At 67.0% G+C, this 56378-nt stretch carries 50 protein-coding genes and 1 riboswitch (1 of these 51 running past the window's edge); of the genes, 18 read left to right on the top strand and 32 right to left on the bottom strand.

What is annotated here, in order from left to right; genetic code table 11:
- On the bottom strand, nucleotides 1–216 hold the 5' end (the start) of the coding sequence (locus tag AC1DOQ_RS24680; RefSeq protein ID WP_477370294.1) for an efflux RND transporter periplasmic adaptor subunit. The gene continues 1032 nt to the left of window position 1, outside the view; only the first 216 of its 1248 coding nucleotides appear in the window; the start codon lies at nucleotides 214–216; its stop codon lies beyond the left edge, outside the window.
- A gap of 234 nt (nucleotides 217–450) precedes the next feature.
- Here AC1DOQ_RS24680 and pnuC point away from each other — a divergent pair, with 234 nt between their 5' ends.
- Both pnuC and AC1DOQ_RS24670 read left to right on the top strand, forming a co-directional pair.
- Nucleotides 451–1053: a nicotinamide riboside transporter PnuC gene (gene pnuC / locus AC1DOQ_RS24675; protein ID WP_477370291.1), complete on the top strand. Its 603-nt coding sequence runs from the start codon at nucleotides 451–453 to the stop codon at nucleotides 1051–1053.
- Nucleotides 1050–1583, top strand: coding sequence for an AAA family ATPase (locus tag AC1DOQ_RS24670; protein WP_477370288.1), 534 nt, complete (start codon nucleotides 1050–1052; stop codon nucleotides 1581–1583). Before pnuC ends, AC1DOQ_RS24670 begins: the two co-directional genes overlap by 4 nt.
- 9 nt (nucleotides 1584–1592) lie before the next feature.
- On the opposite strand, the gene AC1DOQ_RS24665 is transcribed toward AC1DOQ_RS24670, so the two are convergent.
- From AC1DOQ_RS24665 to AC1DOQ_RS24650, 4 genes are all read right to left on the bottom strand, one after another.
- A complete protein-coding gene (locus AC1DOQ_RS24665; protein ID WP_477370285.1) occupies nucleotides 1593–3779 on the bottom strand; it encodes a TonB-dependent siderophore receptor in 2187 nt (728 codons plus the stop codon).
- Nucleotides 3780–3836: 57 nt separating this feature from the next.
- Nucleotides 3837–3939, bottom strand: a riboswitch (TPP riboswitch).
- A 59-nt stretch (nucleotides 3940–3998) separates the two neighbouring features.
- Complete coding sequence (locus AC1DOQ_RS24660) at nucleotides 3999–4142, bottom strand: hypothetical protein (RefSeq protein ID WP_477370283.1); 144 nt, start codon at nucleotides 4140–4142, stop codon at nucleotides 3999–4001.
- Nucleotides 4143–4298: 156 nt separating this feature from the next.
- Entirely contained in the window at nucleotides 4299–5456 is a 1158-nt protein-coding gene (locus AC1DOQ_RS24655) for an iron-containing alcohol dehydrogenase (RefSeq protein WP_477370280.1), read from the bottom strand.
- Nucleotides 5457–5542: 86 nt separating this feature from the next.
- Nucleotides 5543–6505 carry a DUF535 family protein gene (locus AC1DOQ_RS24650; RefSeq protein WP_477370277.1) on the bottom strand — a complete coding sequence of 321 codons (963 nt, stop codon included), beginning with the start codon at nucleotides 6503–6505 and terminating at the stop codon, nucleotides 5543–5545.
- 277 nt (nucleotides 6506–6782) lie between these two features.
- Between AC1DOQ_RS24650 and AC1DOQ_RS24645 the strand changes: the two genes are divergently transcribed.
- Nucleotides 6783–7502 carry a glutathione S-transferase gene (locus AC1DOQ_RS24645; RefSeq protein WP_477370274.1) on the top strand — a complete coding sequence of 240 codons (720 nt, stop codon included), beginning with the start codon at nucleotides 6783–6785 and terminating at the stop codon, nucleotides 7500–7502.
- Here AC1DOQ_RS24645 and AC1DOQ_RS24640 read toward each other — a convergent pair.
- Nucleotides 7444–8532, bottom strand: coding sequence for an AraC family transcriptional regulator (locus AC1DOQ_RS24640; RefSeq protein ID WP_477370271.1), 1089 nt, complete (start codon nucleotides 8530–8532; stop codon nucleotides 7444–7446). The genes AC1DOQ_RS24645 and AC1DOQ_RS24640 overlap by 59 nt on opposite strands.
- A gap of 173 nt (nucleotides 8533–8705) precedes the next feature.
- Between AC1DOQ_RS24640 and fabF the strand changes: the two genes are divergently transcribed.
- Together fabF and AC1DOQ_RS24630 are read left to right on the top strand one after the other, a co-directional pair.
- Nucleotides 8706–9974, top strand: a complete 1269-nt coding sequence (gene fabF, locus AC1DOQ_RS24635) for a beta-ketoacyl-ACP synthase II (protein WP_477370268.1) — start codon at nucleotides 8706–8708, stop codon at nucleotides 9972–9974.
- An 84-nt stretch (nucleotides 9975–10058) separates the two neighbouring features.
- Nucleotides 10059–11855 (top strand): amidase, encoded by a 1797-nt coding sequence (locus AC1DOQ_RS24630; protein WP_477370265.1) that lies wholly within the window; start codon nucleotides 10059–10061, stop codon nucleotides 11853–11855.
- 70 nt (nucleotides 11856–11925) lie between these two features.
- Here the strand turns inward: AC1DOQ_RS24630 and AC1DOQ_RS24625 are convergent, their stop codons facing one another.
- Nucleotides 11926–12573, bottom strand: coding sequence for an SdpI family protein (locus AC1DOQ_RS24625; RefSeq protein ID WP_477370262.1), 648 nt, complete (start codon nucleotides 12571–12573; stop codon nucleotides 11926–11928).
- 17 nt (nucleotides 12574–12590) lie between these two features.
- Entirely contained in the window at nucleotides 12591–12872 is a 282-nt protein-coding gene (locus tag AC1DOQ_RS24620) for an autorepressor SdpR family transcription factor (protein ID WP_442123737.1), read from the bottom strand.
- A gap of 107 nt (nucleotides 12873–12979) precedes the next feature.
- Here AC1DOQ_RS24620 and AC1DOQ_RS24615 point away from each other — a divergent pair, with 107 nt between their 5' ends.
- From AC1DOQ_RS24615 to AC1DOQ_RS24605, 3 genes are all read left to right on the top strand, one after another.
- A complete protein-coding gene (locus AC1DOQ_RS24615) occupies nucleotides 12980–13834 on the top strand; it encodes a PhzF family phenazine biosynthesis protein (RefSeq protein WP_477370259.1) in 855 nt (284 codons plus the stop codon).
- A gap of 136 nt (nucleotides 13835–13970) precedes the next feature.
- The gene (locus AC1DOQ_RS24610; RefSeq protein WP_477370256.1) at nucleotides 13971–14726 is read left to right on the top strand and encodes a hypothetical protein; all 756 of its coding nucleotides are present in this window, start codon (nucleotides 13971–13973) and stop codon (nucleotides 14724–14726) included.
- Nucleotides 14727–14867: 141 nt separating this feature from the next.
- Nucleotides 14868–17789 carry an EAL domain-containing protein gene (locus AC1DOQ_RS24605; protein ID WP_477370253.1) on the top strand — a complete coding sequence of 974 codons (2922 nt, stop codon included), beginning with the start codon at nucleotides 14868–14870 and terminating at the stop codon, nucleotides 17787–17789.
- Between the two features lie 16 nt (nucleotides 17790–17805).
- Here the strand turns inward: AC1DOQ_RS24605 and AC1DOQ_RS24600 are convergent, their stop codons facing one another.
- Entirely contained in the window at nucleotides 17806–18159 is a 354-nt protein-coding gene (locus tag AC1DOQ_RS24600) for a DUF4124 domain-containing protein (protein ID WP_477370250.1), read from the bottom strand.
- A gap of 167 nt (nucleotides 18160–18326) precedes the next feature.
- Between AC1DOQ_RS24600 and AC1DOQ_RS24595 the strand changes: the two genes are divergently transcribed.
- Both AC1DOQ_RS24595 and AC1DOQ_RS24590 read left to right on the top strand, forming a co-directional pair.
- Nucleotides 18327–20378 carry a PAS domain-containing sensor histidine kinase gene (locus tag AC1DOQ_RS24595; RefSeq protein ID WP_477370247.1) on the top strand — a complete coding sequence of 684 codons (2052 nt, stop codon included), beginning with the start codon at nucleotides 18327–18329 and terminating at the stop codon, nucleotides 20376–20378.
- Nucleotides 20379–20384: 6 nt separating this feature from the next.
- Complete coding sequence (locus tag AC1DOQ_RS24590; RefSeq protein WP_477370244.1) at nucleotides 20385–22358, top strand: sensor histidine kinase; 1974 nt, start codon at nucleotides 20385–20387, stop codon at nucleotides 22356–22358.
- 32 nt (nucleotides 22359–22390) lie between these two features.
- Here the strand turns inward: AC1DOQ_RS24590 and AC1DOQ_RS24585 are convergent, their stop codons facing one another.
- The 5 genes from AC1DOQ_RS24585 to ompR all read right to left on the bottom strand — a co-directional run bounded on the left by AC1DOQ_RS24585 (nucleotide 22391) and on the right by ompR (nucleotide 26923).
- Nucleotides 22391–22762: a YXWGXW repeat-containing protein gene (locus AC1DOQ_RS24585; protein ID WP_477370241.1), complete on the bottom strand. Its 372-nt coding sequence runs from the start codon at nucleotides 22760–22762 to the stop codon at nucleotides 22391–22393.
- 80 nt (nucleotides 22763–22842) lie between these two features.
- Nucleotides 22843–23607 carry a fatty acid desaturase gene (locus tag AC1DOQ_RS24580; RefSeq protein ID WP_477370238.1) on the bottom strand — a complete coding sequence of 255 codons (765 nt, stop codon included), beginning with the start codon at nucleotides 23605–23607 and terminating at the stop codon, nucleotides 22843–22845.
- A 165-nt stretch (nucleotides 23608–23772) separates the two neighbouring features.
- Nucleotides 23773–24738, bottom strand: coding sequence for a threo-3-hydroxy-L-aspartate ammonia-lyase (locus AC1DOQ_RS24575; RefSeq protein ID WP_477370234.1), 966 nt, complete (start codon nucleotides 24736–24738; stop codon nucleotides 23773–23775).
- Nucleotides 24739–24790: 52 nt separating this feature from the next.
- A complete protein-coding gene (locus AC1DOQ_RS24570) occupies nucleotides 24791–26152 on the bottom strand; it encodes a sensor histidine kinase (RefSeq protein ID WP_477370231.1) in 1362 nt (453 codons plus the stop codon).
- Nucleotides 26153–26164: 12 nt separating this feature from the next.
- Nucleotides 26165–26923, bottom strand: a complete 759-nt coding sequence (gene ompR, locus AC1DOQ_RS24565; RefSeq protein WP_477370227.1) for an osmolarity response regulator transcription factor OmpR — start codon at nucleotides 26921–26923, stop codon at nucleotides 26165–26167.
- A gap of 222 nt (nucleotides 26924–27145) precedes the next feature.
- On the opposite strand from ompR, the gene AC1DOQ_RS24560 reads away from it, so the two are divergent.
- The 3 genes from AC1DOQ_RS24560 (at nucleotide 27146) to AC1DOQ_RS24550 (ending at nucleotide 31490) form a co-directional block, all read left to right on the top strand.
- Entirely contained in the window at nucleotides 27146–27538 is a 393-nt protein-coding gene (locus AC1DOQ_RS24560) for a hypothetical protein (protein ID WP_477370224.1), read from the top strand.
- 138 nt (nucleotides 27539–27676) lie between these two features.
- Complete coding sequence (locus AC1DOQ_RS24555) at nucleotides 27677–29575, top strand: flagellar assembly protein A (RefSeq protein WP_477370221.1); 1899 nt, start codon at nucleotides 27677–27679, stop codon at nucleotides 29573–29575.
- 46 nt (nucleotides 29576–29621) lie between these two features.
- Nucleotides 29622–31490, top strand: coding sequence for a M2 family metallopeptidase (locus AC1DOQ_RS24550; RefSeq protein ID WP_477370218.1), 1869 nt, complete (start codon nucleotides 29622–29624; stop codon nucleotides 31488–31490).
- 38 nt (nucleotides 31491–31528) lie between these two features.
- Here the strand turns inward: AC1DOQ_RS24550 and AC1DOQ_RS24545 are convergent, their stop codons facing one another.
- Complete coding sequence (locus AC1DOQ_RS24545) at nucleotides 31529–32617, bottom strand: HDOD domain-containing protein (RefSeq protein WP_477370215.1); 1089 nt, start codon at nucleotides 32615–32617, stop codon at nucleotides 31529–31531.
- 157 nt (nucleotides 32618–32774) lie between these two features.
- Here AC1DOQ_RS24545 and AC1DOQ_RS24540 point away from each other — a divergent pair, with 157 nt between their 5' ends.
- Nucleotides 32775–33254, top strand: coding sequence for a chemotaxis protein CheW (locus tag AC1DOQ_RS24540; protein WP_477370212.1), 480 nt, complete (start codon nucleotides 32775–32777; stop codon nucleotides 33252–33254).
- A 44-nt stretch (nucleotides 33255–33298) separates the two neighbouring features.
- Here AC1DOQ_RS24540 and AC1DOQ_RS24535 read toward each other — a convergent pair whose 3' ends face one another.
- The 12 genes from AC1DOQ_RS24535 to dapC all read right to left on the bottom strand — a co-directional run bounded on the left by AC1DOQ_RS24535 (nucleotide 33299) and on the right by dapC (nucleotide 45562).
- The gene (locus AC1DOQ_RS24535; RefSeq protein ID WP_477370209.1) at nucleotides 33299–35278 is read right to left on the bottom strand and encodes an ATP-binding cassette domain-containing protein; all 1980 of its coding nucleotides are present in this window, start codon (nucleotides 35276–35278) and stop codon (nucleotides 33299–33301) included.
- 134 nt (nucleotides 35279–35412) lie between these two features.
- Nucleotides 35413–36300: a 50S ribosomal protein L3 N(5)-glutamine methyltransferase gene (gene prmB, locus AC1DOQ_RS24530; RefSeq protein ID WP_477370206.1), complete on the bottom strand. Its 888-nt coding sequence runs from the start codon at nucleotides 36298–36300 to the stop codon at nucleotides 35413–35415.
- A 30-nt stretch (nucleotides 36301–36330) separates the two neighbouring features.
- A complete protein-coding gene (gene dapE / locus AC1DOQ_RS24525; protein WP_477370203.1) occupies nucleotides 36331–37482 on the bottom strand; it encodes a succinyl-diaminopimelate desuccinylase in 1152 nt (383 codons plus the stop codon).
- Complete coding sequence (locus tag AC1DOQ_RS24520; protein ID WP_477370201.1) at nucleotides 37479–37841, bottom strand: ArsC family reductase; 363 nt, start codon at nucleotides 37839–37841, stop codon at nucleotides 37479–37481. Before AC1DOQ_RS24520 ends, dapE begins: the two co-directional genes overlap by 4 nt.
- A 178-nt stretch (nucleotides 37842–38019) precedes the next feature.
- Nucleotides 38020–38367: a DUF4870 domain-containing protein gene (locus AC1DOQ_RS24515; protein WP_477370199.1), complete on the bottom strand. Its 348-nt coding sequence runs from the start codon at nucleotides 38365–38367 to the stop codon at nucleotides 38020–38022.
- A gap of 31 nt (nucleotides 38368–38398) precedes the next feature.
- Nucleotides 38399–38701 (bottom strand): hypothetical protein, encoded by a 303-nt coding sequence (locus AC1DOQ_RS24510; protein WP_477370196.1) that lies wholly within the window; start codon nucleotides 38699–38701, stop codon nucleotides 38399–38401.
- A 27-nt stretch (nucleotides 38702–38728) separates the two neighbouring features.
- On the bottom strand, nucleotides 38729–39730 hold the full coding sequence (locus AC1DOQ_RS24505) for a thioredoxin domain-containing protein (protein WP_477370193.1): 1002 nt from the start codon (nucleotides 39728–39730) through the stop codon (nucleotides 38729–38731).
- A gap of 99 nt (nucleotides 39731–39829) precedes the next feature.
- Complete coding sequence (locus AC1DOQ_RS24500) at nucleotides 39830–40648, bottom strand: hypothetical protein (RefSeq protein WP_477370190.1); 819 nt, start codon at nucleotides 40646–40648, stop codon at nucleotides 39830–39832.
- Between the two features lie 121 nt (nucleotides 40649–40769).
- Nucleotides 40770–41765, bottom strand: a complete 996-nt coding sequence (locus AC1DOQ_RS24495; protein WP_477370187.1) for a helix-turn-helix transcriptional regulator — start codon at nucleotides 41763–41765, stop codon at nucleotides 40770–40772.
- A gap of 357 nt (nucleotides 41766–42122) precedes the next feature.
- Complete coding sequence (locus tag AC1DOQ_RS24490) at nucleotides 42123–43271, bottom strand: PilT/PilU family type 4a pilus ATPase (RefSeq protein WP_477370184.1); 1149 nt, start codon at nucleotides 43269–43271, stop codon at nucleotides 42123–42125.
- 168 nt (nucleotides 43272–43439) lie between these two features.
- Nucleotides 43440–44279, bottom strand: a complete 840-nt coding sequence (dapD, locus tag AC1DOQ_RS24485) for a 2,3,4,5-tetrahydropyridine-2,6-dicarboxylate N-succinyltransferase (RefSeq protein ID WP_477370181.1) — start codon at nucleotides 44277–44279, stop codon at nucleotides 43440–43442.
- A 29-nt stretch (nucleotides 44280–44308) separates the two neighbouring features.
- The gene (dapC, locus tag AC1DOQ_RS24480) at nucleotides 44309–45562 is read right to left on the bottom strand and encodes a succinyldiaminopimelate transaminase (RefSeq protein ID WP_477370178.1); all 1254 of its coding nucleotides are present in this window, start codon (nucleotides 45560–45562) and stop codon (nucleotides 44309–44311) included.
- A gap of 94 nt (nucleotides 45563–45656) precedes the next feature.
- Between dapC and AC1DOQ_RS24475 the strand changes: the two genes are divergently transcribed.
- A complete protein-coding gene (locus AC1DOQ_RS24475; protein WP_477370175.1) occupies nucleotides 45657–46406 on the top strand; it encodes a YoaK family protein in 750 nt (249 codons plus the stop codon).
- Here AC1DOQ_RS24475 and AC1DOQ_RS24470 read toward each other — a convergent pair.
- Nucleotides 46397–47476, bottom strand: coding sequence for an AraC family transcriptional regulator (locus AC1DOQ_RS24470; protein ID WP_477370172.1), 1080 nt, complete (start codon nucleotides 47474–47476; stop codon nucleotides 46397–46399). The two genes, AC1DOQ_RS24475 and AC1DOQ_RS24470, sit on opposite strands and share 10 nt — an antisense overlap.
- Before the next feature lie 71 nt (nucleotides 47477–47547).
- On the opposite strand from AC1DOQ_RS24470, the gene AC1DOQ_RS24465 reads away from it, so the two are divergent.
- From AC1DOQ_RS24465 to AC1DOQ_RS24455, 3 genes are read left to right on the top strand one after another with little or no spacing between them, the layout of a single operon-like run.
- Entirely contained in the window at nucleotides 47548–49140 is a 1593-nt protein-coding gene (locus tag AC1DOQ_RS24465; RefSeq protein WP_477370169.1) for an FAD-binding oxidoreductase, read from the top strand.
- Nucleotides 49137–50714, top strand: coding sequence for a glycerol-3-phosphate dehydrogenase/oxidase (locus AC1DOQ_RS24460; protein ID WP_477370166.1), 1578 nt, complete (start codon nucleotides 49137–49139; stop codon nucleotides 50712–50714). The genes AC1DOQ_RS24465 and AC1DOQ_RS24460 overlap by 4 nt, the downstream gene beginning before the upstream one ends.
- Nucleotides 50711–52276 carry an FGGY-family carbohydrate kinase gene (locus AC1DOQ_RS24455; protein ID WP_477370163.1) on the top strand — a complete coding sequence of 522 codons (1566 nt, stop codon included), beginning with the start codon at nucleotides 50711–50713 and terminating at the stop codon, nucleotides 52274–52276. The genes AC1DOQ_RS24460 and AC1DOQ_RS24455 overlap by 4 nt, the downstream gene beginning before the upstream one ends.
- Nucleotides 52277–52327: 51 nt before the next feature.
- Here AC1DOQ_RS24455 and AC1DOQ_RS24450 read toward each other — a convergent pair whose 3' ends face one another.
- From AC1DOQ_RS24450 to AC1DOQ_RS24435, 4 genes are all read right to left on the bottom strand, one after another.
- Nucleotides 52328–53665, bottom strand: coding sequence for a diguanylate cyclase (locus AC1DOQ_RS24450; protein ID WP_477370160.1), 1338 nt, complete (start codon nucleotides 53663–53665; stop codon nucleotides 52328–52330).
- A gap of 160 nt (nucleotides 53666–53825) precedes the next feature.
- On the bottom strand, nucleotides 53826–55019 hold the full coding sequence (locus AC1DOQ_RS24445; protein WP_477370157.1) for an aminotransferase-like domain-containing protein: 1194 nt from the start codon (nucleotides 55017–55019) through the stop codon (nucleotides 53826–53828).
- Between the two features lie 138 nt (nucleotides 55020–55157).
- A complete protein-coding gene (locus tag AC1DOQ_RS24440; protein ID WP_477370154.1) occupies nucleotides 55158–55619 on the bottom strand; it encodes a RidA family protein in 462 nt (153 codons plus the stop codon).
- A 69-nt stretch (nucleotides 55620–55688) separates the two neighbouring features.
- On the bottom strand, nucleotides 55689–56378 hold a 690-nt coding region (locus tag AC1DOQ_RS24435; protein ID WP_477370151.1), incomplete at its 5' end, for a DMT family transporter.

Below are 56378 nucleotides of genomic sequence, written 5' to 3'. Positions count from 1 at the left end.
GTGCACGGGAATGACCACGCCGGCGGCGCTGATGGTGTTGTCGACGCTGCCGCGCCGCACCTCGGCCACCACGATGTCGGCGGCAGAGACACCCGGCCGCAYGGCGCGGTTGATGCCCCAGGCGGCGGCGAGGAAGCCGGCGCACAGCAGGAGGCCGGTGGCGAGGCGGAAGTGGCGGCGGCGGCGGAGCAGGTCGATGCCGATGGCTTGGTCCATGAGGATGCTTGCGATGAAGGAGTGAAGATGTATCCTTGATTGCAAGCATCGTGCCAGGCCCCGTTCACTGGGCGGAAGGCGCCATCAGGCCCCGGCTTCTGCCCGTGCGCGGGCAAGGGTGTCCGGATCCGGGCAGTCGAAGCGGATCCGTGCCGCCGGCAACGGTAACTTGCGTATTCGCGCGCCAGCTTCGATAATCGACTGTTGACCTGACACCGTCCCTTCGCGCCGCACATGAACGACCCGCTTTCCCTCTTCGGCTTCCCGACGACCCCGCTGGAACTCATCTCCTTCGTCCTCTCGATCGTCACGGTGCTCCTCAACATCCGCCGCATCCACTGGGCCTGGCTGTTCGCCATCGTGTCGTCGGCCACCTATGGCGTCGTGTTCTTCGAGGCCCGCCTGTACGGCGACGCCGGCCTGCAGGCGGTCTTCATCGCCGCCGCAATCTGGGGCTGGTACGAGTGGCTGCGCGGTACCGGCGAGGATGACAAACCGCTGGTGGTGACGCGCCTGGACGCCAGGGGCTGGATCTGGTCGCTGGCCGGATGGGCGCTCGGCTTCTTCATCCTGTCGTGGTTCCTGCATGCTTGCACCGACACCGACGTGCCGCACATGGACGGCTTCCTCACCGCCGGCAGCCTGCTCGGCACCCTGCTGGCGGCGCGCAAGAAGGTCGAGAACTGGCATGTGTGGATCGTGGTCGACATCCTCTACGTCGGCCTGTACGTCTACAAGGACCTGCACCTGACCGCGATCCTGTACGCGGTGTTCGTGGGCATGGCGGTGCTGGGCCTGCGCGCCTGGGCGCGTGCGGCGCGCGAGGGGGCGCGATGACGCGCGGCGCGCTGCCGGCGCGGATCGCGATTCTCGGCGCCGAGTCGACCGGCAAGTCGACCCTGGCGCCGGCGCTGGCGGCGCGCTACGGCACGCTGTGGGTGCCGGAATACCTGCGCGAGTTCGTCGAGACCGAGCAGCGCGTGCCCTTCGAGCACGACCAGCCCGCGATCGCGCGTGCCCAGCGCGAGCGCGAGGATGCCCTGGCCGCATCGAAGGATGCGCGGCGCTTCCTGTTCTGCGACACCACGCCGCTGATGACGGCGGTCTACAGCCGCATCTACTGGGGCCGGGTGCCGGTGGAGCTGCTGGAGATGGAGGCCGCGCACGACTATGCGGCAACCCTGGTCGCGGGCCTCGACCTGCCTTGGGTGCCGGACGGCCTGCAGCGCGAATCGGAAGCGGTGAGGAAGCAGGTCCACGACTGCCTGCTGGCGGTGCTGCGCGAACGGGGCATCCGGTTCACGCTGCTGGAGGGAGACCTGGCGCAGCGGCTGCGCCAGGTGGAGGACCTGCTCGGTCCTCCCTGAGCTTCGCAATCAGAAGTCGAACTGCCCCGATACGCGGAAGGTGCGCGGCGCGCCCGGCAGCAGGTAGCCGCCCAGCGCCGGCGTGACGTCGCGCCAGTAGAACTTGTCGAACAGGTTGTCGACGCGAGCGCGCAGCGTCACTTTCGTCACCCCCAGCTTCATGGCGTAGGCGGCGCCGAGGCCGAACACGTGGTAGTCGGGCACGAACACGCGGTTCTCGACGTCGAAGGCCTTCTTGCCCGAATACTGCCAGTTGGCGTCGACCTTCAGGCCGGGCACTTGCGGCACGGCGTATTCGATCCAGGCGGTCGACTTGAAGTTGGGGACGTCGGTGACGCGCTTGCCGTCGATGGTCGGATCGCCGGTGCCGTCCTGCAGGGTGTTCAGGGCCATCAGCGACAGGCCGGCCTGCAGGTTGGACGCCAGCTTGCCGTCCGCCGACAGCTCGATGCCGCGGTGGGTCTCGCGGCCGCCGCGTACATAGGGGTGGCGCTGGACGGTGTCGCCGTCGACGACCACGGCCACGGTGCGGTTCGGGTCCGTGTATTCCAGGCCCTGGCGGATCTGGAACAGCGAGGCCGACAGGTTCACGCCGCGCACGGAACCTTTGGCGCCCAGTTCGAACTGCTTCGAGCGGCCCGGTTCCAGCACCTGGTTCTCGTTCGAGGTTTCCATCGGCGCGATGCCGCCATGCTGCAGGCCGTGGCTCGCGGAGCCGTAGACGTTCCAGTCGCGGTTCAGGTTGTAGACCAGGGCGACGCTCGGCAGCAGGAAGGAATCGCGGCTGGCCACGTAGCCGGCAGTGTGCACGACCGGACGGTCGTCTTCCCAATCGCGGCGCCTGGTCTCGACGTGGCGCAGGCCGCCGTGCAGGGTCAGCTGCGGCGTGATGGTCACGATGTCCTGGGCGAACAGCGCGCTCTCCTGGTCGCTGCGGCGTTCGAACACGGGGCCGGTGACACGGTCCGGGCCGGCGTGCGGGGTGTCCAGCGGATGCCAGATATTGCTGTAGCCGACGTAGTCGTAGACATAGTCGCCGAAGCTGTCGTGGCGCTCCGAATATGAGGCGCCGACGGTCAGCTCGTGGCGCAGGCCGCCTGTGGCAAAGCGGCCCTGCAGCATCGCCTGCAGGCCCCACGGCGTCTTGCGCTCGCCCACGCTCTGGTAGTCGTAGACATCGTAGTCGCCGTTCGAGCAGAAGCCCGGATAGTAGCCCTCGCCCTCGTTGCTGCAGCCGTAGGGGAAGGCGGTGTAGTCGTTACGCTTGAACCAGTGCTTGTTGGCGGCGATGGTCGCGCGCCAGGAGTCCGCCAGCTTGTACTCGAAGCGCAGGCCGAGGTTGGTGTCGCGGGTATCGACCGGGCGGCCCCAGGGCTGGTCGTTCAGCAGCAGCTTGGCGGAGACGCCGGACGGCAGCACCTCGTTGCGGATCAGCTGGTAGCCGGGCGCGGTGAGCTGGGCCTTGTGCTGGTAGTCGAAGTCGACCTGGAACAGCGCGTCCGGGCTGATCTGCCAGTCGAAGGCGCCGGACACGAACTGGCGGTCGCCGTTGGCGCCGCGCACATAGGAGTGCAGGTCGGCGGCGGCGGCATTGATGCGGTAGCCGAAGCGGCGGTCGTCGAAGCGTCCGCCCAGGTCGACCGTGCCGTACAGGGTGCCGCGCTCGCTCACTTCGACGGTGGCGGAGCGCAGCGGGGTATTGGTCGGGCGCTTGGTGACGTAGTTGACGATGCCGCCCGGGGTGGCGACGCCGGCGGTGAGGCCGGCCAGGCCCTTCAGCACCTCGATCCGTTCCTTGTTCTCCAGCGGGATCTGGGTGTCGCCCGGAATCGCGAAGCCGTCCTTGCGGTAGCTGTAGTTGTTGTCGAGGGCAAAGCCGCGGATCGAGAACTGTTCGGCATAGCCGACCGCGTTGTAGGCGTCGCTGACCGAGGCGTCGTAGCGCATGGCCTCGGTGGTGTTGCGGATCGACAGGTCCTGCATCTGGGTGCGGCCGATCGCGCTGATCGAGGCCGGGGTTTCCCACAGCGAGGATTCGGAAAAGCCGCCGACGGCGGCGCGTTCCAGTCCGGCGCGGGTGCCGGTCACGACCACTTCGGCGATCGGCTGGCCGTTCTGTTCCTGGGCGTGGACGTTGAGGGAGAATGCTTGCGCGATGGCGCAGGCAAGGATCGGGTACTTCAGTTGTGGTTTCATTGTTTGCTCGTCTTCGCGCCGGCTTGGGGAAGGGCAAACTGGAGTGGGCGCCATCTCAGGCACCGCGTTGCGCTTTCCTTCGCTGGCATTATCCAGATCAGGTACGAAGGGTATCTCTCACCCGGAAGCAGATCGGCTTCCAGGACCCCTAGCGAAGGCGCGAGTGTAGCACGGATGCGGGCGCGCGTGGCGAGTCTGGCAATGCTCGCCGGATGGCGCTCAGCTTCTCTGCGTTATGTAGGCTTCGCGCAACGGTCGCCAGCCCAGGCGGGCTTCGATGAGGCGGCGGTAGGCCGTGTCGATGTGGGCGGGCGCCAGTTCCGGGTCGTCGTCGCTCTGGCGGACGAATTCGAGCGGCAGCAACGGACCGTCGCGGTGCCAGCCCGAGGCCAGCTTCAGGGGTTGCGGCTTCCAGAGCAGGGAGCCCCAGGCGATGCATGCAATGTTCGTTCTGACGGTCTCGCCTGCCAGGGCAAAGCGGGGTGCACGGCAGTGCCCGCACCCCGCCGTGTGTCGACATCAGATGCAGCGCTCGAGCACCTTGCGGCTCACCTCCAGCGTGACCTCGCCGCTTTCGCCCAGATGCGTCATGCCGTGGGCTTCCAGCGCGGCGACGACGGCCGGCACGACATCCTTGCCGAGGCCATAGTCGGCAAAGCGGGTACCCACGCCGACCGCGCGGAAGAAGTCCTCGGTGCGGACGATGGCCGTCTCGATGCGCGCGTCTTCGTCGCCGTCGCGCAGGTCCCATACGCGCGCCGCGTACTGCAATAACTTTGCCCGCTTGGCCTCGCGGCGTTCGCGCAGCATGGCCGGCAGCACCAGCGCCAGGGTCTGCGCATGGTCGAGGCCGTACAGCGCGGTCAGTTCGTGGCCGATCATGTGGGTGGACCAGTCCTGCGGCACGCCGGCGCCGATCAGGCCGTTCAGGGCCAGGGTCGCGGTCCACATCAGGTTGGCGCGCACGCCGTAGTCGTCGGGCTCGGCCAGCGCGCGCGGGCCTTCTTCCACCAGGGTCTGCAGCAGGCCCTCGGCAAAGCGGTCCTGCACCTTGGCGTCGGCCGGCACCGTCATGTACTGCTCCATGATGTGGACGAAGGCGTCGACGATGCCGTTGCCGACCTGGCGCGCCGGCAGCGTAAAGGTGCGGGTCGGGTCGAGGATGGCGAACTGCGGGAACACCAGGCGCGACATGAAGGCGTATTTTTCCTGCGTGGCCTTTTTGGTGATCACGCTGCCGGAGTTCATCTCGGAGCCGGTGGCCGTCAGGGTCAGCACCGCGCCGAAGGGCAGGGCCGCGCTCACGTTTTTTGCGTGCTGTTCGAGGATGGTCCAGGGGTCGCCATCCAACAGGCTGCCGGCGGCAACGAACTTGGTGCCGTCGATGACCGAGCCGCCGCCCACGGCGAGCAGGAAGTCGATGTTCTCGCGCTTGACCACGGCGATGGCCTCGACCAGGGTCTCGTAGCTGGGGTTCGGCTCGATGCCGCCGAATTCAAAGATGGTGTGGCCGTCCAGGGCGGCCATCACCGCGTCGTAGGTGCCGTTGGCGCGGATGCTGCCGCCGCCGTACAGCACCAGCACGCGCGCGCCGGCCGGGACCAGCTGCGCCAGGCGCTCGATCTGGTTCTCGCCGAACAGGATGCGGGTAGGATTGTGGAAGTCGAAGTTAAGCAAGATAAAAATCCCCCTCGGGTTGCAGAGGAGGGGGATTATCGCGCAAGCGGGGAAAAGCGCGTTGGCGGGCGGTTCGCTGCGGGAGTTCAGACCTGCGCCGGCTCCAGCACCGGCGCCGCATGCTCGACGTGGGCGCGGGCATGCAGCAGGTGGCGCTGCAGGGTCGTGCGGGCGGATTCGCAGATCAGGCGCCAGTGCTCGCGGCGCTGGGCGGCGCGCTTGCGGTGCTTGGACGGCATTTCGGACAGCGGCTTGACGTAGAAGGGCAGGGCGATCCGGTAGCCCTGCTTGCCCGCCATTTCCTCGCCGCCCAGGATCTTCCAGAAGCCGTCGTAGGCATTGGCGAAGTGCTTTTCCGGATCGGGATCGTAGGCGATGTGGTCTTCGCTGCGGATGGCCACGACCTGGTCGATGCCGACCGCCTGCGCCACACCCTGCATCGCGGCGAAGCAGAAGAAGCTGGGGGAATTGTTCGGGAATACGTGCTCGAAGGCTTCAAAGGCGGCGCCGGAATCGACCCAGCGGCCCTGGTTACGGGCGATGAAGGGCACCACCGGTACATCGACGCCGAGCATGTGGCCTTCCAGCCAGCTGAAGGACAGGCGGTGCAGGCATTTGCCGTCGGCGACCAGGGCCAGGGTCAGGTCGCCCTCGGCATTGCTGCGCGATGCCATTTCGAGCTGGATCATGAAGCTGCTGCCTTCGGCGTCGAACTGCCACAGCGGCAGGCAGCGGTCGCCGTAGACGGCCTGCTTGTAGGCGTCGTTGAAGGTGGTTTCCTCGAAGCGGTAGTGGCTCAGGACCGCCTGCACGCGGCGCCGCGCGGACAGGCCCTTGATGAGGTAGTCGCGGTGACTGAGGTGGTGGAAGGGGTCGTCGTTCGGCGGCAGCGCGACGTGGTTGCGGTAGACGCCGAGCTGGCACAGGGCGCGATGGTCGCGCATATAGGCCAGCACGCGCAGGCTGCGCGCGATGCAGAGGATCCAGGAGGTCAGGCTGTACTGGCTGCGGCGGGCCATCCAGTGCTTGGTGAGGTGAGCGAAAATCATGGTGCGCTCCGGGCATTCATTATCGGGGTGGTTCTATCTTGGCTCACCGGCTTTCGCGGCACGGTGATCTTGCTCAACGGAAATAAAATGCTAAGCAGGTGAAGATCGCCACGCTCGATAACGCATCCCTGGGGTTTTCTTATTCGTGATCACGATGTCTCTTGTTGATTTTTTGTCAGGCAGAGGTTGCCAGTCGCAAGACTAGCACGATTGCCGCGCCGAACATCGAAATCCTAATGAATAATTGAGTCATCCCGAATACGATGAGGAGCGTCGCATGGTGTACGAACTTTTTTACTGGCCGACGATCCAGGGCCGCGGCGAATTCGTGCGGCTGGCGCTGGAGGAAGCCGGGGTGGAATACGTCGACGTCGCCCGCGAGCCGGGCGGCATGGCGCGCATGCTGGCGGCGATGGACGGTCCCGATCATCCATCGTTCGCGCCGCCCTTCCTGAAGGCGGGCGGGCTGACCATCGGCCAGACCGCGAACATCCTGCTGTTCCTGGGCCAGCACCATGGACTGGCGCCCACGGACGAGGCCGGTGGCTTGTGGGTACACCAGCTGCAGCTGACGATCGCCGACCTGGTCGCCGAGACCCACGACACCCATCACCCGATCTCGAGTTCCCTGTATTACGAAGACCAGCGTCCGGAAGCGAAGCGCCGTTCGGCCGATTTCATCGAGACGCGCATCCCGAAATTCCTCGACTACTTCGAAGGCGTCCTTGCGCGGCCGGAGCCGAAGGACTACCTGACCGGCGGCACGCTCACCTATGCCGACCTGTCGCTGTTCCAGCTGGTGGAGGGACTGCGCTACGCCTTCCCGGCGACGATGGCGCGGATCGATGCCGCTTATCCGCTGCTCGGCGCGCTGCGCGACCGGGTGGCGAAGCGGCCGCGGATCGCCGCCTACCTCAAATCGAAGCGGCGGCTGCCGTTCAGCGAGGAAGGGATTTTCCGGCATTATCCGGAGCTGGAAAATCAGGGAAGTGAATGACCTCCCCCTGGCGCGCACCATTGCGGTATTCGAGCGGACTGCTGCCGGTCCAGTGCTTGAAGGCGCGGCAAAAACCTGTCGCATCGGCGAACCCGAGGTCGAAGGCCAGCGCCGCCACCGGCGTGTTCGAATGCGTCAGCCGGTGCACCGCGACGTCGCGCCGCAGTCCATCCTTCACTTGCTGGAAGTGCGTCCCTTCTTCGGCGAAGCGGCGGTTGAGGGTACGCACGGACACATGCAAGGCCGAGGCCAGGCCGTCGATCGTGGCCGGCCGGGAGAGCGTCTGCTCCAGGTAGGCGCGCGCCCTCGCGGCGATGGTGCCGCCTTCGGCCTGGCGGAATACCCAGTCTTCGGGGGCGCGTTTCAGGAAGGCCCACAGCTCGTGCTTCTCGCGTTTGAACGCGGACGCGCAATCCGGGTAGGCGAGCGAAATGCCGGTGGCCGCCGCATCGAAGCCGACTTCGCCGGGAAACATGAACACATAATCCTCGACATGCCTGGGCTTCGGAAAGCGGAATTCGGCCCGGAGCAGCGTGATGTCGCGGCCGAGCAGCCACGACACGATGCCGTGGACGAGCTTCATCATCAGCGCATGGCCGAGCGGCTTGACTTCGGACTCCGGCGTCCGTTCCAGCAGGGCGATGCCGACCGTGCCGTTCCTGGTCGAGACGTGCAGGCGGTAGTCGTCGAGCAGCAGGTTCCAGAAACGGACGAAGCGGTTCAGCGCCACCAGCACGGTCGGCGCGTCGAGCAGGCCGAGCATCAGGTACTTCAGGGTGCCGCTCCGGATCGGCCGCGACCACAGGCCGAGCATTTCATCGTCGAGCGTCGCCGCGATCGCGCGGTAGAGCGCCCCGTATTGTTGCCGGGTGATGCGCGCGCCGGGCCGGTGCAGGAGCGCGCGCGGAATGGCGGCGCTGGCCAGCGCCTGTGCGGCCACGTCCTTGCCGCGGCTGCCGCGCAAGGCATGCAGCATCTCGTGGAGGACACGGGCCGATACCGTGACGGCGCTTGGCGAGGGCAGGTTCATGGCCGTGATTATGGCGTACTTTGCATATAAGTTGGCGTGACGGGGCAATTAATCCCCGCTCGCTTGCCTATACTTCTCATCATTTCAACGGGACGACGCGGCTGCGCAGATGGCTCGGTGGCGTGCTTTGCGCATCGCCGGCCGCATCGTTCATCAATATGGGGAGCATCGCTTTGACTACGAAACGCGTTGTCGTGACCGGCATGGGCATCGTATCGCCGCTGGGATGTGGGGTCGGGACCGCCTGGACCCACCTGCTGCAGGGCCGTTCGGGACTGGTTTCCCTGGACGAGGCGCTGGCGGACGGGATGCCGTCCAAGGTCGGCGGGCTCGTGCCGGCGCTGGCGCCGGAGCGGCCATGGGGATTCGACGCCGGCCTGGTGGCCGAGGCCCGCGACCTGAAGAAGATGGACCGCTTCAGCCTGTTCGCCCTGGCAGCGGCCGGCGAGGCGCTGGCGCAGGCCGGCTGGCGCCCCGCGACGGACGAGGAGCGCGAACGGACGGCCACCATCGTGGCGTCCGCCGTCGGCGGCTTCGGCACGATCACGGACGCGGTGCGCACCCTCGACGCGCGCGGGCCGAAGCGCCTGTCTCCCTTCACCGTGCCGAACTTCCTGGCGAATATGGCGGCCGGGCAGATTTCGATCCGCCACGGTTTGCGCGGGCCCATCGGCGCGCCCGTCACCGCCTGCGCCGCCGGCGCCCAGGCCATCGGCGACGCCGCGCGCCTGATCAGGGCCGGCGAGGCCGATATCGCCGTCTGCGGCGGGACCGAGGCCTGCATCGACCGCGTCAGCCTGGCTGCCTTCGCCGCCGCCAGGGCGGTGTCGACCGGCTTCAACGACGATCCCGCGGCGGCCTCGCGGCCCTTCGACCTGGAGCGGGACGGCTTCGTCATGGGCGAGGGTGCGGGCATCCTGGTCATCGAAGAACTCGGGCATGCCTTGCGGCGCGGTGCCGTGCCGATCGCCGAACTGCTCGGCTATGGCACCAGCGCCGACGCTTATCACATGACCTCGCCGCCGGATGACGGCGCCGGCGGACGGCGCGCCATGCAGGCCGCGATCCGCCAGGCGGGCATCGCCCCGGCCAGCATCGGGCACCTGAACGCCCATGCGACTTCGACCCCGGCAGGCGACGCCAGCGAGCTTGCCGCGATCAGGGCCGTATTCGGAGCGGACCGCGGCCCGGCCGTCTCGGCGACCAAGTCGGCCACCGGCCACCTGCTGGGCGCAGCCGGCGGCGTGGAGGCGATCTTCACCGTGCTGGCGCTGCGCGACCAGCTGGCGCCGCCGACCTTGAACCTGGCCCGGCCCGACCCGGCGGCGGACGGGGTAGACATCGTCGCCGGCGCGGCGCGCGGGATAGATACGGCGTACGCGATATCGAATGGCTTCGGCTTCGGCGGCGTGAACGCCAGCCTCGTTTTCGGGCGCCTTTGATCCGCTGCGGCGCACTCGTTGTTCTACTCGCGAGCATCGGTTAGGATCGACGGATACGTCCGTCACCCAACCCGCAGAGGAGTCATGACACAACGCCGCCAGTTCCTGATCAATGCGCCGCTCGGCCTGCTCGCCGTCGCCGGCGCCGCCGGTGCCGAACCCGTCCCGCAAGTGGCCGATACCCCCGGCGCGCCGCCGACCTTCGGCGCCACCCCGGCGGTCGGCCCGGAGGTCACGCCCGCCACCTTTGCCGAAGCCGAAAAGCTGATGCAGGTGTCGATGACGCCCGCCGAACGCCAGATGGCGGCCGGCAGCTGGCGGGTGTCGCTGGCCTCGACGATGGAACGGCGCACCGGTCCGCGCAAGCTGGCGATCGAGGACAGCGTCGTCCCGGCCACGGTCTGGGCCCCGGCGACCGCCGTGGGCGCACCCGCCGGTCCGGTGCGCGAGCGCTTCGTGCGCAGCCGCGCCGATGCCGGCCCGCTGCCGAAGAACGACGAGGACATCGCCTACGCCCCGGTCACGAAGCTCTCGCGCTGGATCGAAACGCGCGCGCTGACGTCGGAGCGCCTGACCCGCATCTACCTGGACCGCATCAAGCGCATTGATGCCAAGCTGCGCAGCGTGATTACCTTGACCGAAGAGCATGCGCTGGCGCGCGCCCGCCAGGCCGACAGGGAGATCGCCGCCGGCAGATACCGCGGCCCGCTGCACGGCATCCCGTACGGGGTAAAGGACCTGCTGGACACGAAAGGCATCCGCACCACCTGGGGCGCGGAATTCAATCGCGACCGCGTGCCGGCCGAGGACTCGGCCGTGGTGGCCAGGCTGGATGCCGCCGGCGCCGTGCTGATCGCGAAGCTGAGCCTGGGCGCGCTGGCGCTGAACGACGTCTGGTTCGGCGGCCAGACCATGAATCCATGGCTGCTGGAGGAGGGCGCTTCGGGCTCCAGCGCCGGTCCGGGCGCGGCCACCGCCGCCGCGCTGGTCGCGTTCTCGATCGGCAGCGAGACCGGCGGCAGCATCGTCAGCCCGTCGATGCGCTGCGGCGTCACCGGACTGCGCCCGACCTTTGGCCGGGTGCCGCGCACCGGCGCCATGACCCTGTGCTGGTCGCTCGACAAGCTGGGACCGATGACGCGCAGCGTCGAGGATGCGATGCTGGTGCTGAAGGCGATCTCCGGCACCGACCCCGGCGACGTCGCCGGCGTGCCCGCGAAGCTGGACTACGACGCGAACGCGAAGGTGGCGGGCCTGAAGGTCGGCTATTTTGCCGGCTGGATGAAGGAGGCGCCGGCCACCGACGTCGACCGCGCCGCGCTGGAGAACCTGAAGAAGCTGGGCCTGAACCCGGTGCCGGTGAGCTTGCCCGACTGGCCGTATCAGTCGCTGAACGCGGTGCTGTTCGCCGAAGCGGCGGCGGCCTTCGAGGAGATCACGCTGGACCATCGCGTCGACCAGCTGAAAGCCCAGGTGCCGGACGCCTGGCCCAACCTGTTCCGCGAGGCGCGCTTCCTGTCGGCGGTGGACTTCGTGCAGGCCGACCGCATGCGCAGGAAGGTGGCGCTGGAGATGGCGCGCATCTTCAGCCAGGTCGATCTGCTGCTGGTGCCTTCGCTGCGCGACGAAATGCTGACGATCTCGAACTTCACCGGCCACCCTTCGCTGACCCTGCGTACCGGTTCGGTCATGGTGGAGCAGGCGCGCAGCGACTGGGCGCCGAATCCGGCGCAGCCGCTGCCGACCTTCTCGCCGCCGCGCCGCGTGCCGCATGGCGTGACCCTGATCGGACGCCTGTTCGATGAGGGCACGATCGGGCGGGTCGGACTGGCGCTGGAGAAGGCGGCGGGTGTGGCGGGCGAGCGTCCGCCGGGGTTCTGATCCGTTTGCGATCGTGGGCTCGGAGAGCCCACCCTACGGGTTCGGTAGGGTGGGCACGCCGTGCCCACGCTCACGCGCCGCCGGCCCGCTCCAGCCGCTTGTAATACACCAGCGAGTAAACCACCGGCACCAGCGCCCCCGCCAGCAGCGCGGCGGTTGACACATACGGCGGCAAGCCGGCCAGCGCGGCGGCCAGTACCACCAGGCCGCCCGTCACCATGGTCTTGCCGGCCAGCCGGTGGGTCGAATACCAGACCCGGTCACTGGCCAGGGTCCACGGCGTGCGCACGCCGAGCCAGAAATTGCGCTTCACCTTGCCCAGTACATTCCCCAGCAGGACGAAGGCGATGCCGATGCCGCCGAGCAGGGCGCGGCCGATGTCCAGTGCGCCGTGCGCCAGCACCGCCAGCTGCACGCCCTGCACATAGGCGAGCAGGGCGACCATCACCAGGCCGCTGAACCACCAGGTATCGCTGAAGCCCTCGACCCGGAATTTGTCCGGCGAGACCGTCGGCAGGACCGGCCACAGCAGCATCATCAAGCCCGTGATGAGGGGCAGCAGGAAGATGGTGATGCGCGCGCCGTAGCCGTTGGCTTCGCCGGCCGCGTTCCAGTGGATGGGGATGATGTCCGGCAGGTCGCGGTAGACCAGCGCGGTCGCCGCCAGCACCAGCACGAGCACCGGAATCGACCACCACAGAAAGCGCTTCTTCGTCATTCTTGTCTCCCTTTATGTCAATCGCGCGCGCCGCCGCGCGCCATGTCCATCGTCCAGGACAGCACGTCTTCCAGGACGGTCGTGTTCAGCGCGTACCAGATGGTCTGGCCTTCGCGCCGGCTGCTGACCAGGCCGGCATCCTTCAGCACCGCGAAGTGGTGCGACATGGTCGGCTTGGTCATGTCGAAGTGGGCGGCGACGTCGCCGGCCGTCATCTCTTCCTTGCGTAGCAGGTGCAGGATTTCGCGCCTGGTCGGATCGGCGATGGCCTTGAACGCGGCGGTGAGCTTGCCCGTCATATTCGATTCTTTTCTAATTAGATGGATGTCTAAATATAGGCCGGCCCGGCGCCGCCGTCAAGCCGGCCTTATCATTATTCTTCTTTCAACCAGTTCGAGGAGAGCCCATGAGACCATCGTCCACCCAGGTGCTGCGCATTGCCGCCTTTTCCGACGGCGAGGAGGGCGGGAACCCGGCCGGCGTCTGGATCGGCGCGGCCATGCCGCCGGACGCCGAGATGCAGCGCCTGGCGCATGAAGTGGGTTTCTCGGAAACCGCCTTCGCGGTGAGGGAAGAGGGCGGCGAGGGTTTCCGCGTGCGCTACTTCTCGCCGGCGGCCGAGGTGCCGTTCTGCGGCCACGCCACCATCGCCCTCGGCGCAGCGCTGGCGCGCGAGTTCGGCGACGGCGTCTATCCGCTGGCCCTGAACCAGGCCGGGATCACGGTCGAAGGCCGGCGCGAGGGCCCAATGGTGGCCGCGGCGCTGCAGTCGCCGCCGACTCGCAGCCAGCCCGCCGACCCGCAGCTGGTGGCCGCCGCGCTCGAGCTGTTCGGCTACAGCGAGGCCGACCTCGACCCGCGCATTGCGTCCGGCCTGGCCCATGCCGGCAACGACCACCTGGTGCTGGGCCTGGCCAGCCGCGACCTGCTGTCGGCGATGCGCTACGAGCTCGAGGCCGGCCGCGCGCTGATGCAGGCCCACGGCCTGGTCACCATCGTGCTGGTGTGGGCCGAGAGCGCGCGCCTGTTCCATACCCGTAACCCCTTCGCCGTCGGCGGCGTCTACGAAGACCCGGCCACCGGCGCCGGCACCGCGGCCCTGGCCGGCTACCTGCGCGACCTCGGCTGGCCGCACGGCGGCGCGATCGACGTGGTGCAGGGCGAGGACATGGGCATGCGCTCGCGCCTCCATGCGGATATCGGGGATGCGCCCGGCAGCTCGATCCGCGTGGCCGGCACGGCCCGCTTCATGCAAGCCTGACCATGAATCGAACGGATGTGCGGGAATGCATGAAAAGGGGGTAAAAAGCGCCTTTCCTCAAGGCTTAGGATTTTTTTGAACGATTGATAATGGTCAAAACGAAAAACCGTTATCTAGCCAATCAAGGAATCCTGTCATGGAAATGCGCATCCCCGCCGCCGTGTCCGCCGTGCATCCGCGGGCAGGCATGAAGATCGAACGCCTGCCGTTCACCGTCCGCCGTGTCGAGACCGAGGACGGCCTGCGCAAGGCAGTCCGCATTCGCCAGGCCGCCTATGCGCGCCACGTTCCCGAGTTTGCCCGCACCCTGAGCGTGCCGGAAGCCTGCGATTACGAAGAAGATACCGTCGTGCTGCTGGCCGAGTCCAAGCTGGACGGCTCGCCGATCGGCACCGCGCGCCTGCAGACCAATGTCTTCCGTCCGCTGCATCTCGAGGAATCGGTGCAGCTGCCCGACTGGCTGCAGGGCCGCGCCCTGTGCGAAGTGGAACGCCTGGGCGTGGGCGAGGGCCGTATCGGCCATATGGTCAAAGTTGCACTGATGAAAGCATTTTTCGATTACTGGGAATTAAGTGGCACCGAATTCGCCGTCGTCGCCGGCCGCAGCCCGGTCGACCGCCAGTACGAACAACTGCTGTTCACGGATGTCTTCGGCGACAAGGAAATGGTCCCGCTGCGTAACACCGGAAACATCCCGCACCGCGTGATGGCTTTCGAGATCGCCACCGCCGAGGAACGCTGGCGCGCCGCCAACCATCCGCTGCTGAAGTTCTTCCGCGAGACCCACCACCCGGACATCGACATCGGCACCGTGACCCCGCAACGTGGTTTTGCAACCACACGGCCTGCACCGCGTGCGGCCATGCCGATGCAGATGCCCCAGTTCGCGTAGTCCGAGCAAAATATTCCATGACCGTATCATCGGCAGGATGTATCCTTACGGAAATTTCATGCGCCGGCATCAGCATGCCGGCGCCTGCCTGTCCGATCGATACAATTTATGCCACAGCCCTCCAGTCCAGCACGAATACCGGTGTCCGGAGTCTTCGACCGTCTACTGCAGGCCGTACTGCGCCTGCTGTCGGTCTACCTCGTGCCGCTGGGCGTGCTGCTGGTCTCGGTCGTCGCCTACGCTTCCTGGAATAGCCATTACGTCGCCAGCGGCGACGTCACCCTGCCGCTGCGGGTGCTCAGCGATGCCGGCGCCCGGCTCGATCCGGCCAGTGCGCTGCGCGAACTGGCGCATGCGCCGGCCACCGACCGCTACGAAACCCACCTGTCCGAAGCGCCGGTCTGGTTTGCCCTGCGGACCCGGGACATACCCGGCGGACCGCATGTGGTTGAATTCCCGTCGCGCCACGCGGTCGACGTCAGCTGCTGGGATGCGGCGACCCTGGTGTCGCTCGGCAGCGCATCGCACGAGGGGGCGAGCGGGGCGATGACGGCCGCCAAGGCGGGCTTCGTGCTGCGCACGCCGTCCACGCCGGCCGAAGTGCTGTGCCGCGCCAGCTTTTCCGGACCGGCGCGCCTGAGCGCCGTGCAGTGGCCGGCCAGCGAGATGACCCTGTCGATCCAGCAGTTCCACCGCAAGTCCGGCCTGCTGGACGGCGGCATGATCGTGCTGAGCCTGTTCATCCTGATCACCGCGCTGATCAACCGCCAGCTGCTCTACCTCGAGTTCGCGGCCTGGCTGATCCTCAACCTGCGCGTGGGCGCGATCTCGGCCGGCTGGGACATCCAGTGGCTGGGCCAGACGCTGCCGGCCAGCTGGCTGGTGCCGAGCAAGGCGGTGACCACGGCGCTGTACTCGATCTCGACCCTGACGCTGTACATGACGCTGTTCGGCGCCGACCTCGCGAAGTCCCGCTTCGCCAGGCCGCTGCGCCTGATGCAATGGCTGGCCCTGGCGCTGCTGCCGCTCTCGCTGGTGCTGCCTTTCGCTTACTACCTGCCGGCGATGTGGGTGGTGGCCTCGTCCGGCCTGACCCTGATGACGGCCGGGCTGATCAACCTGATGCTGCGCGACCAGGCGCGGGTGGCGATGTGGTTCGCGGCCTCGTTTGCCGTGACCTTCCTGTCCGGCCTGGCCGAAGTGGTCGCCGCCGCGCTCGGCGTGCGCGAGATGCTGGGCCTGGTCAACAGCGTGACCGCGGCGCTGGCCTCCAGCCTGCTGGCGGCGCTGGCCATCGCCGAGCAGATGCGCCTCGAGACCAAGAAGCGGATCGCGGCCCAGGCCGAACTCGAACACGCGTACGAAGCGATGCCGGTGGGCCTGTTCACGCTCGACCAGTACGGCGGCTTCCTGTCCGCCAATCCGGCCCTGCTGCGCATGCTCGACTGCGAAGCCGTGGTGGTGGGCCGCACCCGCTGGCAGCAGTTCTTCAGTGACGCCAGCTGGAGCTACCTGCGCGAGCAGGTGCAGTCCCAGCTCAGCGTCGAACTCGAGATCGACCCGCGCGAGGGCGAGCGCCGCTTCCTGGTGCGCGCCACCCTGGCGCACGGCCGCATCGAAGGCGTGCTCGAGGACATCACCGAAAAGACCAAGGCCACCGAACAGCTGCGCTTCATGGCCAACAACGACCCGCTGACCAAGGTCTACAACCGTCGCGGGCTGGAGAAGATGTTCGAGACGGTCGCCGCGACCACGGCGCCGGGCCGTCCGCTGACCCTGGCCTACCTCGACCTCGACCGCTTCAAGCTGATCAACGACCTGTTCGGCCACGCCGCCGGCGACGAAGTCCTCAAGCAGGTGTGCGACCGGGTCTCGATGACCCTGGCCGGCAACCAGCAGGTCGGCCGCGTGGGCGGCGACGAATTCGTGATCGTGATGCCGGACACGGCGATCTCGATGGCGTCGCTGATCTGCCGCAGCATCGTCGACCGCATCGGCGGCTCGCCCTACCGCGTGGGCGACAAGGCCTTCCACGTGCGCGGCTCGGTGGGCCTGATCGAAGTGGCGCCGGGCATGGAGATCAAGGATGCGATCTCCACCGCCGACCGCGCCTGCCGCGAAGCCAAGGACGGCAACAGCGAAGGGCTGGTGGTGTACAAGCGCGGTTCCTCCGCCTTCCACGAGCGCGAGGCCGAACTGAACCTGGTGGCGCGCCTGAACGGCCCGAACGCCACCGAAGGCATGTTCCTGGAGATGCAGCCGATCATGTCGCTGCATTCGCCGCACGAATCGCTGAACTTCGAGGTGCTGCTGCGCATGCGCGAGGAGGATGGACGGGTGTCGCCGGCCGGCCCGCTGATCGCCGCCGCGGAGAAAAGCGGACGCGCCGGCGTGATCGACCGCTGGGTGCTGTCGAGCACCCTGGCCTGGATCGAGGAGCACGTGGACTCGCTGCGCAACACGCGTTTCGTCTGCATGAACCTGTCGGGTGCCTCGCTCAACGACGAGCGCTTCGTCCAGGACACGCTCGAGATCCTGTCGCGCTACGAGCATGTGGCGGGGCGCCTGTGCATGGAGATCACGGAAAGCGTGGCCCTGCACGACCTCGACAACACGCGCCGCTTCATCGACCAGGTGCGGGCCTTCGGCGTGAAGGTGGCGCTGGACGACTTCGGCGCCGGCTATACCTCCTTCTCCTACCTGAAGGAACTTCCGGCCGACGTGCTGAAGATCGACGGCAACTTCATCGTCAACATCAATGCGCACCCGGCCAACGTCGCCATCGTCGAGGCCATCGTCAGCCTGGCGGTGAACCTGGGCATGAAGACGATCGCCGAGTGGGCGGAAGATGCGGAGACGGTGCGCACCCTGGCCGAGATCGGCGTCGACTACGTGCAGGGCTACGCGATCGCGCGTTCGCAGCCGCCCGAGAAACTGCTGGCGGCCAGCTCGTCGGCGAGCTTCATCAAGAGCGAAGATGTGCTGCAGCTGGTGCGCACGCTGGGCGCGTCGGCCAACGAGCCGGAGCTCAGCGACTTCGCGCAGTTACGCGACCTGCACTAAGGTCCACCAGGCCGCTTCAATTCAGGCCGGCCAGGCGCGGGCGGGCTTCCTGCAGCATCAGCATGCGGCGCGCCGCCTTCAGGGTGGCGACGTCGCGCGACAGCGGGGCCGCCTTGGGCTCCTGCGGCCGTTTCCATCCTTCATGGCGCAGCTCGGTGGCCGGCAGCACGTGGCGCTGCGGCAGCGGCGTTTCGCCCGACAGCCTCACGGTGGCGCTGCCGGCGTCGCAGGGCTGGTCGGTCAGGGTCACGTGGCCGCCCGCGTCGACGCATTTGACGATCTCGTTGCCGGCCAGCGCGGCCGGGGTTGCCATCGATGCCGCGCAGGCGGCAGCGGCAACGATGCTCAGCAGTGTAACTGGACGCTTCATGATGTTCTCCTTTACCTTGGTTCCCATCCTGCGCGCCGCGCCCGCCGTTCTCTGTACGCTGACTCACCGTAAACGAATGTTGCTTTGACAAGCATCCCGCGTGCGCTCAGCGGGAAACTATGACATCATGCCCGATTGATATCACCACGTTTTTCGACTGCGCCGACATGCCGACCACCCCCGACGACGCCGCCAGCCAGGAATTGCGCTTTCGCGAACTGTTCCGGCAGGCCCCGGTCAGCCTGCAGATCCTCGCGCCCGACGGCCACACCTTGCGCGTCAACAAGGCCTGGGAAGCGCTGTGGCAGATCCACGAAGGCTCGGAGCTGAAGCGCTTCGTGCTCGGGGAGTACAACGTGCTGACCGATCCGCAGCTGGTCGCCAAGGGCGTCCATACCTATCTGCGGCGGGCGCTGGCGGGCGAGTCGGTCGAGATCCCGGCGATCCGCTACGACGTCGGCCAGCTCGAGGGCGGCGCCCAGCATGCGCGCTGGGTGACGGCGCGTGCCCATCCAATCAAGGACGACAGCGGCGCCGTGCTCGACGTGCTGCTGATGCACGAAGACATCACCGACCGGGTCGAGGCCGAGCGCGCCCTGCGCCTGCGCGAGGAGCGCTTCCGTTCGCTGGTGATGGCGACCTCGCAGATCGTCTGGACCACCTCGGCGGACGGCCGCGTGCTCGAGGATTCGCCCTCCTGGCGCGCCTTCACCGGCCAGTCCTGTGACGAGTGGAAGGCGCTCGGCTGGCTCGATGCACTGCACCCGGACGACCGCGAGCGCATCGAGCGCCTGTGGCTGCACTGCGTGGCGCGGCGCTCCGTGTTCGAGGCCGAGTACCGGCTGCGCCGCGCCGACGGCGGCTACCGCTGGACGGCGGTGCGGGGTGCGCCGGTCACCGATGAGGACGGCGCCGTGCGCGAATGGATCGGCGCCAACACCGACATCCACGACATGGTCATGGCCCAGGCCGAGCTGGCCCAACGGCTGGAGCGCGAAAAGCGCAACTCGGCCCTGCTGGCCAGGGTCGCCCGGGCCACCCGCATCCTGCATTCGGCGCTGTCGGACAAGGCCATCGCCGAGGCGCTGGTGGAAGAAGTGCGCGCCATCCTCGAGGTGCACCAGGCGGTGGTGTCGCTGAACGACGGCGTGAACCTGGCGCAGGCGATCAATGCGGTGTCGCTGTCCGACAAGTATGCGCGCTACCGCAGCTACGACGCGGCGCCGGACGGCAGCGGGATCTACGCCGAAGTCTGCCGCAGCAACCGGACGATGCGCCTGACCCAGGAGCAGCTGCTGGCGCACCCGCTGTGGAAGGGCTTCGGTGCGCATGCGGCGCAGCACCCGCCGATGCGCGGCTGGCTGGCGGTGCCGCTGATCGACCGCCAGGGGAAGAATATCGGCGTGATCCAGGCATCGGACAAGGCCGAGGGCGAATTCACGGCCGAGGACGAAGCCATCCTGGTGCAGCTTGCCGCGATCGCGGCGACCGGCTTCGAGAACGCGCGCCTGGTCGCCTCGCTGCAGGAGCAGGACCGGCGCAAGGACGAATTCCTGGCCATGCTGGCGCACGAGCTGCGCAACCCGCTGGCGCCGATCGCGGCGGCGGCGGAGATGCTCAAGCTCGGCCACGCCGGCGAGGAGCGGGTCGCCAGGGCGAGCGAAGTGATCGGCCGCCAGGTGCGCCATATGACCTCGCTGGTCGACGACCTGCTGGACGTCTCGCGCGTGACCCGCGGCCTGATCCAGCTGGAGCAGGAGCGGGTCGAGGTCGGCGCCATCGTCGCCAGCGCCGTCGAGCAGGCCCGGCCCCAGTTCGAGGCGCGCGAACATGCGCTCGCGATCGGCGAGGTGCCGCCCGGCGCCGCCGTGACCGGCGACGCCAACCGCCTGGTCCAGGTGATCGTCAACCTGCTGAACAATGCGGCCAAGTACACGCCGCGCGGCGGCCGCATCGCGCTCTCGGTCGGCTGCGGCGAGGGCAGGGTGGCGATCGCCATCCGCGACAACGGCATCGGTATCGACGCCAGGCTGCTGCCGCAAGTGTTCGGGCTCTTCACCCAGGCCGAACGCACGCCGGACCGCGCCCAGGGCGGCCTGGGGATCGGCCTGGCCCTGGTCCGCAACATCGTCGGCCTGCACGGCGGCACGGTCGCCGCCCATAGCGAAGGGCCCGGCCTGGGCAGCGTGTTCACGGTCACTCTCGACGCCATCGGGTAAATCGACATGCAAAACGACTTCGGTTCCGCGGCATCGTCCGGTGCCGGTGCCGGTGCCGGTCCCGGCCCCGGGCCGGGGGCCAGCCAGGAGCAGCGCTTCCAGGGGCTGTTCCAGCAGGCCCCGGTCAGCATCCAGATCCTGGCGCCGGACGGCAGGACGCTGGGCGTCAACAAGGCCTGGGAAACGCTGTTCCAGATCCACGAAGGCTCGCCGCTGAAGGAGCTTTTCCTCAGCGGGGCGCTCAATGTGCTGACCGATCCGCAGCTGGTCGCGAGCGGCGTCACCGCCTATCTGCGGCGCGCCCTGGCCGGCGAGTCGGTCGAGATTCCGCCGATCCGCTTCGACACCGCGCTGCTGGGCGGGGTGGCGCACGTGCGCTGGATCCGGGCGCGCGCCCATCCGATCATCGACGAGCGCGGCACGGTGGTCGAAGTCATGCTGATGCACGAAGACATCACCGAGCAGGTGGAGGCAGAAACCGCGCTGCGCCTGCGCGAGGAGCGCTTCCGTTCGCTGGTGATGGCGACCTCGCAGATCGTCTGGACCGGTGCGCCGGACGGCCGGGTGCGCGAAGACTCGCCCTCGTGGCGCGCCTTCACCGGCCAGTCTTATGAAGAAGGACGGGACTTCGGCTGGCTGGCCGCGATCCACCCCGACGACCGCGAGCGCGCCCGCGAGCTGTGGCAGGCCAGCGTGGCCTCGCGCACCGAGTTCGCGACCGAGTACCGGGTCCGCCGGGCCGACGGCGCCTGGCGCTGGACCGCGGTGAAGAGCGTGCCGATCCTGGACGCGAACGGCGCGGTGCGCGAATGGATCGGCGCCAATACCGACATCCACGAGAAGGTCATGGCGCTGGCGGAACTGGCCCGGCGCCTGGACCTCGAGAAGCGCAACTCCGCGCTGCTGGCCAAGCTGGCGCGGGCCTCGCGCACCCTGCACACCGCACTGTCCTCGACGGATATCGCCGGCGCGCTGGTGGAAGAGGTGCGCCAGATCCTCGGCGTGCGCCATGCCGGGGTGGCGCTGAGCGAAGGACCGCATGTGCGCCAGGCCGTCAAGGCGGTCTCGCGCGCCGACGACGGCGCCGAGCCGGCGCCGATGCGCGCCCGCCTGGCCGTGCCCCTGGTCGACCGCAAGGGCCGCAACATGGGCCTGATCGAGGCCTGGGACAAGCAGGGCGGGTTCACCGAAGAAGACGAAGCCGTCCTGGCGCAGCTGGCGTCGATCGCCGCCAACGGCTTCGAGAATGCGGGCCTGTATGGCTCGCTGCAGGAGCAGGACCGGCGCAAGGACGAGTTCCTGGCGATGCTGGCGCAGGAGCTGCGCCATCCCCTGGCGCCGATCTCGAAGGCGATGGAGACGCTGCAGTCGGCGCACGCCGCCGATGCGCGGGTACTCGCGGCCGGCGAAGAGATCGGCCGCCAAGTGCTGCACCTGGGGGCCCTGGTCGACGACCTGCTGGACGTGTCGCGGGTCACGCGCGGCCAGATCCAGCTGGAACGCTCAAGGGTCGAGGTGGCCGGCATCGTTGCCGCCGCGGTCGAACAGGTGCGGCCGGCGGCCGAGGCGCGCGGCCATGCGCTGGTGGTGGAGCAGGAGGAGGAGGGTCCGGGACGCGGCCCGGCCGTGATCGGCGACGCCAGGCGCCTGGTCCAGGTGCTGGCCAGCCTGCTGGACAATGCGATCAGGTACACGCCGCCCGGCGGCAGGATCCTGCTGTCGGTCACGCGGCAGGCGCCGGCGGTGCGCATCGCCGTGCGCGACGACGGTGTCGGCATCGAGCCCAGGCTGCTGCCCCATGTGTTCGAGCTGTTCACGCGGGCAGAGCGCATGCCGGGGCCGATCCAGGGCGGACTGGGCATCGGCCTGGCCCTGGTGCACAATATCGTCGTCCTGCACGGCGGCACCGTCTCCGCCTACAGCCAGGGACCGGGCAAGGGCAGCGTGTTCACCGTCAGCCTTGCCACGGCTCCGGACTAGGTGCGTTGCCGGCGCCAGGCGCCGGCGCGGCCTTACCTGCGGTTCGGGTTGTTGGGATGGTCGTCGACGCGGTTCGGTACGCCGTCGCCGTCACGGTCGCCACGGCGCCAGCCGCCACGCTCCATCACCCAGCTGCCGTCGCGCTGCACCCAGGTCGGGGCGTTGTAGGCATAGCCGTGGCGTTCGCGCAGCCAGGTGCCGCGCACCCAGACGTAATGGCCGCGGCGGTATTCCCAGTGGCCCGGCGCCCACACATGGCCGCGGCGCGGCGGCGGAGTGCGCTCGGCGCGCGGTGGCGGCGGGGCTTCGCGGATGATGACGGTATCGGCGACCGCCGGGACGGCGATGCTGCCGACGGAACCGGCGATCAGGCTGGCGATCAGAAGCTTGTGCAAGTTTTTCATTGTGGCCTCCTTGTAAGAGTGATGCTGCAGGTTCACTCTACGCTTCCGAAGCCAGCCCGACTGTGCGCGGCTTAACGTGTTCAGGCCTGCAAGCCGGTACCCGGGAGGTCGGCCGCAGCACCCTGTTCGACGATGCCGTTCTCGACGCGGTTGATCGTCACCAGGCGGAACAAGGCCAGCACCCGGATTGCCAGCCAGCCGGCATCGAATTCCCACCAGCGCATCGAGGTCTTTGCCGAGCCCGGGTAGGCGTGGTGGTTGTTGTGCAGTTCCGCGCCCCAGAAGATGATGCCGATCGGGAAGAAATTGCGCGAATGCTCACGCGTCTCGAAGTTGCGGTAGCCGACCACGTGGAAAAAGCTGTTCACGAAACCGGCGGCCCAGATCGGCGATACCGACAGCTGGAACAGCCAGATATAGAAGCCGTGCTCGATGCCGAACAGCGCCATCTCGGCCAGCAGGAAGAACCAGGCGCCCTTCATGCGGTGCCTGGTGTAGAGGTGGGTGTCCATCCAGTCGTCCTTGATGCCGACGCCGTAGGTCTTGATCACTTCCGGATTCAGGGCCGCCTTGCGGTAGAAGAGCACGCCCTTGGTCAGGATGGCCCAAAGGCCGTGCACGATCGGGCTGTGGGGATCCTCGGCGGTGTCGGTCTTGGCGTGGTGCTTGCGGTGCACGGCCACCCAGGCCTTGGTGGTCAGGCCGAAGGTGGTAAGGAACATCCACATCCGGAAGAACTGGCACAGCAGCGGATGGAAGGTGATGGCCCGGTGCGTGCGCGAGCGGTGCAGGTACAGTTCGCTCGCGGCGGTGGTCAGCGCGAACGAGATCGCCATCGCAATCATGACTGCTCCTGGCGAGAGGTGGATAAACCCTGAGAACATCTTCTTCCCTTTTTGTGGATGACAAATTGGGAAGAAGAATAGCGGGGCGGCGTTGTTTTCTAAGCCACGATTACAGGCGCTTTTACCGCCTGTTCCTCGCGTTTGCCCTGCATGTACGCGCGCAAATCAGGCGGCGACCAGCTTGGCGAAGCGCGCCAGGTCGACGTTGCCGCCGCTGATCAGGATGCCGACCTTCTTGCCGGCCACCGGCACCACGCCATGGAGGGCCGCGGCCGCGGCGAGGCAGCCGGTCGGCTCGACGATGGTCTTCATGCGCTCGGCGAAGAACTTCATGGTCTCGACCAGCTGGGCATCGCTGACGGTGACGATGTCCGACACCAGCTTCCGGATCACGGCGAAGTTGTGCTGGCCGAGGTGGCTGGTCTGGGCGCCGTCGGCGATGGTCTGCGGCACGCCGATGTCGACGATCTGCCCGCTGCGCAGCGACTGCTGGCCGTCGTTGCCGGCTTCCGGTTCGACGCCGATCACCTTGCAAGTCGGCGACAGCTTCGAGGCCGCCAGCGCACTGCCGGCCAGCAGGCCGCCGCCGCCCAGCGGCACCAGCAGCAGGTCCAGTTCGCCGACCTCGTCGAACAATTCCTTGGCGGCGGTGCCCTGGCCGGCGATCACGTCCGGATGGTCGTAGGGCGGAATCAGGGTCATGCCGCGCTCCTTCGCCAGGCGGGCGCCGATCTCTTCGCGGTTCTCGGTATAGCGGTCGTAGAAGATGACTTCGCCGCCATAGCCCTGGGTGGCGCGCACCTTCAGCTCCGGCGCGTCCTTCGGCATGATGATGGTGGCGCGGATCCCGGCCAGTTTCGCCGACAGGGCGATCGCCTGCGCGTGGTTACCGGACGAGAAGGTCAGCACGCCGGCCTGGCGCTGCGCCTCGCTGAATTTCGCGATGGCGTTGCAGGCGCCGCGGAACTTGAAGGCGCCCATGCGCTGGAAGTTCTCGGCCTTGAAGAACAGCTGCGCGCCGGTCATCGCGTCGGCGGTGCGCGAGCTCAGCACCGGGGTGCGGTGGGCCGCGCCGGCGATGCGGGCGGCCGCCTGTTCGACGTCGGCGTACTGGAGTTGGGTGTCGGTCATGTCTGTCAGCCCTTCGTTCGGTTGGATCGAAAGGCGACAGTATAGCGGAGGGTCAGGCCGCCAGCGGGAAGGCAAACTGCAGCACCAGCCCGCCGCCTTCGCGGTTGCGCACCAGCAGCTCGGCGTTGTGGCGGCTGATCACGCGCTCGACGATCGCCAGGCCGAGGCCGGCGCCATTGGCCTGGCCGCGCGCGCTGTCCAGGCGGGTGAAGGGGCGCATGAGCTGCTGGATCTGGTCGTCCGGCACGCCGACGCCCCGGTCGCCGATCTCGACCACGGCGCGGCGGCCATGGCCCGTCATCTTCACGTGGCAGGCGATGTCGATCTCGGTGACCTCGCTTCCCGGTGTCTTGCCGTAGCGGCGGGCGTTCTCGATCACGTTGTTGATCACGCGCCGCAGGTCGGTGGCGTTGGCCGGCACGCGGATGCCCGGCTCGATGGAGGTGGCGGTGCGCACGTCCGGCAGGCGGTCGGCCGTGTGGGCGCAGTCTTCCAGCAGCTCGGACAGGTCGACCGGCACGAAGGTGGCGGTCTCGGTCGGGCGCGCGAAGTCGAGGAACTGGCCGATGATGGCGTCCATCTGCGCGATGTCGGACTGCATGCCGTCGCGCGCTTCCTGCGACAGGTTGGCCATCTCGACCTCCAGCTGCATGCGCGCCAGCGGCGTGCGCAGGTCGTGCGAGATGCCGGCCAGGATGATCGCGCGGTCCTTCTCGAGCTGCTGCAGGTCGTCGACCATCTGGTTGAAGCTGCGGTTGGCCTCGATGATCTCCTTCGAGCCTTTTTCAGGCAGGGCGGCGGGGCGCTTGCCCTGGGCGATCGCGCGCGCGGCCGCGGTCAGGCGCGCCAGCGGCCGGTTGATCAGGGTCGAGATCAGGGCCGCGCCCAGCAGCGACAGGGCGCCCACCACGGTGGCCCAGCCCAGCCACTGCACGCGCGTGAGGCCGGCCAGGCGGTCGCGTTCCAGCATCAGCCAGTATTTGTCGCCGTCGATGTCGAAGCTGACCCAGAAGCCCGGCATGTCGTTCACCTTGCGCGAGAAGCGGGTGTCCTTGCCGAGGCGCTCGCGCACCATGGCGGCGATCTCGGGCATCAGCGCGTTCGAGGGCGGCGGCTCGACCTTGTCGTCCGGTTCCAGCGTGAGGATGCGGATGCCTTCGTTGGACACCAGCTCGAACAGCAGTTCGCGCCGCAGGTCGGGCGCCGAGTGGGTCAGCGCCGCCTTGGTGAGGGTGACCACCGAGACCAGCAGTTCGGCGGTCTGCTCGGCCTGCGGGCCGCGCTGGAATACGTTGATCATCCCGATCCACGATGCCATCGACAGCGTGGTCAGGAAGGACAGCAGCAGGAAGGTGCGCCAGAACAGGCCGCTCTTCATGCGGCCGAGCAGGCGCGCGCGGGGTCTTTCGAACATCGCCTGGGACACTTAGCGCGGCTGGCCTTCGGGGATGAACACGTAGCCCAGGCCCCACACGGTCTGGATGTACAGCGGGCTGGACGGATCCGGTTCGATCAGCTTGCGCAGGCGCGAGATCTGGACGTCGAGCGAGCGGTCGAACACTTCGTACTCGCGGCCGCGCGCCAGTTCCATCAGCTTCTCGCGCGACAGCGGCTGGCGCGCATGGCGGGCGAACACCTTCAGCACCGAGAATTCGCCGGTGGTCAGCGGCACGGTCTCGCCGTTCTTCTTGAGCGTGCGGGTGCCGAGGTCGAGCACGAAGTCGCCGAACTCGAAGGTTTGCGGGGTCTCGGACGGCGCGCCGGGGATCTCGTCCGGGCCCTTGCGGCGCAGGACCGCGTTGATGCGGGCCACCAGTTCGCGCGGATTGAAGGGCTTCGGCAGGTAGTCGTCGGCGCCCATCTCGAGGCCGACGATGCGGTCCACGTCTTCGCCCTTGGCGGTCAGCATGATGATCGGAGTCTGGTCGCCGGCGCCGCGCAGGCGGCGGCAGATCGACAGGCCGTCCTCGCCGGGCAGCATCAGGTCCAGCACCAGCAGGTCGTAGCGCTCGCGCAGCCACAGCTTGTTCATGGCCGGCGCGCTCTCCGCGGTCACGACCTGGAAGCCCTGTTCGGTCAGGTAACGGCGCAGCAGGTCGCGCAGGCGCACGTCGTCGTCGACCACCATGATCTTCGCGGAATGGCCGCTGTTCTGGCCTCCGTTATTCGGGGTAGTTGCATTCATGAGTCTGTCAGGATTTGTCAGATTAATGTCGCTATGGTAACTTCATATGGCTTAGCGGACGGGAGTTATTGCTGAGGCATTACATTGTGTTACAAACTTTACCCATTTAGCCTTATACCGCCAGGGGAATCCACATAAACTGGCCTCACGTCGAAACTGAAACTGAAACCGAATCTGAATCACAGCTTATCCCCTTACTTGGCATCGCGGAAGAGGCACACCATGAACAGCGTCACTCACCACTACGCAGGAACGAAGGCAGGGCGGATCGCCCGCTGCGCGCTTCGCAGTGCGCTGGCGTGCGCCCTGGTCATAGGCGGCGCCGGGACCGCGTTCGCCCAGCAGTATGGCGACCGCCGCGACGACCCGTCGATGCAGCAGTCCGGCCGCGGGCATATCTCGCAGGACCGCGATCCGCGCTACGATGTCCGCGCCTACGAGGAACAGCGCCGCCTGCAGCAGCAATACCAGCAGCAACAGCAGCAGCAGCAACAGCAGTTCCAGCAGGAGCAGCGCGAGTCGCGCCGCAGCCCCCGCATGACGCCCGACGAACGGCGCGACCTGCGGCGCCAGATCAACGAAGCCGGCATGGACCTGTACCCGCCCCGGCGTTGATGGCGTCGCGCCGGTTTGTTTCTTTGATGCAATCTAGGTTGCCAGATGTTTATTTAGCGTCTGCAACGTGATACGCTACCCAGTCTATACCCCGGCCCAAGCCTTGCCGGGGTAGGTAACCTGGACTGGGAGTATCAAGTGCCTACGGATCCTGCCGCAGCGCCGGCGCAAGCACAGGCGGCCCGCTTTGCCGCCACCTGCCCCGAGCACTGCATCGCCAAGCGCCATGACGGCGTCTACGCCGATCCCGCCGTGCTCGGCACGACCCTGGTCGCCGCCATCGACAGCATCTTTCGCGGCGGCCACTATCTTTCCGGTATCGACTACCCGGTCCTGCTCAAGGCCTTGTTCGACCACGGCCCCGCGCTGCCGACAGCGGCGGACGGGGCGGCCCAGGCCCGCATCGCCGCCGACATCCTGCCTTTCGATCCCGCCCGCCGCGAACTCTACCGCTCGGTGAAGATCGGCGGCGGACGCGCCGAATACTATTTCGAACCGGTCTGGCTGCCCGATCCCGCCGACCCCGACGGTCCCGGCATGCCGGCCCGCCTGGATCTCGACGAGTTCGTCGCCGACATCTGGCTCAAGGGCATTCGCTTCGGCGTCGACCTCGACGCCGTGCGCACCGCCATCGCCAGCGGCAAAGCCGATCGCATCACCGTGGCGCGCCGCCTCGAACCGGTGGCGGGCGAGGATGCCCGCATCGCCGAAGTCTCCGATGACATCCACCGCAACGACGCGCCGCGCCAGCTGCCCAACGGGAAACTCGACCTGGGCAGCTTCCAGAACCGCTTCCCCCAGATCCAGCCCGGCGTGCGCCTGCTGCAGAAGATCCCGCTCACCGAAGGCAGGCCCGGCTTCGAGATGGCGGGTTCGCAACTGGCGGCCAAGCCCGGGCGCGACCTCGACCTCGGCGAATATGCAGGCGAGGGCACCGGGGTCGAGCGCCTGAAGGAAGGCGAATTCCTGGTTTCGCAGCAGGCCGGCTTCCTGACCGTCGACTCCTCGACCAGCCGGATCTCGGTGGGCGCCAAGATCGTCAGCCGCGACGGCGTCAGCGCCAAGACCACCGGCAACCTGCAGCTGACGGGCGATTACGAGGAATTCGGCGAGGTCCAGGAAAAGCGCGTCATCGAGGGCGAGAGCATCACGGTGCATGCCGACGTGTTCGGGAACCTGGTCTCGCGCGGCGGCACCATCCTGCTGCATGCCAACCTGGTGGGCGGCAGCGCCCACAACCGGCGCGGCGACATCCGCGTGTGCGGCGTGGCGTCCGGCGCCGTGCTGCAGGCCGAGGACGGCGCGGTGGTGCTGGAGCGCGCCGAGAACTGCGTGGTGTCCGGCACCCGCGTCACGATCGCGCATGCGGTCAACTGCGAGGTGATCGGCGACGAGGTGCACATCGGCCAGGCCGAGGGCAGCGCGATTGCCGGCCGCCGCGTGACGGTCGAATTCGCGATGCCGCGCAAGCAGGGCGAGATGCTGGTCTACGTGCTGCTGCCGGAAGGCGCCCAGGTCGAGGAAGTGATCGCGGCGGTGGGCGCGCGGCTGGCGCAGTTCGAGCAGCTGGCGGCCCGGCACAAGGCGCAGATGGATGCGCTGACCGCACAGCCGGACGTGCGCCGCTACCTGATGCTGGCCTCGCGCCTGCGCAAGAACGAGATCAGCCTCACCCCCGAGCAGGCGCGCCAGTTCCAGCGCATGGCCCACGACGTGGCGCCGGCGCTGAAGGCGATCGGCGAGGTGTCCGCCAGGATCAAGCCGCTGGATGCGGACCTGGAGCAGGGCCGCAAGGTGCTGGCCGACCTCGAGCGCCAGCGCTGCGATGCCGCCTGCGCCGCCGCCGTTACCGTGCACCGGGTGCAGGGCGATACCCTGGTACGCGTGCTCGGATTCAGCCCGGCGTCCGGCAGTCCGTATATCATTGCCCCGCGCGACATCAAGGCGCGCCTGCGCGGGCCGCAGTCCGGGGAGCTGCTGTTCTCCGGCGCGCAGGGCAGCTTCGCGTGGAGCAGCGAGCAGGCCGCGACGGCCTGACGAATCCCGAGAGAACAGAGAGCACAGAGGAGACAGCTTGAAAACCATGCATACGACATGCCGCCGCAGCCTGATCGCGACCCTGGTGGCGGGCGCCGTACTGGCGCTGCCGGCCGGCGCCAACGCAGCCGCCGCCAAGGCCGCGCCTGCGAAAGCCCAGGGCAAGCCGACGGTCGCCGAGGCGGAGCGCTTCATCAAGGACGCCGAAGAGAAGCTCGAGCAGCTCGGCCTGGACGCCCAGCGCGCCGAGTGGGTGGCCGAGAATTTCATCACGCTCGACACCCAGGCGATGACGGCCCAGGCCAACGAAGGCTTCCTGACCCTGAGCGGCGAAACCGCCCTCAAGGCGCGCCGCTACAAGGACCTGAAGCTGCCCGAAGCCAGCGCGCGCAAGTTGATGCTGCTGCAGCAGACCCTGATGCTGCCGGACGCCGCCGACCGCGGCGCCTACGCCCGCCTGGCGGCCCACATGACCGGCGCCTATGGCTCGGCCAAGTACTGCCCGCCGGCCGCCGCCGGTGCCGCCGCGCCGGCCTGCATGCCGCTCGGCGAACTGGAAAAGGTGCTGGCCACCAGCCACGATCCGAACCGCCTGAAGGAAGTCTGGCTCGGCTGGCATGCGCAATCGCCGGCCTACAAGGACGACTACGCGAAGTATGTCGAGCTGTCGAACAAGGGCGCCCGTACGATGGGCTATGCCGACACCGGCGCGCTGTGGCGCTCGGGCTACGACATGAGCCCGGAAGCCTTCTCGGCCGAGATGGAGCGCCTGTGGCAGCAGGTCAAGCCGCTCTACGATTCGCTGCATACCTACACCCGCTACAAGCTGCGCCAGGCCTACGGCGCGTCAAGCGTGCCGCAGAATGGCCCGATTCCGGCCCACCTGCTGGGCAATATGTGGGCCCAGACCTGGGACAACCTGTACCCGCTGCTGAAGCCCGCCACGAAGGAGGGCGGCGAAGACCTGACCGCGCTGCTGGAAGAGCGCAAGACCGACGCCGTGGCGATGACCCGCTACGCCGAGGGCTTCTACACCTCGCTCGGCATGCGCCAGCTGCCGGCCACCTTCTGGGAGCGCTCGCTGCTGACCAAGCCGCGCGACCGTGAAGTCGTGTGCCACGCCTCGGCCTGGGACCTGGACGGCAAGGACGACGTGCGCGTGAAGATGTGCATCACCCCGACCGCCGAGGACTTCCGCACCATCCACCACGAGCTGGGCCACCTGTACTACGACCTGGCCTACAGCGCGCAGTCGCCGATGTTCAAGAACGGCGCCAACGACGGCTTCCACGAAGCCATCGGCGACACCGTGGCGCTGTCGATCACCCCGGCCTACCTGAAGCAGATCGGACTGATGAAGAGCGAACCGGATCCGTCCCAGGATATCGGCCCGCTGCTGTACACCGCGCTGCAGAAGGTCGCCTTCCTGCCCTTCGGCTACCTGGTCGACAAGTGGCGCTGGCAGGTGTACGCCGGCCAGGTGAAACCGGCCGACTATGACAAGGCCTGGTGGGCGCTGAAGGAGCAGTACCAGGGCGTGTCGCGCCCGGCCCCGATCGCCGCCAACGGCTTCGACGCCGGCGCCAAGTTCCACGTCGCCAGCGACACCCCGTACGCGCGCTACTTCCTGGCCGCCATCCTGCAGTTCCAGTTCCACCGCGCGCTGTGCCGCGAAGCCGGCTACACCGGTCCGCTGAACCGCTGCTCGGTCTACGGCAACAAGAAGGCCGGCGCGAAGTTCCAGCAAATGCTGGAGATGGGCAAGAGCAAGCCATGGCCGGAAGCGCTGAAGGCCGTGACCGGCGAAGACAAGATGGATGCGACGGCGATGCTGGATTATTTTGCGCCGCTGAAGGCCTGGCTGGATGAGCAGAACCGGGAGCTGGCGAAGACGGATGGTTCCGTCAAGCCGTAAGCTTTGATCCGCCATCCCCGCTTTCGAGGGGATGGCGTTCAGGCGCCGCGTGTTTTAGCCAGCAACTCGTAACACCCCGCCGCATCCCCAGGCAGCCCCGCAAACAGCGCGGCATCGCCATCCTCCACCACCCCCTGCTCGACCAGCATCCTCACCTTGCCCAGGTAATCGCTCAGCATCAGCAAGCGCCCCAGCGGCGACATCACCGACCCTTTGCGCAGGCCGCCCTGTTCGTCCAGCGCGCGCACCACGCTGTCCGGGAAGTTCCATTCGCGCGCGATGTTGACGCTCAGGCGGCGCGTGTCGCCGCCCAGCTGGGCCCAGAACACGCCGGAGCCGAGCAGCGCTTCGCCCTTGGTCGCCTGGTCCATGCTGCGCAGCGCCACCGTCAGCCCGACGTTTTGCAGCAGGGCGGCCAGGAAGGCGTCGAAGGCTTCGATGCCGAGGCTGGGCGCCAGCTTGCGCGCCGCCATCGCGCAGCGCTCCGAGTGCTCCCACAGGATCGGCGCCAGGCGCCGCACGTAGAAGCCGGAATGGACGTCGATGATGGGGCGGAAGGCGACCGTCGTGATCAGCTGGCGCAGGCCTTCCTGGCCGATCAGGATCACGGCCTGCTCGACGCTGGTGACGGTGGCGCCGGTGCCCTGGTAGCAGCTGTTGGCGAGGCGGATCACGGCCGCCACCAGCACCACGTCGGAGGAAATGGTGCGCGACAGCGCGCTACCGGAAAAATTCTCGCTGCGCAGGCTTTGCAGCAGCTGCGGGATCAGGCCCGGCATGCGGCGCACCAGCGCGGCGCCCGACTGCTGCGAGGACAGGATGCCGGCCAGGGTCTCCAGCACCTGCGCTTCCTGGGGATTCAGTTCCAGCCCGCCCTCGTCGGGACGCTCGTACAGCCAGGCGTTCCAGGCGCCGCCGACGCGGTCGAGCAGCTCGAACGGCACCGGCGGACCGGCCGGCCGCGCCCCTGCATCCGCCGCGGTGACGGCAGCGGCTGCGGCAGTCGGCGCAGCGGCCGCAGGCGGCGCTGCCGGTACGGGGTCGGGGATGGAGGAGTGCGCAGGGGCGGGCCCGGGCCGCGCGGGCGCGGGTGAGCCGGAAATCAGGCGTCGCAGCCACCGGTACATGTCAATTCCTCTTCGTTTCGCTTGCGCACATGGGCGGACATTGTACGGGCGGGCCCGGCGAAAGCAAGCTTGCTTTTGCTTTCAGGAAAAGTTGACTGTACTCAAGGTGAAATGAGGCGTCCGCCTTAGCATGACAATCTTGAAGAAAGGACGCGCCATGCATGACACGACGACTTCTCGCGGTTCCCAAGCGGCTCAGTTCCTGAGCTTCACGCTCGGCGGACTAGAATACGGCATCGACTTCGCCAGGGTGCAGGAACTTCGTGTGCTCAAGGCGCTCGAGCGCTTCGCCGCGAGCGGCGAGATCATCGGCGGTGTGGCCGTCTCGCGCGGCGTGATCATCCCCCTGGTCGACATGCGCGTGGCCTGCGGCACCGCGCCGGACGCGCCGGACCCGATGACCGACGTGATCATCCTCAGGCTGAGCAGCTGCGTGATGGGGATGGTGGTGGATGGCGTGACCGGCGTCGTCACCCTGGTGCCGGAACAGGTCGCGCCGCTGCCGGCGCCAGCGCCGGACGGCGCGCGGCCGGACTACCTGCTCGGACTGGGGCAGGCAGGGGGACGGCGGCTGATTCTGGTGGATATCGAGAAGTTGATGTCGGTGACGAGGCCGGCGGCGCGGCAGGTGGCCTGAACGTTTGCGGTCGTTACCGCGGGAACGAAGGTTCGTAAGCCAGCTTAAGCCGCCAAGGCCTCCAGCTGCTCCTGCAACTCCAGCCACTCCTCCTCCAGCGACCCCAGATCGCGCACCACGAACGCCTGGTCCGCCACCAAGGTCTTCAGCTCATCCTTCTTGTCCGCCTCGTAGATCGAAGGCTCCAGCAGGCGCGCGTCGATCTCCGACTTGCGCGCGTTCAGCTTGGCCATCTGCTCTTCCAGTCGCTTGATGCGGTTCTCGATCGGCTTCTTCAGGGCGGCCAGGCGCTGGCGCTCCTCGGCTTCCAGGCGCTTCTGTTCCCTGCGGTCGACGGCGGGCACCACGGCCGGCGCGGCGGCCGGCTTGTCGTCCTTCGCCGGCAGAGGGGTCGTCTCATTGCCTTTGGCCAGCTTGGTCTTGAACAGCCAGTCCTTGTAGTCGTCCAGGTCGCCGTCGAAGGGCTGCAGGCGGCCGTCGGCGACGATGATGAATTCCTCGGTGGTGGCGCGCAGCAGGTGGCGGTCGTGGGAGACCACCACCAGCGTGCCTTCGAACTGGGCCAGCGCCAGGGTCAGCGCCTCGCGCGTCTCGAGGTCGAGGTGGTTGGTCGGTTCGTCCAGCAGCAGCAGGTTGGGGCGCTGCCACACGATCAGCGCCAGCGCCAGGCGCGCCTTTTCGCCGCCGGAGAAGGGCTTGATCGGGCTGGTCACCATGTCGCCCGGGAAGTTGAAGCCGCCCAGGAAGTTGCGCAGCTCCTGCTCGCGCGTGGTCGGCGCAATCTTTTGCAGGTGCCACAGCGGCGACTCGTCATGGCGCAGCATCTCGACCTGGTGCTGGGCGAAGTAGCCGATCACCAGGCCCTTGCCGAGGGTCGCGGTGCCGGCGAGCGGCGCCAGTTCGTTGGCGATGGTCTTGATGAGCGTGGATTTGCCGGCGCCGTTCACGCCCAGCAGGCCGATGCGCTGGCCGGTCTGCAGCGAGAAAGTCACGCGCTGGACGATGGTCTTGCCGCCGACCTTGTCGCCGTGGCCGTCGAGGATCGGGTAGCCGGCGTCGACGTCTTCCATCACCAGCAGCGGATTCGGCGCCGACACGGGGTCGCGGAACTCGAACGAGAACTCGGCGGCGGCGCGCAGCGGCGCCAGTTCTTCCATCTTGGCCAGCGCCTTCATGCGGCTCTGGGCCTGGCGCGCCTTGGTGGCCTTGGCCTTGAAACGGTCGACGAAGGACTGCAGGTGGGCGCGGGTGCGCTGCTGCTTCTCAAAGGCCGCCTGGGCCAGCACCATGTGGGCGGCGCGCTGGCGCTCGAAGGCCGAGTAGTTGCCGGAGTAGCGCTTCAGCTTGCGCTCGTCGATGTGCACAACCACGTTGACGATCTCGTCGAGGAAGTCGCGGTCGTGGGAAATGATGATCAAGGTGCCCTGGTAGCGCTTCAGCCAGTCCTCGAGCCAGATGATGGCGTCCAGGTCCAGGTGGTTGGTCGGCTCATCCAGCAGCAGCAGGTCGGAGGGGCACATCAGGGCCTGCGCCAGGTTCAGGCGCATCCGCCAGCCGCCCGAGAAGCTGGCCACCGGCTGCTGCATCTGCGCCAGCGAGAAGCCCAGGCCGAGCAGCAGCTGTTCGGCGCGCGACTGCACCGTGTAGGCGTCGGCGTCGGCCAGCGCCGAGTGCAGGTTGCCGATCGCGATGCCGTTGTCGTGGCTGTGCGGCATCGCTTCCAGGCGATCGAGTTCGGCCTGCAGGGTGCGCAGGTTGGCGTCGCCGTCGATCGCGTATTCGATGGCCGGACGGTCCAGCGCCGGCGTCTCCTGGGCCACGTAGGCCATGCGCCAGCGCTGCGGGAAGTCGATCGCGCCCTGGTCCGGATGCAGCTCGCCGCGCAGCATGGCGAACAGGCTGGATTTGCCGGCGCCGTTCGCGCCGATCAGGCCGATCTTGTCGCCGGGGTTGAGGGTGAGGTCGGCGTCTTCCAGCAGCGGCTTGGTGCCGCGCATGAGACTGACGTTGGAGAATCGGATCATGGGAACTAAGTGGTAGAGCGTCGTTCCCGCGAAGGCGGGAACCCAAGTTTTATGGTTCGCTGCGAACTTGGGCCCCCGCCTTCGCGGGGGCGACGTTGGTCACGGGATGACGGTGCTAGCGTACAGGGTCGAAATTATTGTGCCAGCTGCTCGGCAGTCAGCAGGAACACCGCATCATCCCCCTGGCTGGTGGTCAGCCAGGTCAGACCCAGGTGGCCGAAGGCCGCTTCCGCATAGTCGCGCTCGTTGCCGATCTCGACCACCAGTACGCCTTCCGGCGTCAGGCGTTCGGCGGCGCCGTCGACGATCTTGCGCACCAGGTCCATGCCGTCCTCGCCGCCGGCCAGGGCGATCTGCGGCTCGCGCAGGTATTCCGGCGGCAGCTTGCCCATCGAATCGCTGTTCACGTAGGGCGGGTTGGTGATGATCAGGTCGTACTTCTTGAACGGCACGTTCTCGTACAGGTCGGACTCGATCGGGTTCACGCGGCCGATCAGTTTGTAGTCGCGGATGTTACGCTCGGCCACGGCCAGCGCGTCCTTCGAGATGTCGACCGCGTCGACCAGGGCGTTCGGGAAGGCGTCGGCCAGCATGATCGCCAGGCAGCCGGAACCGGTGCACAGCTCGAGCACGTTCTCGACGCTGTCCGGATCCTGCACCCAGGGGCTGAACTGGTTCGGGATCAGCTCGGCGATGAAGGAACGCGGCACCAGCACGCGCTCGTCGACGTAGAAGTTATAGCTGCCCAGCCAGGCCTCGTTGGTGATGTAGGCGGCCGGCACGCGCTCGCTGACGCGGCGCTCGATCACGGCCAGCACCTGCAGCACCTCCTCTTGTAACAGGCGCGCGTCGAGGAAAGGCTCGAGCTTGTCCAGCGGGAGCTTCAGGGTGTGCAGGATCAGGTAGGCGGCTTCGTCGAGGGCCTCGGCGCTGCCATGGCCGAAGAACAGCTTGGCGGTGTTGAAGCGGGTGACTGCGTAGCGCAGCAGGTCGCGCGGCGTGCAGAAATTGGGCGTGGTCATGGCCATGTGGATGATCTCGCAGAGAGTCGGTTACGCCGCGGACGGCGAGGGCGCCAGCAGCGCTTCCAGCGTGCGGCGATAGATGTTCTTGAGCGGATCGATGTAGCGCAGTTCGATGTGCTCGTCGATCTTGTGGATGCTGGCGTTCGGTGGACCGAATTCTATCACCTGGGGGCAGATGCGGGCGATGAAGCGCCCGTCGGAGGTCCCGCCGGTGGTCGACAATTCGGTGCTCACGCCCAGCTCATGCTTGATGGCGCCGCAGATTGCATCGGACAGCGTGCCCTTCGGCGTCAGGAAGGGCTCGCCGGACAGGGTCCACTTCAGGTCGTAGTCCAGGCCATGGCGGTCGAGGATCGCGTGCACGCGCGCTTCCAGGCCGTCCGCCGTGCTGGCGGTCGAGAAGCGGAAGTTGAAGTCGACTTTCAGCTCGCCCGGGATGACGTTGTTGGCGCCGGTGCCGGCGTGGATGTTCGAGACCTGCCAGCTGGTTGGCGGAAAGTATTCGTTACCGTCGTCCCATTTTTCCGCCGCGAGTTCGGCCAGCGCCGGCGCCGCCAGGTGGATCGGGTTGCGCGCCAGGTGGGGATAGGCGATGTGGCCCTGCACGCCCTTGACCACCAGGCAGCCCGACAGCGAGCCGCGGCGGCCGTTCTTGATCATGTCGCCCAGCACGTGGCTGGAGGTCGGCTCGCCGACCAGGCAGTAATCCAGGGTCTCGCCGCGCTCTTCCAGCAGCTCGCAGACCACCACGGTGCCGTCCACGGCCGGGCCTTCCTCGTCGCTGGTGATCAGGAAGGCGATCGAGCCGGCATGGCCGGGATGCGCCTCGACGAATTCCTCGACGGCGACCACCATCGCGGCGATCGAGGTCTTCATGTCCGATGCGCCGCGGCCGTACAGCTTGCCGTCGCGGCGGGTCGGCGTGAAGGGCTGGGATTGCCATTGCTCGGTCGGACCGGACGGGACGACGTCGGTGTGGCCGGCGAACACGAATACCGGCGACGCCGCGCCCCTGCGCGCCCACAGGTTGGTGACGCCGTTCGACTCGATCGTCTCGCAGTGAAAGCCGAGCGGGGCCAGCAGTTCTTTCAACTTCTGCTGGCAGCCCTTGTCCTGCGGGGTGATCGAATCGAGGGCGATCAGCTCCTCGGTCAGCTGCAGGGTGCGCGAAGTCTTCATGCCGGCCAGTCCCCGAAAGTCTGCTCGTACCGGTCGGCCGAGAAACCGACCATCAGCGGCCCGGCGCCGGCCAGGACCGGGCGCTTGACGACCGAGGGATTCTCCAGCATCAGCTCGAGTGCGCTGGCCTTGTCGACGACTTGCGCGCGGCGCTCGTCGGACAGCTTGCGCCAGGTCGTGCCCTTGCGGTTGACCAGGGTCTCCCAGTCGGCCTGTTCGAGCCAGCCGGTCACGGTTTCGCGGGACAGGCCCTGCTTCTTGAAATCATGGAACTCGACGTCCTGGCCATGGTCGGCCAGCCAGGTGCGCGCTTTCTTGACGGTGTCGCAGTTCGGAATACCGTAGAGAGTTTTTTTCATGGCAAAGATTGCTGCGCCGGCTGTCCGGCGGGTATTGCTGGGGAATGGAAGGCGCAAAGGATAGCACAGGCAGCTATCCGCATGGATAGTGTAGCAATCCCTGGAAAGGAAGACGCGCCCGGATTGAACGGGCGCGGCTGGGGACGGCGAATCCCCGTCCCCAGCCGAAGAGGCGAGCTTATTTGACGAAGCGGATCGTCATCGGATAGCGGTAGGCGATGCCATTGCTGGCCTTGATGGAAGCAAGGATCCCGAGGATCAGATTGGAGAGCATCACGATCCAGAACAGGAACAGGCCGATCAGGATGAAAGACAACACGAAGCAGATGACGTAGGCCAATAGCAGCGTCAACTGGAAATTCAGCGCTTCGCGCGCGTTATCCGTAATGAAGTCATCGTTCTCGCCCTTCTTGATCAGGTAAATGACGAGTGGCGCGAGCCAGCTGAAGAAGATGCCGCCGATATGCACGAGGATCGCCAGCGTCTTGTCGCCGCGATAGGGTCCGCTGATTGCTGCGTTTTCCATGTCTTTCCTTTTATTTAGAATAATTCGACGTTCATTGCATGATCATCCAGCCGTCGCTGCCTTTTACAAAGCGCGCGGAGACGACGTTTTTGCCGGCCTTGCCGATGACTTCGATGTCGCAGCGATGAGCATTCTGTCCATCGTCCTTGCATCCTATCTTTTTGACTTGCGGCACTTCCGACGCGAATGCGGTCCCGAACCCAATGGCCGACATCTGACGGTTACTGGTTTCGATGGATTTCTTGACGGCCGCGTTCATATCGCTTTCGGAGGGGCCGTTGCTGCAGGCGGTGAGCAAGGCCGCCGCAAAGACTGCCGGGATTTTCTTCATCATGGTCATCCTTAGTTGTCCGTTGAGTGCTTACTTGAAATACAGATTCCGGGCCTGCATTTCCTGCGATTTCTTTTTGACGGCGTCCATCTGGTCCGCCCCGCTGATGACGCTGCCGTCGGCGAAATAAAAGGACGGCGTCGAATAACCCTGGCCGAACACGAAGTCGAGATCGCGCAGGGTGAATACCGGCATGGTCGTCGGGCTGCACCACCAGTTGCCGTCGCGGGTCCGCTCGCGCGATCCCGACGATTTCCTGGTCAAGGCTTTCTTCCATGCGCCAAGCTTGTCGTCGGCGCAGAAAATCCTGTGGACCTCCGGCAGGTCGTCACCCGGATTGATGGTCATGGTCGGGAAGACGCGATAGGACATGCCGGACTTTTCCAGCAGCGGTTCAACCTTGAGCGAATACGGGCAGGATGGGCTGGTGTACAGGATGAAGGTCGGCTTTCCCTTGCCGACCGCAGGGAGGCCCGTCGTGTCCATGTTTGTCAGCATCTGCTGGATGTACGGCCGGCTGTCTTCTCCATATTTGAATCCGCCCCTGTTCTTGTCGTAGACGATCCAGTCTGCGCTTCCCTTGCCGAATTGCGTCTTTCGCACATAGAAACCGCTGCCATCGGATGGGAAAAACACCATCGGCTGCCATTCGAACAGAAGTCCCATATTGCGTGCCCATTGCTCCGCTTCCTTGGGATCGTCCGGCCGAACCATGCGCAAGGAATACATGCCCGGAATTGAGGTCGTCGTGTAAGCCTGAACGGTGGGGCGGTCGATCAGGTAAGTACGCCGCCATTCGTGCTCGGGTAATTCATTGCGGGCGGCGAGTTCCTGGATCAGCTTCGTATAGGCAGGCAGCGCATCGTCGCTTCCAGGCTTGGCGGCCTGGGAAGCGGCGGTTTCCGCCGCCGGGGCGGGCGCCACCTCGGGCTTGTCGACAGCACGCTTCAGGCCACTCAACAAGTTGCCGATGGTGAGTTTTCCATCCTGGGCGCGGGCCTCGTGGGGGACGTGGGTGAGCAGCGCCAGCATGCAGGCAGCCAGTATATGGCCGCGCGTCGCACGCGGAGAACACCCGGTCCTCCGGAAGTTTTTGTCGTTCATGTTTCGTACCGTCTCGGTGGGGGAATATCAGGCATCCACGCTGACCAGGGGATTGCCGATCCTGATCGGGGCCGATTTGTCGTACACGTCGTAATGAACCCGCGTCACGACCGCTTTCGCGGTATTGCCATCCACTTGACGGACATAGAAGTGGACGACGCTGTGGAGTTCGAGACGGTTGCGCACCCGGAGTTCTTCGATCTTCTTCGCGAGTTCCAGGTTCTCGACCTTGATCTGGCATAGGCCGGGGGACATCAGCTCGAAGACGATGCCGGCTTGCTGGCGGTTGAAATGCGTCATGTCCTTCAAACAGCTCCCATGCGAAACGGGGAAGCTTTTGGCATCGAAATCGTAAGGACTGCTCAGGTACAAGGTCGGGCTGATCGCGGCAAGGTGTGCGTCAGGCCGGTTGACTTCCATACTGTAGTATTTCTGCGCCTTGTACTGGTCGAATACGGCTTTCACGCGCGGGAGTTCGCTGGCGGCCAGCTCGCGCTTCTTGAACGCATCCTTCTCGTTGTAATAGCGGGGCGAGAACATGTTGAGCAGATCCTCGTCGCCGGTGTTTTCCTTTGCCTGCGCGCTGACGAGATAGGTAAGCCATACTGCTTGCTCGTCGTCGTAGTCGATTCGGGTGTAATTTGCCATTGGCAACTTCATGTCCGGCCCTTTGGGCTCGTTCGGCGTCGTGCTTGCGACAGCAGCCGTTGCGGGGGACGGGGCGTTCGCGGCCTGGCCGGCAGTTCCCGGCTGCGCTGCCTGAGGCGACTGAACGCTGCTTTCTTTCGGGCTGCAAGCCGCGAGTGCCAGCGCGGCCAACGCCATTGACAAGAAATATTTGGACATGTAATTCCTTTTGATCCGTTTGTATGGAAAACCGTGTGGCTCCACAAGGGAGCTGCAGTTGGCTTTTCGACATGCTAAGGCTGGGGATCATGGAATTCCATGGAACGGATGTACTACGAGCTTAGGAACCTTCCGTGAGCACCGCCGCGAGTTCGGTTTTGTTCGACACGCCGAGCTTGCGATAGACGGAATGCAGCTGATTCCGGATCGTCGCCGGCGCCACGACGATTTGCCTGGCGATCTCCTTGTATTGGAAACCTTGGGCCGCAAGCATCGCTACGCGCAATTCTGCCGGGGTCAGCCGCTCATGTTGGTTGCGGTTCAAGCTGACATTCAGGTAGAGGGTGTTTTCGCATATGCGGGCCTGAACCGTAATGTTTTTGCCCGCGAATATTTTGGCGGTCGAAGACTGTAAGCCGGCCAACAGCGCCGGCGGCAAGAAGGGTGGGGTCCATTCTTTCCACTCGCTTTGGAGCAGGCCGATGGCGCCGTTGTCGGTGAAACAGAGTTGTCCATCGAGCGTTGCCAGCATCAGTCTGTTGCGTACCGGCGGCGACGCCACGTTCGGCTTGAGCCGGCGGTTGATTTCGCGTGCCTGGATCAGGTGGGGAAGGAAGAGCGTAGCGTCGTGTGCATGTTTGGCGCTGTAGCTGTCACGCTTGCTGGCCCGCCATAAACCCAGCGTGGGCACAGCGCTGTCGAAGGTTTTGTCGGAGACGAAGGCAAGCGAATGCGCCGTTTCGTATTTGCGGCAATACGACAAGGTTTGCGGATCGTAGGGCATTGCAGTGATATCGGCGATCACGCTTTCGCCGCGTTGCCTGAATGCGCGCACCAAGGTCATGTCCTGACTGTGGAGCGAACCGTTCTGTTGCAATGTTTCCTGGCCGACCGTCTTGATACGGTCGCGCAGTCTTTCGACTGGTGTCGCTTCCAGATACAAGTTCTGCACCACGACCTTCCGTTCCGACGACACTGCCAGGTCAGCCAGCACGCAGGAGTCGAAACTCACGTACTTCTTCAGTTCGCGTAACGCATTCCGGTTGAATTCCATCGGGCTGCAATATTGCGCACTTTCGTACACATCGACCAGCGATTTGTTCAGCGTATCGATCATCAGCGATTTTCCGGACACGGCGCGTCCACTGTCATTCAACCCTTGCCGGGCGCCTGGTACTGCATGAAGTAAAGTCTGGATTACTAAAAGTTGCTGAACATTATAAAATACATATTGCAGAAAAGAACATGATTCTGCATTTTTTTTGTCAATATTTCATGACTGCTGCGTACGCGTGGCGGAAGGCGCCAGCATGGGGTGTCGGGGGAAGGGAATCGGGAAAATCAAACCGAATACGGCACAGCTTGTGCCGTATTCGTATATTCAGGCCTGGGCGTTGCCTGGCCAGGCGCGAATAAGAGGAAGGAGAGCTTTACAAGGTCCGCGGCATCAGTGTGGCCAAAGGATATCGTGGCCTCAGTGGTCGAGTGTGAACTCGGTAAACGAGGGGCCCGCCGCTTCCTCGGCCGGCTTGGCTTGCTCTTCGGCCTTGGCCGCCTGGCTGTCCGGCCCATTGTTGATGAGCCACAGCAGATTGGTGGCCGAATCCGCATTCGCCAGTGCTTCGTCCTGGGTGATCAGCTCGGCCTGCACCAGTTCCAGCAGCGCCTTCTCGAAGGATTGCGAACCCGGCGACAGGCTCTTGTCCATCGCTTCCTTGATCTGGCCGATCTCGCCCTTTTCGATCAGGTCGGCGACGTAGCGGGTGTTGACCATGATCTCGACCGCGGCCTGGCGGGCGCCGCCGGCCTTCGAGCGCACCAGGCGCTGCGAGACGATGGCCTTCACCGCCGACGACAAATCCTGCAGCAGGGCGGGACGGTTCTCGATCGGGTAGAAACTGATGATGCGGTTCAGCGCGTTGTAGCTGTTGTTGGCATGCAGGGTCGCCAGCACCAGGTGGCCGGATTGCGCGTAGGCGAGGGCGGCGGCCATCGTGTCCTTGTCGCGGATCTCGCCGATCAGGATGCAGTCCGGCGCCTGGCGCATCGAGTTGCGCAGGGCGACGTCGAAGCTGGCGGCGTCGCTGCCGATCTCGCGCTGGTTGACGATCGATTTCTTGTTCTTGAACAGATACTCGATCGGATCTTCCAGGGTCAGGATGTGGCCGGAGCGCTGTTCGTTGCGATGGTCGAGCATCGAAGCGATCGTGGTCGACTTGCCGGAGCCGGTGGCGCCGACGATCAGCAGCAGGCCGCGCTTTTCCATGATCAGCTCGGACAGCACCGGCGGCAGGCCCAGCTCGGCCAGCGGCGGGATATTCGCCGGCACGAAGCGGAACACGGCCGAGATCGATCCACGCTGGCGAAACGCCGATAAGCGGAAGCGGCCCAGGTTGGGCACCGAAATACCCATGTTCAGCTCGTTCTCGCGCTCCAGCTCGGCCATCTGTTCGGGCGAGGCGATTTCCGACAGCAGGACCTGGATGTTTTCGGGTTCCAGTTTGTTCTGGTTGATCGGGATGAGGTTCCCGTTGATCTTGATGTGGACGGGAGAATTGACCGCGAAGAACATGTCCGACGCGTTCTTTTCCTTCATCAACTGGAACAGGCGTTCCATCATCATGGTTCTCTCTCCCTTGCTTCGCGGTAATTTTTGCGTGTTGGGGGATTGTAACCTGCGGTGGGGGAATTGCGGTGGGGTGGAGATGCGCCAACGTCAGGCCGGGCATGGCCCGACCCGACTCCCCGCGAAAGCGGGGACGACGGTATGTGCGGGGCGACGGTGGTGGGCTTACACGCCGCGCAGCAGCTCGTTGATGCCAGTCTTGGCACGCGTCTGCGCATCCACGCGCTTGACGATCACCGCGCAGTACAGGCTGTACTTGCCGTCGCTCGATGGCAGCGAACCCGACACGACCACCGAACCCGACGGCACGCGGCCGTAGCTGACTTCGCCGGTTTCGCGGTTGTAGATCTTGGTCGACTGGCCAATGTACACACCCATCGAGATCACCGAGTTTTCTTCGACGATCACGCCTTCGACGATTTCCGAACGGGCGCCGATGAAGCAGTTGTCTTCGATGATGGTCGGGTTGGCCTGCATCGGTTCCAGCACGCCGCCGATGCCGACGCCGCCGGACAGGTGGACGTTCTTGCCGATCTGGGCGCAGGAGCCGACGGTGGCCCAGGTGTCGACCATGGTGCCTTCGTCGACGTAGGCGCCGATGTTCACGTAGGACGGCATCAGCACCACGTTCTTGCCGATGAAGGAGCCGCGGCGGGCGACGGCCGGCGGTACCACGCGGAAGCCGCCTTTGGCGAAGTCGTCGGCGGTGTAGTCGGCGAACTTGGTCGGCACCTTGTCGTAGAACTGCAGGCTGCCGCCGAGGCCCGCCGCCGAGCCCATTGGGGTGTTGTTCTCGAGGCGGAACGACAGCAGGACGGCCTTCTTGATCCACTGGTTCACGACCCAGCTGCCGCTGTCTTTCTGGGCGACGCGCAGGCTGCCGTCGTCGAGGCCGGCAAGGACGTGGGCAACTGCGTCACGCACTTCGGCGCTGGCGCTGGACGGGCTGATTTCGGCGCGCTGTTCCCACGCGGTGTCGATGATGGTCTGGAGTTGTTGGGTCATGATGGATCTATCAGGTTACGGATCTGTTTTCAGGAGGACTTCAAATCGTTGCAGAACTGGACGATGCGGTTGGCGGCTTCCAGTCCTTCGTCCACGCCGGCGACGAGCGCCATGCGGATGCGGTTGCGTCCCGGATTGCTGCCGTGCGCGTCGCGCGCCAGGTAGGAGCCGGGTAAAACCGTCACATTATATTCGGCGTACAGGCCGCGTGCGAACTCGGTGTCCGACAGGCCGCTGGATCGCACGTCGGCCCACAGGTAGAAGCCGGCGTCGGGCAGCTCGACGTCCATCACCTGCTTGAGTAGCGGCGTGATGAGGCTGAACTTTTCCTTGTACAGGTTGCGGTTCTCCTGCACGTGGGCCTCGTCGTTCCAGGCCACGCAGGACGCCGCCTGTACCGGCGGCGACATCGCGCCCCCGCTGTAGGTACGGTAGAGCAGGAATTTCTTCAGCACGTCCGGATCGCCGGCCACGAAGCCGGAGCGCATGCCCGGCACGTTCGAACGCTTCGACAGGCTCGAGAACACGACCAGGTTGGCGTAGGGGCGCTGGCCGGCGCTGCGGCCGAGCTGGTGGGCCGCCTCGAGCGCGCCCAGCGGCGGGGTCGAGCCGAACCAGATCTCGGAATAGCACTCGTCGGCCGCGATGACGAAGCCGTGGCGGTCGGACAGTTCGAACAGCTCGCGCCAGTCGTCCAGGGTCAGCACGGCGCCGGTCGGGTTGCCCGGTGAGCACAGGTAGAGCAGCTGCACGCGGGCCCAGACCTCGTCGGGCACGCCGGCGTAGTCGGGGGCGAAGTTGCGTGCCGGGACCGAATTCACGAAATACGGTTCGGCGCCGGCCAGGTAGGCCGCGCCTTCGTAGATCTGGTAGAAGGGGTTCGGGCACATCACCAGGGCGCTGCCGTTTGCGCTGCCATTCGCGCTGCTATTCGATCCGGCACGCGGGTCGATCACGCACTGGGCGATCGCGAACAGGGCCTCGCGCGAGCCGTTCACCGGCAGCACCATCGTGTTCGGATCCAATGCCGGCACCCCGTAGCGGCGTTCCAGCCAGCCGGCGATCGCCGTGCGCAGCGGGTCGCCGCCGTGCGTGCTCGGATAGTTCGCCAGCCCGGTCATGCTCTGCGTCAGGGCTTTCTGGATGAAGGCCGGGGTCGGGTGTTTGGGTTCGCCGATGCCCAGACTGATGGGGGCGTAGTCGGGATTCGGCGTGACGCCGGCGAACAGCTGGCGCAGCTTTTCGAAGGGGTAGGGGTGCAGTCTTTCGAGATGTGGGTTCACGGCTATACCAGGACGGGTGATCGATGCGAGAAGGTCAATTATAGCGAGGCCGGCCTGATGCTGCTTTCGCTTGGAATGCGGTAATATTACTGACGTGCCAATCCACTACGTCCGCAGCCTGCTCGGCAATGCGCGCAGCCCGCGCGCCAACCGCCACCTCGGGGTGGCACTCGCTTTCGTCGCCGGCGCCATCAATGCCGGTGGTTTCCTTGCCGTTCACCAGTACACCTCGCACCTGACGGGGGCGATCTCCTCGGCGGCCGACAATCTGGCCCTGGGCGCCTGGGACCTGGCGCTGGATGCCTTCGGCGCCGTGCTGTCCTTCCTGGCGGGGGCGGCCTGTACCGCGATCACCGTCAACTATGGGCGCCGGCGCCGCCTGGCCAGCGAGTATGCGCTGCCGCTGCTCCTCGAAGCGATGCTGCTGCTGGCTTTCGGCGTACTGGGCGCGCGCCTGGCCGGCGTCGACGCCCTGTTCGTGCCCGCCACCGTGATGCTGCTGTGCTTCATGATGGGCCTACAGAATGCGCTGATCACCAAGATCTCGCACGCCGAGATCCGCACCACCCACATGACCGGCATCGTCACCGACATCGGCATCGAACTGGGCCGCATGCTGTACTGGAACCGCGACCCGGCGCAGCCGAAGGTGGCGGCCAACCATGCGCGCCTGCGCCTGCTGCTGTCGCTGCTGCTGGGTTTCTTCAGCGGTGGCGTGGTGGGGGCGCTCGGCTTCAAGCATGCCGGCTATCTGGCGACCTTGCCGCTGGCCTGTGTGCTGTGCCTTCTGGCGATCGTGCCTGCGGTAGATGACCTGCGCCGCCTGGCGCCGCGTCAGACCTGACCCGCCAGCGCCCGCTCGCGCCAGGCCCCTGGATTCATCCCCGACCATTCGCGGAAGGCGTGCGTGAACGCGCTCTGTTCCTGGTAGCCGAGCAGGAAGGCGATGTCGGCCAGCGACAGGCCGCGTTGGCGCAGATAGTCCCGGGCCAGCGTATGACGGGCGCCATCCAGCACCTGCTGGAAGCTGGCGCCGGCCTCGGACAGCTTGCGCTGCAGGGTGCGCTGCGACAGCCCGAGTTCGCCGGCGATGCTGGCCAGGCGCACGCGGTCCTTCGCCAGGTTGCGGATCACGCAGGCGCGCACCTGGGCGACGATGCCGTTGCGCTCGCGCTGGTCCTCGCGCGCATTGTTCCGCTCCTCCAGCAGCCGCTCGGCATGCTGCTGCAGCACCGGATACATGCCGGCGTCCGCGTTCGGTACCGGCATCGCCAGCAGGGCGGCGTCGAAGCAGGCGAGATGGGTGCCGGCGCCGAACGCCGGCACCATTCCCAGCACCCGCGCGTACTCGGCCGGATCGGCATCGCTCGCATGCGCGAACGCCAGGCGCAGCGGCGCCAGCGGCCGGCCTGCGAGCCAGGAACCGAAGGTGCGGATGCCGGCGAACACGCTTTCGGCCAGGTGGCGGCTGGCGTCCGGGAAGTGGCTGATCCAGGTGTAGTGCGCCAGGCCGGTGGCGGCGTCGACCTCGAGCCGCGAGCGCCCGAGATCGTGGGCCAGCTGCTCGTAGCGCTGGGTCTGTTCGAGGGCCTGGGCGAAGTCGGCGCAGGCCAGCAGGATCAGGCCGTAGACGCTGTAGGTGCCGAGGCGCACCCGCTCGCCCACGTGCAGGCCGAAGTGCGGATCGCGGGCCAGGCCGGCGCCGGCCGCGAGCAGGGCGATGTAGTCGCCTGCCGCCAGCGATTCCGGCAGCGGGTCGAGTGCACCGTCGGGCAGGCCGGCCGCCCGCGCCAGCGCAGGCGCATCGACGCCGCGCGCGGCCGCGGTCTCCAGCAGCGGCTGCAGATAGGAGCCGGTGACCCGGGCTGGCAAGGGGTCTTCGGCCGGTGGCATGTTCGAACAAGCGCTTGGCATGAATCCGCAATACGTGGGGAGGCGAATGGCTTATCTTCTTGCAAAATATAAAACTATGCAATGGGAGAACCATGAGGCGATGGAACGGCTGGGGAGACGACTCGATCGAGGTGCCGATCGGCGAGGGCGCGCTGCGCTTCCTCGAACAGAAGCTGGGAGCGGGCAGCGGGCCGCGTGACGCCGTCTTCGAGGCCGTGTGCGCGCAGCTCGCGCCTTCGCGCCTGCCGCCGCATCCGCTGGTGGACACCACGCTGGCCGTGCGCCTGGTCCATGCGCTGGGCCAGAGCCTGCCGGACTGGCTGCGCCTGCGCTACGGCCGGATCGAGGCGGCGCCGGACGGGGTGGCCTTCCCGGAAAGCGCGGACGAGGTGCGCGAGCTGATCCGCTTCGCGCTCGATGCCGGCGCGGCCGTCGTGCCCTACGGCGGCGGCACCAGCGTCTGCGGCCACCTGGATGCGGCGCGGGACAGGCCGACGTTGTCGGTCGACATGCGACGCCTGCGCGCGCTCACCGGCCTCGATCGCGAATCCCTGCTGGCCACCTTCGGCGCCGGCGTGGCCGGTCCGGACCTCGAAGCCCAGCTGCGCGCCCAGGGTTATACCCTTGGCCACTTCCCGCAATCCTTCGAATACTCGACCCTGGGCGGCTGGATCGTCACGCGTTCCTCCGGCCAGCAGTCGCTGCGCTACGGCCGCATCGAGCAGCTGTTCGCCGGTGGCAGCATCGAGACGCCGCAGGGCAGGCTCGAGCTGCCGACCTTTCCGGCATCGAGCGCCGGCCCCGACCTGCGCGAGCTGGTGCTGGGTTCCGAAGGCCGGCTCGGCATCCTCACCGAGGCCACGGTGCGCATCAGCCCCTTGCCGGAATTCGAAGCCTTCCACGCCGTGTTCCTGCCGGACTGGGAACGCGCCGAGACGGCCGTGCGCGCGATCGTGCAGGCGCGGCTCGGGCTGTCGATGCTGCGCCTGTCGAATCCGGTGGAGACGGCGACCATGCTGACCCTGGCCGGCCACGCCAGGCAGGTGGCCTTGCTGGAGACCTTGCTGCAGCTGCGCGGCGCGGGGGAGGGCAAGTGCATGCTGCTGGTCGGCGCCAGCGGCACTCGTGGACAGGCGCGCGCGGCCCTCGCGGCAGCGCTGAAAATCGCGCGCCGCTTCCAGGGCGTGCACGCGGGCCGCGGCCTGGGCGAGCGCTGGAAGAAGAACCGCTTCCGCAACGTCTACCTGCGCAACGCGGCCTGGGAACGCGGCTATGCGATCGACACCGTCGAGACGGCGCTCGACTGGCCGCGCGTGACGCCGGCCATGCGCGCGGTGGAAGCGGCCGCCGCCGCCGCGCTGGCCGCGGACGGCGAGCAGGTGCATGCCCACACCCACCTGTCCCACCTGTATCCCCAGGGCGCCAGCGTGTACACGACCTTCATCTGGCGCCTGGCCGGCGATTACGAGGCCGACCTGGCGCGCTGGCGCCGCCTCAAGACCGCGGTGTCGGAAGCGATCGTCGCCAATGGCGGCACCATCAGCCACCAGCACGGCGTCGGCAGCGACCACGCGCCCTGGCTGCAGGCGGAGAAGGGGAGGCTCGGCATGGAGGCGCTGCGCGCCCTGTTCCGCCAGTTCGACCCCAGCGGCTGCATGAATCCCGGCAAACTGGTGAGCCCATGACGGCGCTGTGGAGGAAGGACGGCCGCGCCGCCTTGCCCGGCCTGACGGCGCAGCAGTGGGACTTGCTGGTGATCGGCGGCGGCATCACCGGCGCCGGCATCCTGCTGGAAGCCGCGCGGCGCGGCTTGCGCGCCATGCTGGTCGAGCAGCGCGATTTCGCCTGGGGCACCTCGAGCCGTTCGTCGAAGCTGGTACACGGCGGCCTGCGCTACCTGAAGGACGGTCACCTGCACCTGACGCGCGAATCGGTGCGCGAACGCGAGAGCCTGCTGCGCGACGCGCCCGGGCTGGTCGAACCGCAGGGCTTCGCCTTCGCCCATTACGAGGGCCAGCGCGGCCGCCGCAGCTTCCTGGCCGGCCTGGCCATCTACGACCTGCTGGCCGGACGGCGCGAGCGGCATTGGCTCGGCACCGACGAATTCCTCGAACGGGCGCCGAATGTCGAGCGCAAAGGCCTGGTCGGCGGCATCGTCTACACCGACGCCAAGACCGACGATGCGCGCCTGGTGCTGCGGGTGCTGGGCGAGGCGATGGAGCATGGCGCCGCTGCACTCAACTATGTGGCGGCGCGCTCGCTGATCCGCGAACAGGGGCGGGTGGCCGGGGCGATGCTGCGCGACGAGATCGGGAGCGCCGGTTACGAAGTCCGCGCACGCGTGGTCGTGGATGCCACCGGCGCCTGGTCCGGCGCCCTGCACGGCAAGGGCCCGCGCCTGCGTCCGCTGCGCGGCAGCCATTTGATCCTGCCGGCCTGGCGCCTGCCGCTGTCCCAGGCCGTGAGCCTGATGCACCCGCAGGATGGCCGTCCGGTGTTCGCCTATCCCTGGGAGGGCGTCACCCTGGTCGGCACCACCGACCTCGATCACGCCCAGCCGCCGGATGCCGAGGCGCGCATCACGCGGGCCGAACTCGATTACCTGCTGGCGGCCGTGCGGGCCCAGTTTCCCCAGCTCGGCATCGGAGAAGGCGATGTACTGTCGACCTTTGCCGGCGTGCGTCCGGTCATCGCCGGCGGCCATGTCGACGCCTCGCGCGAAGGGCGCGAGCACAGCGTCTGGAGCGAGGACGGGCTGGTGGCGGTGGCCGGCGGCAAGCTGACCACCTTCCGCGCCATCGCCCTCGACGCGCTGGCGAGCGTGCGCGCCCAGTTGCCGGACTGGCGCGACGAACTGCAGCCCTGCCGGGTGTTCGCGCCGCCGCCGGAGGCTTGCCACGAGCGGCTGTGCGGCGCCCGCCTGCGCCGTTTGAAAGGCCGGCACGGCGCCGCCACCGGCGCATTATTGGCCGCCGCCGCCGTGGACGAATTCGAACTCATTCCCGGCACCGAGACCTTGTGGGCGGAACTGCGCTGGGCCGCGCGCGCGGAAGCCGTGCAGCACCTCGACGACCTGCTGCTGCGCCGCACCCGCCTGGGCCTGCAGCTGAAGCAGGGCGGCGCCGCGCCGATGCCGCGCATCCGCGCGATCTGCCAGCCGGAGCTGGGCTGGAGCGACGCCCGTTGGCAGGAAGAAGAACGACATTACGCGGCCCTGTGGCACTCCCACTACGGCCTCCCGCAGGAGACAGTGCAATGACGGCCCAGCCGACCATCCTCGCCATCGACAACGGCACCCAGAGCGTGCGCGCGCTGCTGTTCGACCTGGACGGGAATATCGTGGCGAAGTCGCAAATTATGCTGGATGCATATTTTTCCGAGCAGCCCGGCTGGGCCGAACACGATCCCGAGGATTACTGGCTGTCGCTGTGCAAGGCCTGCCACGGCCTGTGGGGCCAGCCTGGCGTCGACAAGGCCGCCGTGCAGGGCGTGGCCGTGACCACCCAGCGCGGCACCGTGGTCAATCTCGGCAAGGACGGCAAGCCGCTGCGGCCGGCCATCACCTGGCTCGACCAGCGCCGCACGGACACCTGGCCCGGCATCGCCTGGTGGTGGCAGGCGGCATTCAAGCTGGCGCGCGTCGACGGCACCATCGATTACTTCCGCGGCGAGGCCGAGATCAACTGGATCAAGGCCCATCAGCCGGACATCTGGGCGGCCACCGACAAGTTCCTGCTGCTGTCCGGGTACCTGAACTGGCGGCTGTGCGGGCGCTTCGCCGACTCCAGCGGCTCGCAGGTGGCCTATCTGCCTTTCGACTACAAGCGCCGCCGCTGGGCCGCCCGTCACGACTGGAAGTGGCAGGCGCTGGCGGTCGAGCCGCACATGCTGCCCGAGCTGGCCGAACCGGGCGAGCGCCTGGGCACGGTCTCTTCCGAAGCATCGCGGGACACCGGCATCCCGGAAGGCCTGCCGCTGCTGGCGGCGGCCGCCGACAAGGCCTGCGAGGTGATCGGCGCCGGCTGCCGCGAGCCCCACGTGGGCTGCCTGAGCTACGGTACCACGGCCACCATCAACACCACCAGCACGCGCTATACCGAGGTCACGCCCTTCATTCCGCCGTACCCGGCGGCGCTGCCGGGCGCCTACAGCAACGAGGTGCAGGTCTTCCGCGGCTACTGGATGGTCAACTGGTTCAAGGAGCAGTTCGGCCACCACGAACAGCTGCGCGCGCTGGCCGAAGACGTCGCGCCGGAACAGCTGTTCGACCGCATGGCCAGCACGGTGCCTCCCGGCTCGATGGGCCTGATGCTGCAGCCCTACTGGACGCCCGGCATCCGCGTGCCGGGACGCGAGGCCAAGGGCGGCATCATCGGCTTCGGCGACGTCCACACCCGCGCCCACGTCTACCGCGCCATCCTGGAGGGACTGGCCTATGCGCTGCGCGAAGGGAAGGAGAGGATCGAGAAGCGCAGCGGCGTGGCGATCACCGAGTTGCGCGTGTCCGGCGGCGGCTCCCAGAGCGACTGCGCGATGCAGCTCACCGCCGACATCTTCGGACTGCCGACCGCGCGCCCGCACGTCTACGAAACCTCGGGCCTGGGCGCGGCCATCGATGCGGCGGTCGGGCTGGGCCTGCACCGCGATTTCGATGCGGCGGTGGCGGCCATGACCAGGGTGGGGCGGGTGTTCGAGCCGGTGGCGGAGAACCAGCGGATCTACGATCGCTTGTACCGGCAGGTGTACAAGCGGATGTACAGGCAGTTGCAGCCGCTTTATCGGGATATTGCGGAGATTACGGGGTATCCGAAAGTCCGTTAGCGTCGATGTGCGGGAACGACGGTGATGCGTACGGAGGCGACGGTGGCGTGCTCACATCATCGCCGCATTCCGAACCGCCTCCCACGCCGCCCCCGCCACCGCGGTCTCGACCCGGTTCCGCCCACCGCCCTTGGCCGCATACATGGCGCGGTCGGCGCAGACGAACAGTTGGCCGACCTGGTCGAGCTGGGTCGGCACGATGGTGGCGACGCCCACCGAGACCGTGATCCAGGGCGAGGTCGGCGAGCGCGGGTTCGGCAGTTGCAGGGCTTCGACGGTAGTGCGGATCGCTTCGGCCAGGCGGGCCGCGGCTTCTTGCGGGGTCTCGGCGAACAGCAGCACGAATTCCTCGCCGCCGTAGCGCGCCGCCAGGTCGGTCGGACGCAGGGCGTGCGCCTGCAGGGCCTGGGCCACCTTCTGCAGGCAGACGTCGCCGGCGGCGTGGCCGAGGGTGTCGTTGTACAGCTTGAAGTGGTCGACGTCGAGCACCACCAGCGACAGCGGCTGGGCGTTGCGGATCGCGCGCTGCCATTCCCGCTCCAGGAAACTGTCGAAGTGGCGCCGGTTGGCGATCCTGGTCAGCGGGTCCAGCATGGCGGCACGCTGCAGCGCATCCTCGGACTGCTTGTGGTGGGTGATGTCGTGCAGCAGGGCGACGAACAGGCCGTCTGCCGCGTGCATCGGGGTCATCGTCAGGTCCATCGCGCGCAGGCCGCCGTCGCGGTGGCGGATCAGCACTTCGCGGGTGCCGTGGCCGATCGCTTCCATCGCGGCGCAGTCGTCGGGATAGCTCTCCTGCTGGGCCAGCAGCTCGGCCAGCGAGCGGTCCACCAGCTCGTCGGCGGCATGGCCCAGGTAGCGGTCGCAGGCCGGATTCGCGTACTGGATGCGGCCGCAGCGTTCGACGATCAGGAGGCCCTGGTCCATGCTGTCGACGATCATGCGCAGGTGGTCCGCCTGTTCCTTCTGGGCATCCTTGCCGCCGGTCAGGCGCAGCTGGGCGCGCACGCGGGCGCAGACTTCGTCCATGCGCAGTGGCTTGGCGATGTAGTCGGCGGCGCCGATGTCGAAGCCGGCAACGATGTCTTCCGTCTCGCCGCGCGCGCTCATGAAGATCACGGGAATGCGCGCCGTGGCCGGGTGGGCCTTCATGCGGCGGCAGGTCTCCAGGCCGCCCAGACCGGGCATGACGACGTCGAGCAGCACCAGGTCGGGCTGGATGCGCCGGGCGATGTCGAGGGCGCGCTCACCCGAGGTGGCGACGAAGGTCTGGTAGCCCTGGCGCAGCATCATCGTACGCAGCACGGCGAGATTGTCCGCGGCGTCGTCGACGATGAGAATGGCAGGCTTGCGGGGCGTGGCCAGCCCCGCGCTGGCTCGGTTGGGCATACTGTGCCTCGTGGGGCTGCGCGATGATTGATCGTTCAAAATCATACATCGTTGCGCACCGTCAGAGGGCAAGTATTGCTTGTTCGACAGAAAATTCTGTGACTTTGGCGCAACTTTTGGTTGTGCGTGACAACCAAAAGTTGCGCTCAAGGGGAGGAGATTACAGCTGGTCCTTGATCAGTTTGCCCAGCACGGCGATGCCTTCACGAATGCGTTCCGGCGGCACGGTCACGAAGGACAGGCGCAGGGTATTGGTGGACGGATCGTTGGCGTAGAACGGCGCGCCCGGCACGAAGGCGACGCGGGCGGCGATGGCCTGGTCGAGCAGCTTGGTGGCGTCGATGTGCTTGGGCAGGTCGACCCAGATGAACATGCCGCCTTCCGGACGGGTCCAGGTGACTTCTTTCGGGAACTGCTCGTCCATCGCATCCAGCATCACCTGGCACTGGTTGGCGTACAGGCTGCGGATGGTCGGGATGTGCTCGTTCAGGAAGCCGTCCTTGACCACTTCGTACACGACCATCTGGGTCAGCTGGGCGGTGTGGAGGTCGGCGGCCTGCTTGGCCAGCTCGAGGCGGCGCACCAGCGGCAGCGGGGCGCACACGTAGCCGAGGCGGATGCCCGGGGTCAGCACCTTCGAGAAGGAGCCCATGTAGATCACACCGTCCGGGTTCATGTTCAGCATGCGCGGCATCGGGTCGCCCTTGTACGACAGCGCGCCGTAGGGATCGTCCTCGATCAGCGGCAGGCCCAGGCGGGCGCAGGTCTCGACCAGCTCGCGCCGGCGCTCGATCGACAGCGAACGGCCGGTCGGGTTCTGGAAGTTCGGCAGCGCGTACAGCAGGCGCGCGCCATCGGCCAGGCCTTCGAGCGAGGACGGCACCAGGCCGTGCTCGTCGGTCTCGACCGAGTGGAAATCGGGACGGTACACCGAGAACGCCTGCAGCGCGCCCAGGTAGCTCGGGGTCTCGACCAGCACCTTGCTGCCTTCGTCGATCAGTACCTTGCCCAGCAGGTCGAGGGCCTGCTGCGAGCCGGACACCATCAGGATCTGCTCGGGCAGGATCTTGCAGTCCGGGGTCGACAGGTAAGCCGCAATCCATTCACGCAGCGGCGCGTAGCCGTCGGTCGGGCCGTATTGCAGGGCCTGTTTGCCCGCCTCGGACAGCACCTTGTCGTAGGCGGCTTTCATGCGCTCGACCGGGAAGGTGGCGGGCGACGGCAGGCCGCCGGCGAAGGAGATGATCTCCGGGCGCTGGGTAATCTTCAGGATTTCGCGGATCGCCGAGCTTTGCAGCTGCTGTGCGCGTTCCGAGAAGTGCCACTGGATGGGATTGGGATTTTCGATTTTCATACTGATCTCACAGGAAGGACGGCGATTGGTGCGTCGGCCATTATAAAGCACGCTGGATGAGCGGCTTCGCTAAAAGGGTTTGCCTTGTGGGCTCGCCCCGGAACTTGTAACGTGGGCACGGGTGCCCACCCTACGTGATTACGCTAGTTCTACGATCATCTCGATTTCTACGCAGGTGCCGCGCGGGAGCGAGGCCACGCCGAACGCCGAGCGGGCGTGCTTGCCGGCGTCGCCGAAGATCTCGCCCAGCAGTTCCGAGCAGCCGTTGGTGACCAGGTGCTGTTCGTTGTAGTCCGGGGTCGAGGCGACCAGGCTCATCACCTTGACGATGCGCTTCACGCGGGTCAGGTCGCCGCCGCAGGCTTCCTGCAGGGTGCCGATCAGGTCGATGGCGACCGAGCGCGCGGCGGCCTGGCCGTCGGCGGTCGTCTTGTCCTTGCCCAGCAGGCCGGTGTTCGGCGAGCCGTCGGCGTTCTTGGCGATGTGGCCGGAGATGAAGACCAGGTTGCCGGTCTGCACATACATGACATAGGCCGCGGCCGGTGCGGCCGGCGACGCGAGGGTGATGTTCAGTTCTTTGAGTTTGTCGTAGACGGACATGGAATCCCCAGGTTACGTAATAAAGAGCGGGTATTGTACGACTTGCCACTGCGCGCGGCTACGTCCGGCTCATCCTGTGCGCACCTGCATCCGGCGTCCGGCCGCGACCACGCCGATGATCGCCAGGGCGAAGCCGCAATTGGCCGCGGTCAGCGGCTCGCCCAGCAGCAGCCAGGCGCCGCCCAGCGACAGGAAGGGCTGCACCAGCTGCACCTGGCCGACCCGCGCCACGCCGCCCAGCGCCAGCCCGCGGTACCAGAAGAAAAAGCCGACGATGGTCGAAAACACGGTGATGTAGCCGAGCGCCAGCCAGGCGCGCGTACCCACCGCGCCCAGCCGCGCGAACTGGTCGGCGTCGAGCACGGCCAGCAGCACCGCGCTGGGCAGGGCCGCCAGCACCAGCGCCCAGCAGATGGTTTCGCGGCCGCCCAGGTCGCGCGCCAGCCGACCGCCCTCCGCGTAGCCGGCCGCGGCCGACAGCACCGCCGCGAACATCAGCAAGTCGGCCGCTTCGAGGCGTCCGCCGCCCTGGGCCAGGGCGAACACCACCACCAGGCCGGAGCCCAGCAGGGCCAGCGCCCAGAAGCCGGCCGAAGGGCGCTCGTGGCCGCGCAGCGCCGAGTACAGCGCGGTGCACAGCGGCAGCACGCCGATCAGCACCGCGCCGTGCGAGGCCGGCAGGGTGCGCATGGCAATCGAGGTCAGCAGCGGAAAGCCGATGATGCAGCCCAGCGCCACCACGGCCAGCGCCGGCAGTGC

Source organism: Massilia sp. 01N417, from assembly GCF_056399645.1.
This window is presented reverse-complemented; position numbering and strand designations above follow the sequence as displayed.

Bases quoted from the DNA above. Each gene is read 5' to 3' on its own strand.
- AC1DOQ_RS24450 (WP_477370160.1), bottom strand. From the start codon at position 53,665: ATGCCCAACCGAGCCAGCGCGGGGCTGGCCACGCCCCGCAAGCCTGCC.
- AC1DOQ_RS24645 (WP_477370274.1), top strand. From the start codon at position 6,783: ATGGTGTACGAACTTTTTTACTGGCCGACGATCCAGGGCCGCGGCGAA.
- AC1DOQ_RS24610 (WP_477370256.1), top strand. From the start codon at position 13,971: ATGGAAATGCGCATCCCCGCCGCCGTGTCCGCCGTGCATCCGCGGGCA.
- AC1DOQ_RS24550 (WP_477370218.1), top strand. From the start codon at position 29,622: ATGCATACGACATGCCGCCGCAGCCTGATCGCGACCCTGGTGGCGGGC.
- AC1DOQ_RS24510 (WP_477370196.1), bottom strand. From the start codon at position 38,701: ATGATGAAGAAAATCCCGGCAGTCTTTGCGGCGGCCTTGCTCACCGCC.
- pnuC (WP_477370291.1), top strand. From the start codon at position 451: ATGAACGACCCGCTTTCCCTCTTCGGCTTCCCGACGACCCCGCTGGAA.
- AC1DOQ_RS24600 (WP_477370250.1), bottom strand. From the start codon at position 18,159: ATGAAGCGTCCAGTTACACTGCTGAGCATCGTTGCCGCTGCCGCCTGC.
- AC1DOQ_RS24505 (WP_477370193.1), bottom strand. From the start codon at position 39,730: ATGCTGGCGCTGCTCACCCACGTCCCCCACGAGGCCCGCGCCCAGGAT.
- ompR (WP_477370227.1), bottom strand. From the start codon at position 26,923: ATGAATGCAACTACCCCGAATAACGGAGGCCAGAACAGCGGCCATTCC.
- AC1DOQ_RS24570 (WP_477370231.1), bottom strand. From the start codon at position 26,152: ATGTTCGAAAGACCCCGCGCGCGCCTGCTCGGCCGCATGAAGAGCGGC.
- AC1DOQ_RS24590 (WP_477370244.1), top strand. From the start codon at position 20,385: ATGCAAAACGACTTCGGTTCCGCGGCATCGTCCGGTGCCGGTGCCGGT.
- AC1DOQ_RS24490 (WP_477370184.1), bottom strand. From the start codon at position 43,271: ATGATGATGGAACGCCTGTTCCAGTTGATGAAGGAAAAGAACGCGTCG.
- AC1DOQ_RS24540 (WP_477370212.1), top strand. From the start codon at position 32,775: ATGCATGACACGACGACTTCTCGCGGTTCCCAAGCGGCTCAGTTCCTG.
- AC1DOQ_RS24500 (WP_477370190.1), bottom strand. From the start codon at position 40,648: ATGTCCAAATATTTCTTGTCAATGGCGTTGGCCGCGCTGGCACTCGCG.
- AC1DOQ_RS24640 (WP_477370271.1), bottom strand. From the start codon at position 8,532: ATGAACCTGCCCTCGCCAAGCGCCGTCACGGTATCGGCCCGTGTCCTC.
- AC1DOQ_RS24585 (WP_477370241.1), bottom strand. From the start codon at position 22,762: ATGAAAAACTTGCACAAGCTTCTGATCGCCAGCCTGATCGCCGGTTCC.
- dapE (WP_477370203.1), bottom strand. From the start codon at position 37,482: ATGAAGACTTCGCGCACCCTGCAGCTGACCGAGGAGCTGATCGCCCTC.
- AC1DOQ_RS24455 (WP_477370163.1), top strand. From the start codon at position 50,711: ATGACGGCCCAGCCGACCATCCTCGCCATCGACAACGGCACCCAGAGC.
- AC1DOQ_RS24615 (WP_477370259.1), top strand. From the start codon at position 12,980: ATGAGACCATCGTCCACCCAGGTGCTGCGCATTGCCGCCTTTTCCGAC.
- AC1DOQ_RS24465 (WP_477370169.1), top strand. From the start codon at position 47,548: ATGAGGCGATGGAACGGCTGGGGAGACGACTCGATCGAGGTGCCGATC.
- AC1DOQ_RS24560 (WP_477370224.1), top strand. From the start codon at position 27,146: ATGAACAGCGTCACTCACCACTACGCAGGAACGAAGGCAGGGCGGATC.
- AC1DOQ_RS24625 (WP_477370262.1), bottom strand. From the start codon at position 12,573: ATGACGAAGAAGCGCTTTCTGTGGTGGTCGATTCCGGTGCTCGTGCTG.
- AC1DOQ_RS24460 (WP_477370166.1), top strand. From the start codon at position 49,137: ATGACGGCGCTGTGGAGGAAGGACGGCCGCGCCGCCTTGCCCGGCCTG.
- AC1DOQ_RS24520 (WP_477370201.1), bottom strand. From the start codon at position 37,841: ATGAAAAAAACTCTCTACGGTATTCCGAACTGCGACACCGTCAAGAAA.
- AC1DOQ_RS24495 (WP_477370187.1), bottom strand. From the start codon at position 41,765: ATGATCGATACGCTGAACAAATCGCTGGTCGATGTGTACGAAAGTGCG.
- AC1DOQ_RS24515 (WP_477370199.1), bottom strand. From the start codon at position 38,367: ATGGAAAACGCAGCAATCAGCGGACCCTATCGCGGCGACAAGACGCTG.
- AC1DOQ_RS24665 (WP_477370285.1), bottom strand. From the start codon at position 3,779: ATGAAACCACAACTGAAGTACCCGATCCTTGCCTGCGCCATCGCGCAA.
- AC1DOQ_RS24575 (WP_477370234.1), bottom strand. From the start codon at position 24,738: ATGACCGACACCCAACTCCAGTACGCCGACGTCGAACAGGCGGCCGCC.
- prmB (WP_477370206.1), bottom strand. From the start codon at position 36,300: ATGACCACGCCCAATTTCTGCACGCCGCGCGACCTGCTGCGCTACGCA.
- AC1DOQ_RS24440 (WP_477370154.1), bottom strand. From the start codon at position 55,619: ATGTCCGTCTACGACAAACTCAAAGAACTGAACATCACCCTCGCGTCG.
- AC1DOQ_RS24545 (WP_477370215.1), bottom strand. From the start codon at position 32,617: ATGTACCGGTGGCTGCGACGCCTGATTTCCGGCTCACCCGCGCCCGCG.
- AC1DOQ_RS24650 (WP_477370277.1), bottom strand. From the start codon at position 6,505: ATGATTTTCGCTCACCTCACCAAGCACTGGATGGCCCGCCGCAGCCAG.
- AC1DOQ_RS24470 (WP_477370172.1), bottom strand. From the start codon at position 47,476: ATGCCAAGCGCTTGTTCGAACATGCCACCGGCCGAAGACCCCTTGCCA.
- AC1DOQ_RS24580 (WP_477370238.1), bottom strand. From the start codon at position 23,607: ATGATTGCGATGGCGATCTCGTTCGCGCTGACCACCGCCGCGAGCGAA.
- AC1DOQ_RS24670 (WP_477370288.1), top strand. From the start codon at position 1,050: ATGACGCGCGGCGCGCTGCCGGCGCGGATCGCGATTCTCGGCGCCGAG.
- AC1DOQ_RS24630 (WP_477370265.1), top strand. From the start codon at position 10,059: ATGACACAACGCCGCCAGTTCCTGATCAATGCGCCGCTCGGCCTGCTC.
- AC1DOQ_RS24595 (WP_477370247.1), top strand. From the start codon at position 18,327: ATGCCGACCACCCCCGACGACGCCGCCAGCCAGGAATTGCGCTTTCGC.
- AC1DOQ_RS24445 (WP_477370157.1), bottom strand. From the start codon at position 55,019: ATGAAAATCGAAAATCCCAATCCCATCCAGTGGCACTTCTCGGAACGC.
- AC1DOQ_RS24620 (WP_442123737.1), bottom strand. From the start codon at position 12,872: ATGACGGGCAAGCTCACCGCCGCGTTCAAGGCCATCGCCGATCCGACC.
- AC1DOQ_RS24535 (WP_477370209.1), bottom strand. From the start codon at position 35,278: ATGATCCGATTCTCCAACGTCAGTCTCATGCGCGGCACCAAGCCGCTG.
- dapD (WP_477370181.1), bottom strand. From the start codon at position 44,279: ATGACCCAACAACTCCAGACCATCATCGACACCGCGTGGGAACAGCGC.